Here is a 46,148-nt window from a genome sequence, read left to right on the forward strand (position 1 = left end):
CCCCAGATTCTCAGAACAGACTCTCAAAATTAAAGCTACTGATAAATGGTTTGCCCTCAACAGCTTTTCAGCAATCGTATGGGGCTGCAATCAGTTTTTGAGCGATCAAACGGAAGCTGTTTCAACACCGGATTCCTAATAGCAGAGCAAGCCGTAAAGCCTGGTTCGGAAACTGCCGAAGCTGTATCCTTTCTCTGCAATGATTGCAGGTTTAACCCAAGCGGTCGCGGGGGAAAAGCGCCACCTTTGAAAAAGTTGGCAGCATCCAAATTCTAAAATCGAAATGCGCCTACCTGCGCCCGAATGATAATTGCCGTGATATTGTCGTGACCGTTGCGTTTGTTACCCAGTTCAATCAACTCGGCAACTCCCTGGTCGAGATCAGCTTGGGGATTGAATAGGGGTTCGAGAGTGTTCTGCCAGTGAGTTTCCAACAAATCATTATCTGTCAAGCCGTCGGAAGCCAAAATCAATAAAGTATCTTCGCACAAGTCTAAAAACTGCACGTCAGGCTTGAGAAAATTACTGTCTCGCGGACCGATGGCTTGAGTTAGTTGATAGGCGTCGGGACGGGCATAAGCAGTTTCCGGGTCAACCCCGCGCTTAATTTCGCGCTGACCTACTTCGTGGTCTAAGGTGATTTTTTCTAGGGTTTGTCCCTTTCTCAGTCGGTAGAGGCGACTGTCGCCGACGTGGGCAACGGCGAATTGGGTGTCTTGAACTAAGACTGCGACTAGAGTTGTACCCATGCGGGCGCTGCCGGAGCGTCCGTCCTTTTGATTGATTTCAAAGATGGCTTTGTTGGCTAGCAGGACTCCCTCGCGGATGGTGTCTGCCGCAGGTAGTTGATTTTCCCAACAGGTTTGAAAGAATTCTCTGAGGGTTTCAGCGGCTAGTTGACTGGCTACTTCTCCGCTGTCGTGTCCGCCCATGCCGTCGCAGAGAATGTAAAGCCCTTTGGTTTGAAAAATGCGACCGAAGGAACTTTCGAGTTTGTTGAGCTGAGTCCAGATGCTGAAGAAGTCTTCGTTGTGGTCGCGCGTGCGGCCAACATCGGTGAGGCCTGCGTCTTCTAAGCTGTAAATCTGGAGTGGCATCGGCTGAGTTAAGACCTCGCCAACCTCGGGGGGCGACTCGTCGGGGCTGCGGTAATGCCTGCGTGTCGGGGTTGAGCTTGGTGAAGGTGCGGGTTGGAGTTCGAGGGGAACAGTTTCTAGGCGCGATCGCAATTCTTCGATTGTGTTAATTTCGCCTCTGTACATTTGTTGCAGCAGTTCGAGCAAGGCGCCAAACTGAGTGCGATGATCGGACTGGCTAAATATCACCTGCCACAATTGCCCCAAATCTACCAGTTGCAGGTTTGAGCCGGCGGGTTCGGGATAGAGGTATTGCAGCCGCAAAGAAGCCAAGGAAAAGGAAGAGTCGGGGTTGACTCGCAAATTAGTCAGTTCCAATAAGCTTTGCCGACAGTGCCAGGGTTCTAGGGCTGCCCAGAGTTCTGTCATTTCGTGCAGCCAGTATAAAATTTGCTGGGTGGAAGTTTCCGGTTGATTCCACCGTTCTACCAGCAGCGGCCATTGGGAGCAGTCTTCTAGCAGCAGCACTGCCTGTTCGTTGTCTGACCAGCTATCGTGAATGACTGGCAGGTTTTGAGAGAATTGCCACCGGAGTGCCAGATAAGGTTCAGCTATGCCTTGGCAAAGCTCTGCTAAGGCGGAATTGGTTGAATTTTCTCCGCCTTTGATTGCTGCGGTATAGGGGGATGTTCGTCTGGCGACGCTGGCAGAGTTGGCTGCTAGCATGGCTTTGAGGGGTGACATTTCCAGCGGCTGACAGTCCAATACTGTTACTGCTACTGTGTCTGAGCGTTTTCTCGGCGGCACGGTTTCTAGGAGTTGGTAGCGCTGCTGGGTGTCTAAATAAGCTCCTGCTGGCTGGGAAGGGATTAAATATTCTGAATTGGGGATGGGGAATTCTGGAGATGGAGGGGAGGTGTCAGCTATGTTTGGGCTGTCGGGGTTCTCGGTTGCTTCCTGGATTTGTTTAGGCTGTGGTGCGGTTGTAAAATTCTGCTCCGATGGGGTTATTTCGCCCTCTGGTGCTGTAGTAGAGCTTTTTTCGGTTGTTTGAAAGGATGCTGGTGCGATCGCCCCCACGGCTACCACAGGGTCAATTTCTGGGCTGCTGAATTCGCCGTCGCTTGGCTGTGGAGAAGTTGGTTCGACTGCTATTGGGGATTCGGCTGGGGTGGTTATTTCTGTTTGAATGCTGTCTGTGATTGGTTCAGCAGAGTTTTGGGGCGATGTAGTTTGCGGAAACTCGGCTGGGGGTAGGGTGGACTCGTCTGGCTCGACTGCTGGAAAATTCGATCGACCGCAGATAATAGCCCGCCACACTTGACCTGTTGTGACGCCGCAATTCTGACATAATGCGGCGCTAAAAGCGACTTGGGCACCGCATTCGTGGCAAGGTTTGTAAATTAGGGAATTTCCGCATTGTTGACAAAACTTGTTTGGATTGGGATTTTCAAATTGGCAGCGGGGACAGAGAAGCATAGGGGTTTTAAATTGGAGATGGGCGATCGAGTTTGGCGGTGGGGAGTTTTGGGTTTTGGCTTGTGAGTTAGGAGTTATGAGTTTTGCGCCTGACTCGCAACGGATAACTCTCATTGTCCTATGCCTTATTTTATCGGGATGAATTCAGAAGTAAGATATTTCTTAGAACTGAGATGTTGCATCCATGTCAGGAATAGGCCTCTCCAGAGCCACAAAAATCTCTCTCGCTTCACAGGGTAAACAGCCAGCCCCACAGGCGGGAGCGAGCGCCGGCCCCACAAGAAAAGTTATCTCATGAGTGGAACTGTCATCCTGCCTATGCTTAACAATGGTGCTAGAGATCAGTTAGAACTCACATCTAGCACCATTCTCAGGAACAGGCAAGATGCCTGTTCCACAAAGAGTGAATTTTCTTGTGGAACAGGCATCTTGCCTGTTCATACAAAGCTTATTGAGAATGGTGCAAGATGTGAGTTAGAAGGGAATTGCTGTAGAATCTTCCTGGAAAACAGTCTCTCTGGCGATCGACACAATGGTGGAGAGGGGTACTTCACAGAAATATTTCCGCCGGAATTGTTCTTCGGAGACTGCTGCTAGGAATTGCGCTGCAAAACGGGCGGCGATGGGGGAATTTGGCACGGAGAATTGGATGGATTGGCTATCTAATAAGGATTTAGGGATTTGCTGTGGCGCGTCTTCTTGCTGTGGGCTTTCGGGTTGTCTGGTGATGTGGAAAGCTCGATCGCGATAATTGATTTTGAAACCGAGATATGTTAGGGTTTTGAACCCGAGTTGCAGGGATGTGTCGCTGATGCCGAGTTTTTGGGTTAGTTGCTGTCTGGTGACGGGTTTTTTGGTGCGGCTGAGGTATTTGGCGATGCCGATTAGCTGTTGGCAGATTTGCTGTGGGGGTACGAGTGGGGGTAATGTGTAGGCGATCGCGAGTTTTTTCTGAGTGTGCTGTGCTTGCCGAAACCAGATCCGCAGTTCGTCCCAGCTTGCGGGGCATTCTTTGAGGATGATCGAGTTTTCGCGATCGACCTTTTCGGAATTGTAAACTAGATTGTCGATCGGCATTGGAGATTCTAAGTTTGTGCTAGCGCCTAATAACTCTTCATCGTTATTTCTATTGCGCCAGTCTACAATCCAATCTATTTTAGTCGGGGAATTGATTTGATTGTCTTCCGTGCGTTCTTGCACTGATACGAGGCGCACTTCATAGCGCGATTTGTAAGTATTAAAATCGAGTTCAACGGTGACATCGCAGTGGCATTGGGGAACTTCGTTTTGATTGTGTCCCCACCAAATGCCGGGAAATCCCGTATCGCTAGATTCATCCCTAATTGTAAATTCTGTTTTGATATATTCTACTTTTTGCCCTTTCAAATCCTTGATTTTTTGATTCCAAAGATTCTCAAACCAGCAGTTTTCAATCAGCAATTTGGGGGCGGGGTTGCCCATGCCACAAGGTTCGAGCAATTTTAATTCTTGAAATAAGTCTTTGCCTAATTCGGAGACAGTAATTTTTAGGTCTGCTTGAACAGGGGTGGCTGTTAAACTATCGGTGCTGTATTGTTGTCGTAGTTGCTGATTTACCGCATCTGTAAATAGGGGGATATTTTCAACGGGGAGACTCAATCCGGCGGCGAAGGGATGACCGCCAAATCTGTGCAATAAATGCGCTTGGTCTTTGACTAATTGGTAAAGGTCGATTTGATTGGCGGAACGCGCCGAACCCCTGGCAATTTTGGATGGGGAAAGTGTTTGTGATTCTGGATCTAAGAAAGAGGGAAATTGCGTTTCCGGGGAATTTTCGTTAATTTCTTCGCTTCCTTCTGTGCTGAATAAAATCACGGGGCGGCCGTATTCTTGGGCGATTTGTCCCGCTACTAATCCTAATACTCCTACGGGCCATTGGGGGTCGCTGAGGACGATGACGCTAGTAGTTGAGAGGTCGAGTTTGGCTAGTTTGTTGGCGGCATCTTTGGCAACATCTTTTTGTAAAGATTTACGCCGGGAGTTGGCAATTTCGGTTAAATTTGCTAGTTCTTCGCAGCGTTTTTTGTCGCGGCTGGTGAGGAGTTCTACGCAGAAGCTGGCATCGCCTTGAATGCGGCTGACGGCGTTGATTCGAGGGCCAAGGCCGAAGGAAATGTCGGTTGGGCGATCGCCCGATCTTTTGCACAGTTCGAGCAATTTTGCAACTCCTGGGCGGGTGGGATTTGCGATTTGTTTTTGCAGTTGTTGGATGCCGATTTGTGCGAGGTAGCGGCTGTCTCCTGTAAGTTGGACTAAATCGGCAATTAAGCCGATCGCTACTAATTCTAATAAATCTGTGAGCGGGCGCTGCGGAATATCCGGTAATGTGTGATATAATGCTTCAACTAATTTGTAAGCTACTCCCACTCCTGAAAGGTTAAATAGTTGGTGGTTTGGGGGGAAGTAGCGGGGATTGATAATGGCTGTAGCTGGCGGGCGATCGTCTGGTAATGTATGATGGTCGGTAACAATTGTATCGATGTTTAAGCTGGTGGCATATTCGATTTCGGCGATGTTTGTACTGCCAGTATCGCAGGTAATAATCAAGCTAATTCCAGATTTTGCTAAGGCATCTATTCCTGTGATATTGAGTCCGTGAGATTCGGTTAAGCGGTTTGGAATGTAATAAATTAGTTGGTCATTTTGAGCAAAAAATTCTCCCAGTCCGTCCCAAAGTACGGAGGTTGAGGTAATGCCGTCGGCGTCGAAGTCTCCCCAAATTGCGACTTTTTCTGCGCTGTTTCGTGCTTGCTGGATTCTTTCTATCGCCCAGGTCATTTCTAGCCCAAACTCAAAGGGACTTGCTGGTTGGTAAAGTTGGGGATTTAAGAAACCGGGTATTTGTTCGGGGTTTTGAATTCCTCTATACCAGAGAAGTGCAGCGGCATAATTTCCGGGGAGTTCTGGTGCGTGGTTTCTGACAGCTTGGATCAGCCAAGCTGGGGGTTGGGGTAAGGGTTGATTTTGCCAGTTTTGAGGGGTTTCTGTCATTCTATTTTAGATTTTAGATTTTCAATTAGATTTTTTAGATTGTAGAGAGTTATCAGTTATGTTAAATAAATATTTCGTCGATTATAGCAAGATTTGGCAGCCAATTTGCGGGAGTTTCTGCGGGAAGATTTAGTGAGGAAGCTTTGGTATCTTGTGTGCGGTTGCAGCGAGTGGCGAATTGACAGGAAGCGCAAAGATTGGAACTAATTTCTACTTGGGGGAAGAATTCGCCGCCTTCACCATAGCGCTGTCGCCAGTCGGTTAGCTGGTGCAATAGGTGGGTTAAATCTTGTTTTGTGCGATCGTGTTCTGTTTGGTTGTAATAAAATGTGAGTTTTTGCGGCGGTTCTTCTCCTTGCAATTGTACGAACCAGTATGTCATGGAAACTTGTTCGGGGGAATAGTCACTGGTTTCTACTAAAACATATAAATAGAGGCGAGTTTGCCAACTTTCGGCTATCCATTTTGATTTTTGAGGGCGGGGATAGGTTTTCCAGTCGAGAATTTGGGCGGCGTTTGGTTCTGCTATTAGCAAGTCATAGATAACGGTGAATAGGTAGTCTTGGAAAATTAGGGTGCGGGGGTGTTCGGCTTGGCGGAAAATTCTATCGCTATTTTCTGAATTGGCGAAAAGTTCGGGTGCGGTGTTGATAAATGCTGCCACACAGCGTCCCAGTTCGGGGTCTTGTTGGATGATAAATTCAATGGGAAGTCCGAGTTCTCGCTGCTGCATTAATAGGTGAAAGTGGCTTCCCCATGTGAGTTTTTCTTTGTGTTCTGGGGAGGCGGTGGTGGCGAGTAGTTCGAGGTAGCTGTGTTGGAATTTGCGGGGGCATTCTTCGAGGATTTTGAGTTGGGTTTGGGATAGTCGGAGCATTTTTTTATGATGTTAGATTTTAGATTTTTTATGATTGTAAGCGAGGCGATTAATCTTTTTTACCGCAGATTGAGGCTGATGACGCAAATAGACGCCGATAATTTTGATCGCATTTTTGGAGGAGAGTGCGATCGGTTTTTGGGGCTAGAGTGCGATCGCTTTATACATATAAAAGCTGATTGGCGATTTCATCAGCCGTTAGCGTATTTAATAAAATAGCAACCCGTTGAGCAATCTCATAGGCGTTCTTTTGAGGAATCACAATAATCCCAGAATGTTGTTTTCCTTCTGTCATATAATCTAGATGCAGTCGCTCAAAGTCTACGCGATTATGGGTGAGCAAACATCGCTCCATAGATGCTGCGTAAGCTAATTGTTGGCTATCGGATTTACTCAGCATTCCCTGTTCGCTGGTTGTCGTCACATCGAACCCTCTACCCAGCAGTAAAGTAGCTACAAGCCTAGAAACATCTTCATCTGTATAAATGGTTGCAAACATAAATGGTTGCAAACAGTTTCACGGCTTTCTCATTGCAGCTTTAACAGCAGGATGAATCAATTCTTCAGGAATTCGATTGCGCTCAATATAAGTATTTATTTCTTCCTGGTTATCCAAATAAAAGCTCAGCGCGTCAAAAATTTGAGCTAATTTCAGGTGAGGTAAGTGCATGGGGATTTCTTCAGGAGTTATACCCAAACGCCACAATTCCACGATCGCCCGAACGGAAGTCCTGGTTCCTGCGATAATTGGTTCGCTTTGCAAGATTTCAGGGTGACGTGCGACATAACGCGAAACAGATTGTACATTCATGGCAGATTAACAGGGCAGATATATTTTTATTATATGTTATGATTGAGGCTATAAGTGTGTAAAAAATTAAGAGCGATTCCCTACGGGATAGCTACGCTTCACGCACTTTTCGCTAACTTCTCTACAACTTCCCAATTTGTTGAGCAAACCGCATCGCAGCCGTCCCATTTCCATCACCCAAAAGTTTCAAAGTCTCCGATAGTAAAGCAATTGGCAATCCCTCAAGAGCACCGGAAATGTCGCATTCCTGATATTTCCCGTTTTCCTGCAAGCGAAATGCCAAAACTGTCTCGCCCTTAATATCTACTACCCAATACTCAGGAATTCCCAAAGCAGCATACAACCGCTTTTTTTCATCTAAATCGCTGGCCAAAGTAGTATCGGCTATCTCCCCGACTAAATCGGGAACTCGCGACTGATTCAGATTAATTCGGCGGGGTTCCCCTTTTTGCCATTGGTGGAAATCTCCGCCGATGTATAAAACTTTATCTGGTGCACCCGCTCCCACTTTAGGTTTCTCAATTACACAACCGCTGAGAGAATCAAAAGTTTGTCCTATTTTGGTAGTAAACCACACGAAAAATATGATAGTAAACAGATCGTTAAATCTGGCGTGCTGAGGCCCTTCATTACCCATGTCTATCCAAAGATATCCTTCATAAAAAAATATTCTGGCTTCCTCCAAAGATGGATCTTCGCAGGCTGCTACATAATCTTCCCATGTCGCGGCTTGCCATTGGGGAATTTCTCCCACTTGAGACACGATGAATTTGGCAGTTGTAGAAGTCATGATTTAAAAGCAAATTGAGGATAAAATTATCCTAACTTAGGTTGATATTTATCTGCTGCGGTAATTAGTAGTTAGTAATTTGTCAATTTTTATAGCCCCCCTTTTTTAAGGGGGGGATCAGATCCTTCTGCTTATCGAATTGCTGTGGGCGCAGCAATTGGTACTTCTAAGTCTGGTTGCAAGTCAAAAACTACGACAAGGGTTGCTTGAGGCATCAGTTGACGCAGACACAGCAAGTGTCCGTCAGCATCCGATCGACTGCGAAATCGCCCCACAATCGCCCGCTGCATACTGGGCATGAGTTTGGCAATCGCCCAAGGGTAAAGGCGTTTTTGGTACGCGATCGCCCGAGGATTCGCAGTGAATCCCTGTTGATAACCGTTTTGTGGCATGATGGTTTAGTATCCTCTATGGACTACAGGAAAGGGCGTTAGTAAGTCTCTTGCCGGAAATCGACTAACGCCTCTACTACTATGATTAAACACCAAACTCACCTCATGTGTCAATACTTGGCGCTAAATATTAACACTTGTTATATTGAAAGGTTTATTCAGCTATGGATTTGAGAGCCTTGAGAGAACGTGCAGGGCTGACAATCTTAGACGTAGCACGGGAACTAGAATGCGCGGAGTCTTCAATTCGCAACTGGGAAAAAAGCCGAACCTTGCCAAAGATGGAAGTTTGGCAAGTATTCCGAATGCGAGATTTGTATCGATGTAGCGAAGCGGAGTTGATGCTAGCTGTCAGAAAGTCAATGCCGACGGAAAAGAAAGAACAGACAAAACTGACGGAGTAACAATATTTATGAAGTCTTGAACTGTTGACAAAAGGGATATATTTTTGATTTGTAACCGCAGATTAACGCGGATGAAGGAAAGATAAATTGAGAATGAGTTAAGGGGCGATCGCACTTAATCACACATCACAAAATCACTCTTTTGTCAATACAAAAACACTGTCTTTATTCCCCCGTCCAATCCGCAAATCTTTATCCAAATAAGTAATATCCAGCCATCCCTGCTGTTCGCGAGTATCCAGCCCGAAATCTACAGCAGCGAACTTTTTCCCCGACTCAATCTCATCGATAAACTTCCCCGGATATTCATAGCCAATCAACCTGCTTAAACCTACTATAGACCGCTCAAACTTCACCTGCACTCGCCGTTCCGAAGTTGGCTCAAATCTCGCCGCTACACTGACAATTCCTTCCAAATAAGGCAAGCCGTAAAGTTCGCCAATGTTGTAAATTTTAGATTCTTTGACGCGGATAGATTGATAAATTTGACCCAATTTCACCAAGGGAAAACTGTCAAGATTCAGCAGTTCGCGGCTGGTGGTGTACAATAACCGCCAATCTCCATTTAAAAGCTCTGCAGCTTCGACAGGGCGTGTTGTGGGGTTGTAATCTTCCAATTGGGCGATCGCACTTAAAATCGCTTGTTTGTCGCTGGGAGTGGCCAGCAAACCGCGATTCTTACCAGCAATTATCTCTAATAGTGCAGATTTTCTAAGCATATATTTTTTTAGGAAGAGGGATGAAGAAGGAAAAAATATTCTTGAGTTCGCGTTCAATATTATTTATAAATTACGCGACAAGTCGTTTTTAGCGCGCTTATTATTGGGTTTGTCTGTGTCCAGTGTGCACCCTACATAGATTAATGACTAATAACTAAGATACCAAATTTCACCAGATAGAGCATCGTCCGATATAGGTATGCTAATTCTTGCTCGTTTTTAACGTAGCGTCGGATAACTTCCCCCACACTGATCGCACCTTCGTGCTTAATTGTATCCAATATCTCCATCTGAATGCTAACAGATCTTCTCCTATCCTCACCAAAACTGGTAAACCTAATTGTCTGTACCTGCTTGAAAAGTTCTGGTGTGGCGATCGCACCCAGACTCAGCATCATCTCATTGCTTAAACTTCTAGTCGCATAATTACCCAATACCCGAAACGGATCGTCGCCTAGGGGATAAGGCGGCTTCCCAGGTTTTAAAGGTGCTGACTCCGGTGCGGCAAGGCGAATTTCTGCTAATTCCTGCCACAATTGTTCGTAAGCAGCAATTACTACTTTCCAATCATAAATTTCTTTTGCCCTTTGTCTCGCATTTTCCCCCATCCGCTTTCTCAATTCGGGGTTTTCAATTAATTGGCACAACGCCAGGGTGCAAGCATCAATGTCAACTGCTGTGGCTAGGGAAGTGTGACCCATGTAAGTCGGCCAATTTAAGCTGCCGTCAAGATAATTTAGGGCTAAATCTAAACAAGATTCTGGGGGCGGGATGAGTGTGGGAATGCGGAAGCCCTCTATTTCGTGGCGTACAGATTCTTTGTATCCGTTCCAATCGGAGACTATGGCCGGCAGTCCGTTCGCCATGGCTTCTATTGGTGTCAGTCCGAAGGATTCTTGAATGTTGTCGGAAAGCGAAATGAAAATGTCTGCCGCCGACCAAATATTTATTCTAATTTCCGGCTGTCTCCCATCTAAAAAAATAGCATTGACCGAGGGACAAAATATTTGTGCACTATTTTTAAAGTCGGGTTCTTCTCTCGGATCTTCGATCCAACCGGCTTGAATTAAGTGGATTTTGGCTTTTGTCTGTTGTGATGCCCGTTCTAGGGCGATGTACATGGGTACCGGATGAGCTTTTGCAGAAAAAGTCAATCGACCCACAAATAACACAACAATATCTTCGGGAGAAATGCCGAGTTCTTGTCGCAGTTGGCGGCGACTATTAACTGCTTCCACACCCTGCGGAAACGCGCTGCAATCGACTCCTAGGGGAATAACGGGGAATTTGACCAAAATTTCCGGTTTACCGCCGTTACGCTGGGCTAAATATTCAGACCACTCCCTCATAACTCCTTCTACTGCTGTTTTCACGGCTGCAGAGGTGCAGATCAGGGCGTCCCAAGGCTGCATGGGTGCGGTGATCAAATCGCCGATCGCGTCCATGATGTATTTTGTACCGATCGTGTGAGTAACGCCGCAAACGCTGTAGGCCCGCTGATCGACAAATCTGCGCGCCCAAACCATCTGCGACAGAACCGGATCGGGTCGGTAAATTGTGCCCGGTTGAGATAGCAAATCCGGTCGTTCCATCGGAATCCAGCGGACTTTCCGAGGTTTTTGCAGCCAAGGTTGGATGTGCGAACAAAACTCCTTAAAGGTTGTTTCGCTATCGGCGCAACAGTAGAGAGAGTTAGCGGTTCCGTGTTGGACTAAGCTTTTGAGAAACCCTTCTCCGGCTGAATGACGCCCCAGAAGTTTTTGCCCTCCGGTGTGGTAACCCTCTTTGTTGTATAAAACCGCTGCCGTTATATCCATTCTGAGATTTATTGCTTGAGAGTTGACTGAAGAAGCCAGAGGGCATTCGGGCTCAGGCTTTGATGAAAAACCAGGAGACTGTTGTGAATCAACGCCTTGCCCTTAGCGAAGCTTGCAGAATAGGATCGCCACCTGTCGCGTGATATTTTAAAGACGATCGTCTCAGATTACAATGCTTAGGGCTAAAGAAGGATTGGCAAGAGCGGATTTTAGTGTTATCCTCATGCCCATGCTTGGGGGCGATCGCCTTTTGGGTCTCCCATCTTATCCGATCCGGAACCAAACAGTGCCTGTGGTATAATGCTTTAGCCTTGCTAAATGCCCGATTTGCAAGTGCTTGATCAAATGAGCAGTCCGTCGGCAAAACGTTACCTCTACTCGATCGCGTCTTTGTCTTTAAAAACCGAGAATCATGTACAACCCATCTCTGCGTCAAATACCTCGCCACTTGCCTGCGGATGTAATTCCATTAAAGCAGCAATCTTCTCTTTTAGACTGGTTGGAATCTAACAATCGCCTGTTAGCAAGGGATGTCCAAGAACCCGACTATCGACACGAAGAAGAAATTTCTGAACTGATGGCAGTTGACGACAGTCCTTACGATGATTTAGAAGAAGAAGTAGAAGAGGATGTGAGTGTAGGCGAAGAATAACGGGTAGAAGGGTGAAGAAATCAACAGGAAACAGGGAAGAAAAACTAAGAGATTTCTCAATCTCCTGTATCGCACCCTATCCCCCCATTGTCAATTGCTTATTCTCAAATAGTGTGTGGTGAGGAGTGTTATGGATAATTTTTTGGATGAGAAAATCCCTTTTAGTCTGCCTCTCAAACTTACAGGCAAGAATTTATTCCTGCTGCTGGGTTTGGGACTAGGCATTGTAGCGATCGGTTTAGATGTAGCAGCGGGTAGATTTTTGAATTTACCTGCATCACTATTTATGCCGCTAGTTGTTTGTGCTTTAGTTGCGTCGGGGTTGGGCTATGTAGTTGTGCCCTTACTCCAGCAACTAAAAGCCGGACAAATAATTCGCGAAGATGGCCCCCAAGCCCATTTGAAAAAAGCGGGAACGCCGACAATGGGAGGTATCTTTTTTGTACCGGCAGGGGTAGCAGTCGCTTTACTTTGGTCTAAGTTTAACTCAGATGTTGTTGCCGTATCGGCTTTAACTTTAGCTTACGGTTTCATTGGCTGGATAGATGACTGGCAAATTCTGCGACGTAAGTCGAACAAAGGTATTTCTCCTCGGATGAAATTGGCTTTGCAAATAAGTTTTGCTGCTCTATTTTGTCTGTGGCTGATGTTTCATCAACCTGCTATTTCTACAAATGTTGCTTTGCCTTTCGGTTGGGTATTGCCATTAGGTTTGCTTTTCTGGCCACTGGCTGGTTTTGTGCTAGTTGCCGAAAGCAATGCTACTAATCTTACCGATGGTGTTGACGGATTGATGGGCGGTTTGGGCGCGATCGCACTTTTGGGATTAGGCGCATCTGTAGCCTCTACTTCGCCAGAATTAATGATATTTTGCGCCTGCATCAGCGGCAGTTGTTTCGGTTTCTTAGCACACAACCGCAATCCAGCCAGTGTGTTTATGGGCGATACAGGGGCTTTAGCTTTGGGCGGTGCGTTGGGTGCGGTAGCTTTATTAACAAATAGCCTTTGGATATTATTAATAATCAGCGGGATTTTCTTTGTAGAAACGCTGTCAGTAATTGCTCAAATAGGTTATTACAAAGCTACAAAAGGGCCTGATGGAATCGGCAAGCGTCTGTTAAGAATGGCTCCACTGCACCATCATTTAGAGTTGTGCGGCTGGTTGGAAACTCAGGTTGTTGGCATTTTTTATTTAACTAATGGGGCGTTAGTGTTAATGACTCTGATGTTGACGAGAAACAGTTGAGAACGGATTGGGTAACGGATTGCACAGGGGATGTATAGAGATATTTTCTACTATTTGAAAGACACAGGCAAGATGCCTGTTCCACAAGAACTGAATGGAGTTGTGGAACAGGCATCTTGCCTGTTTAAGGCTCGGAAGTTATAATTTTGACAATTTATATCCAGTTAATGCAATGGAACTTAGTAAGGCTTTTTAATTATTTGAAGAACCGCGAAGAGGCTTATAGGACAAAGGAAGAACTACATTTGCTTATTTATCTTCCTTAGCCTCCTTAGCGCCTTCGCGGTTCGTTTAATCTTACTCAATATTAGTTATGCTATCGTTTAAGGTTGTTTGTGAATGACTAAAACGTTTTTACCGGAGGTTTCGGTGGTTGTGCCTGTTTACAACGGCGAGATGGATTTGCCGGAGTTGATCGAGTGCCTGCGATCGCAAACTTACCCGTCACACAGTGTAGAATATCTGTTAGTAGACAACAAAAGTCGCGATCGCACTTCAACCCTCCTCCAAACCGCAGCATCTAACCCCCCCTCAGTCCCCCCCTTGCTAAGGGGAGGAAGTAAGAAGGGAAGTAACAGTCAAATCACCATTCGCAATCTCACCGAAAACCAGATTCAAAGTTCCTACGCCGCCAGAAACAAAGGAATTCGCGCCTCAATAGGCGAAATCATCGCATTTACCGATGCAGACTGTCGCCCGGAATCTGACTGGCTGGAAAATTTAGTTAAGCCATTCGTTGACTTAGAAATAGGAATTAGCGCTGGGGAAATACTCGCATTGCCCGGTAAAACTATCTTAGAACAACACGCCGATCGCCAAAATACTTTATCTCAAAAACATACTCTCGCTCACCTTTTTTGTCCCTACGGCCAAACCGCAAATTTAGCTGTACGGAGGCTAGTTTTACAACAAATAGGATTATTTCGCCCTTACCTCACCAGTGGCGGCGATGCTGACTTGTGTTGGCGGATTTTGCGGGAAACATCATATAAAATGTATTTTGCCGAAAGTGCGATCGTCCGACACCGGCACCGCAGTACACTGAAACAGTTGCACAGTCAATGGTATCGCTACGGCGAGTCGAATAAATATTTGCACGAACTCCACGGCGTCGATTTGATGCGAGAATTCACCACAGGGGAATATTTGTATCGGCTGGCTAGGTGGTTGTTAAAGGAATTACCGATTGCTGCGGCCAAAGGCGCGATCGCCCGCGCCGATCTGGTAGATTTGTTCAATACGCCGATCGGTCTTTTGAATGTTAGGGCAAGGGCGATCGGACAGCGCCAAGCCCAACTCCCACAACTAGCTAGGGAAATTGAGCAACTTTAATCCTTAGAAGACGCTCGCGGTTTAAACCGCGTCTATACAGGCAAAACCCACTCCAAGCGGGTTGAAGACCTATGTTATCCTCTCTTAGTCCGCGCACCATCCGGACATCGTTTGTGTAAACCAGGTTTCAACCGCCCTCTGATATTTCCATCATATAAGTAGAGTTTATCTCTATATAAGTATGCTGAATCAGGGAATATGAAAATTTCAGGCAATCCTTAATATAAAATTAATAAGTCTATTTTTGCAGCTCCAGGCTTCAAAACGACAGGAAACTCGCAGTCACCCCAAAAAATCTTTACTTCTGACGATCGAGATTATTCTCAGATTGTTTAATTTTTGTAACAATTACAGGTAATGCCAATGGCTCAAATCCTACTCCAGACCGTTTGGTTTATACCTTGCTATCCACTCATCGGCGCATTTCTCTCGATACTGTGGTTCCCAGCAATAACTCGCCGCACGGGGCCTAGACCCTCCGGTTACGTCAACGCCATCTTAACTTTCTTCGCTTTCGTCCACGGCGTCATCGCCCTGACAGCTATCTGGAACCAACCGACGCAACACCAGTTAATTCCCTGGCTGAATGTGGCAGGTTTAGACTTAACCATTCCCGTAGAAATCTCTGCTGTCACCGTCGGGGCGACAGTTTTGATTACCGGACTAAATTTTCTGGCGCAGATTTATGCAGTCGGCTACATGGAAATGGACTGGGGCTGGGCGAGGTTCTTTTCCCTGATGGGGCTGTTTGAAGCGGGGATGTGCGGCTTGGTTTTGTCCAACTCTCTGTTTTTCAGCTACATGATTCTGGAAGTCCTGACTCTGGGAACTTACCTGCTAATCGGGCTGTGGTTCAATCAGTCTTTGGTGGTGACAGGAGCCCGCGACGCTTTCTTGACTAAGCGCGTGGGAGACTTATTCCTGCTGATGGGAGTAGTGGCAATTCTGCCGCTGGCGGGAACTTGGAATTTTGACGAGTTGGCAGTTTGGGCTCAGACTGCAAACATTGACCCCACAGTGGCGACGCTGTTGAGTTTAGCTTTGATTGCCGGCCCGATGGGCAAATGCGCTCAATTTCCCCTGCACCTGTGGCTGGATGAAGCGATGGAAGGCCCCTTGCCGGCAACGATTTTGCGGAACACGGTAGTTGTGGAAACCGGCGCTTGGATTTTGATTAAATTGCAGCCGGTCATCGCTTTGTCGCCCGTGGGACTGAAGACAACTATTATTGTAGGTGCTGCAACGGCCGTTGGTGCTTCCTTAATTGCGATCGCCCAAATCGACATCAAACGCACACTTTCCTATATAGTTAGCTCTTACATGGGCTTGGTATTTATCGCCGTCGGTACCGGACAAACCCAGACAGCCCTGACATTAATGTTTGCCTACACCTTGGCAATGGGTTTGTTGGTGATGAGCATCGGTTCGGTAGTTTGGAACAGCATTACTCAGGATGTCCGCTCTCTAGGCGGTTTGTGGGCGAAGCGGCCGATATCCGGCATATCCTTTCTTGTCGGCGCTGCTGGAGTAATTGGACTGCCACCCTTCGGCTGCTTCTGGGCGTTATCGGAACTAGCAGGCGGGTTTTGGAATACCCACCCTTCACTGTTAGGAGTCCTGCTGTTTGTCAACGGTGTAACTGCTTTTGGCTTAGTGCGCGTTTTCGGTTTAGTTTTTGGTGGTAAACCAAAGCAAATGACCGAACGTTCCCCCGAAGTTTCCTGGCCTTTTATCTTGCCGATGACCGTGTTAATGGGATTTACCTTGCACGTTCCGCACTTGCTCGCCGCGTGGCAATTGCTGCCTTTGGCAACTTTGAATTATACAGCAGCGGGACTGTTAGTTTTGTCAAGTGCGATCGGCATTGGTGGCGGAGCATTTATTTACCTGAACGAAAAGTGGGAAAAACCAGTGCGAATTGGTTCTCAAGCCGTGCAAGACTTCTTTGCTTACGACTTTTACACCGCCCAACTTTACCGCGTGACCGTGATATTTGCAGTCGGTCTGATATCCCAAATCATATCCTGGATCGATCGCAATATTGTTGACGGATTCGTAAACTTAATCGGTTTAGCCACAGTTTTCGGCGGACAGAGCCTCAAATACAACGTCAACGGTCAAACTCAATTTTACGCCCTGACAATTTTGTTCGGAGTTGCACTTTTGGGACTGCTAGTAAGCTGGCCTCTGTTGGCTCGCCTCTCGTTGATTGTTGGTGGGTAAAGAGATATAACGTATAAAATTTTAGGTGACATTTACAACCTAAAATTTTAAATAAATGAACTCTTGAATAAAGATTTCAAACCCGATCCAACAATCCCAAGTACATGAAAGACAATAACCGACCAGTCAATCTTTCCCGACGCAATTCACTCAAATTTGTAGCAGGAGCAATAGGTACAGGAATACTCGCAGCACGAGTCGGCGCTGATGTGGCTGCACCGGCACCAGCAATTGCTCAAAATGACATGAATCCCGATGCAGCTTTGAAAAGCTTAATGGATGGGAACAAGCGATTTGTTGACAAAAAACGCACAAGTCCCCACCAAGACTTCCCCCGCCTCACCGAAGTAGCCAAAGATCAAAAACCCTTTGCTGCTATTCTTGGCTGTGCAGATTCCCGCTTTCCTTCCGAGATTATTTTCGATCAGGGATTTGGAGATTTATTTGTCTGTCGCGTGGCCGGAAATGTGGCTACCCCAGAAGAAATTGGCAGCTTGGAATTTGGCACTCTGGTACTTGGAGCAAAAGTGCTTGTGGTAGTCGGGCATAAAAGATGCGGTGCGGTAGACGCAACCATCAAAGGAGCTCAGGTTCCCGGTCAAATTGGCAGTTTGCTAGAAGCAATTAAGCCTGCTGTAGAAAGCTCGAAAGGTCAAACGGGCGATCATCTAGAAAATGCCGTAAAAGCCAATGTTTTGCTGCAAGCTAAAAGGTTGAAAGCATCTCCAGTTATCTCTAAGTTAATTGAGGAGAACAAACTGAAAGTTGTTGGTGGATACTACGATTTAGACACGGGTGCAGTCAGTATTCTTGCTGATTAGTGATGCAATTTGTGATTGATAATAGGGGAGAAGGTTAATATCTAAAATCTCACATTATTAATCACAAAAGCGTACAAAATAGATTCTTTACTCTTCACTCTTCACACATTATGCTTAGTGCCTTGCTCTGGTTGCCCGCGTTGGGCGCTGCGGTAGTCGGGTTCTTGCCCGGAAACATGAATACGATGCGGGTGCGTTCAGTAGCCTCCGCTTTCGCTGCTGCTGTTTTTCTGTTGAATATCCTGCTGTTGACTCAATTTGATACGACAAATTCAGGACTGCAATTTCAAGAATATTTGCCTTGGATTCCCCAATTAGGTTTGAGCTACAACTTAGGGGTTGATGGCTTATCTTTGCCACTGGTGGTTTTAACCGGATTACTGACGGTATTAGTAATCTATGGTACCGGTGAAGAAATCGCTCGCCCCCAACTTTATTACTCTTTGATTTTACTGATCAATGCGGGGGTGGTGGGAGCTTTAATGTCTCAAAATTTGCTGCTGTTCGTCCTGTTTTACGAACTAGAATTAATTCCGTTTTACCTGTTGATTGCGATTTGGGGCGGCAAGCAGCGGGAATACGCTGCGATGAAGTTTCTGATTTACACGGCAGTTTCGGGACTTTTAGTTTTAGCGGGATTTTTGGGTGTAGCTTGGCTGAGCGGCTCTTTAAACTTCGATTACAGTGCGATTACTACTCAAGACTTGCCCTTGAAAACGCAATTAATCCTGCTAACAATTGTGCTGCTGGGGTTGGCAATTAAAATTCCTTTAGTTCCCCTGCACACTTGGCTACCAGATGCCTACGTCGAAGCTTCGCCAGCAACCGCAATTTTGTTGGGAGGCGTTTTGGCGAAGTTGGGAACTTACGGTTTGATCCGGTTTGGTTTGCAGATGTTTCCCGAAACTTGGTCGATTATCGCTCCCGGTTTAGCGATAATTGGGACGGTGAGCGTGATGTACGGTGCTTTGAGCGCGATCGCCCAAAAAGACATCAAGCGCATGGTAGCCTATAGTTCGATCGGGCATATGGGCTACATCCTCGTCGCCTGCGCCGCGGGCACCAAACTCGCCTTAATCGGTGCTGTCGGGCAAATGGTCAGCCACGGCTTAATTCTAGCTTTGCTGTTTTATCTAGTAGGCATCATCGAAACCAAAGCCGGCACGCGGGATTTGGACGTGCTCAACGGCTTGATGAATCCGATGCGGGGTTTACCCACGGCGAGCTCGCTGTTAGTTTTGGGTGGCATGGCAAGCGCCGGCATTCCCGGTTTGGTCGGTTTTATCGCCGAATTTTTAGTATTCCAAGGCAGTTTTTCTGCATTTCCAATTCCGACTTTACTGTGCATTTTAGCCTCGGGGTTAACAGCAGTTTACTTTGTAATTCTGCTCAACCGCACCTGTTTTGGAAAGTTGGACAACGCCACGGCTTACTATCCTCCAGTTAAGTTTGCCGAAAATATGCCAGCCCTAGTTTTAGCCGCGATCATTTTCTTCTTGGGAGTGCAACCAGTGTGGCTGCTGAAGTGGAGCGAATCTACTACAAATGCGATCGCAGTAACTCTGTCAACGGGTAGATATTCTCAAGTAGCTGTTAGCTATCAGCCGGAGAAATAGAGCGTGAGAAAGTGGGGGATGGAAAAAGTACGAGTCTTTGATGATTCTGCTTTCTTCTGCTTTCTACTTTCTTCTTCTTCCTGGTTCCAGCAGATTATAAATGTGTTAAAATAGGAGATAGCAGTCCCAGACGGCAGCTTCAAAAATAGACGCTAGAGTTTTAGCTAACTGACAAAATAGCACTGATTGCCAGGAAATGAAAACTCATGAAAGGGAAAAAACTTTTTAGTTGGCTCGCAGTGACAACCATTCTTTCATCTGGAGCAGCCACTTCTGCCTTTGCACAAGCGCTAACTCGAATCAGCGATTTGCAACCGTCGAAAACACCAATTACCATCTCTGGGAAAGTAGTCGGTTTTGGAGACGCTGATGACAATGAGTGGATTATTGACGACGGCAGCGGTCGAATTAGAATCGATGTCGGCCCCCGCCGGTGGCGCGATATTAATGTATCAAAAGGTGAAACAATCAGAGTTGTTGGCGAGATGGACGACGGTGAATTTAATGCTTTTTCTATTACTAGCTCGAACGGCTCATTAATTAACATCCGCTCTCCCCAAGGCCGGGAGCCTTGGGATGACAAGAACGACGATTAACTGCAAAATTTTGCGCTATCTGTCCGCAGAGCCTGGGATTGCGAACAAGAAGATTGCCTCCGACATTCCTGGAGGCATAAAAACATTCAAACCTTAATTTTTTACCCTTCCTCGTGACCTTAACGAAGAATATTCGTAAAGGAACCAAATTTCTGACTGCCTGTGCGTAAGCCCTAGACCGAATTCCGAATATTTCTAAATATTGAGATTCATTCAAATCAAGGAACAAACAATGGTACAAACTCCTACTAAACCAGCCACTAAATTGCCTCCTTCTAAGCACGAATTTGCTGAAGTAATTCACAGACTGGAAGCTGGCGGCGCAATGATTCCAGATACGCCGGAAAATCTGATGCAAATCATCGCTATTTGGAAAGCCTACGCGGTGCCGATGGACTTCTACTGGCGGGATTTGCTTTACATCGCGGAACGGGTATTTTTAAACCCGCTTCCCTTCTTTAAATACTTCTTACCCCAGGAGTATTTAGATTTGCAAAATCACTATTCAGGTGACGGTGCAGATTTGCGGATTTGGCGGGGGACTGGAAGTGCCCACCCAGAACTCTTGGAGTTCATGGAAAATGGGGAAACTGGCAAAAAGTCGCGACTGTTTCACCATTTGTGGCACGATCGCATTAACATGGAATTTGCCGAAGAAGTTATGAGGTCGATGCTTTGGCACCGGGGGATGTACGTTCCCGTCAATCAGTTTGACCCTTATCTCGACACCGACGAATACAAAGCTAATGCCGATCGCGCCATTAAAGCTTACTTCAAAAAAGACCCGTTAATGCTGGCGCTGCACAAAGCATTCCCCGAAATGTTTTTAGAACAGTGCCGCCAGATGTCTTATTACAGCAATCTCGGCTTGTTTTGGGAAGTAATGGCCCCGGTATTTTTTGAAGTTTCCGACTTGTACGACGAAGGCAAAGTTACCACTGTCCCGCAGGCGATGGATTTCATCACAAATGGCATATTTGCGATCGCCGGTCGTCCGATTTACCACCACGTTCTCATCGACGGCGAAACCTACGAAATCATCCCGAAATCTAAAGGTTTCACTTGGCTGTACGAAGCAGCGCTACCTTATGTAGAAGCTATATTTTACCGCACTTCGCCGTTCCGGGGAACCAAATCGTACAACGCGCAAGCCAAGGAAGTTCCCGACGATCAAAAAGACTTCCACTACGGAGTTTTGTATGCAGATAAATTCCCAGTAGGTACTGCCGGAATTCCGCCGACTTTGCTAGCACAAGATATGCTGCACTTCCTGCCGCCTTATTTGATGGATTTCTACAAACAGCGGTGTCGCGGCGAAGATGATATTCTCAATCAAATTGGCGTAACGTTCCAGCGATCGATGTACTGCGTTACTTCGGGGGTGATTCAAGCTTTGCGGGTTGCCCTACTGTATCCTTTGGACGATCCAAATCCGAAGCATTTGAAGGCGAATCGGGCGTTTTTCGAGTCTCAGATCGATCGCTTCTGCCGCCCGGAATACGGCATGAAATACGCAGCGAAGTTGAAGAACATTCAGACTTCAGATTACAGGTAAAAGATGTTGGCGGGCGGCCTAGAATCCCACCACACAACAGAACTCATTCTTTGTGGAACAGGCATCTTGCCTGTTCTCGACAATGGTGCAAAATATAAGTTGCAACTGACATGGAAAAAAGAGAGTTGTTTAATCGATTTCAAAAAAGGTATGATATTAAATAAATTAGCATCATAAATATACACCTCTCTCTTCTCCTCCTCTGCGCTCTCTGCGCTCTCTGCGGTAAAAAAAATCCCATCTAAAAAAGAATCATGAATAGCCAAGATGTCGCAAAATATATCGAAGCAACCGACGGGATTTCTAAACCGTGGCTGTTGGTGCAACTGCGGCTGAAAAAACTGCAAGAAAGGCGATCGGAGATTTCGACTGAAGAATATATGATAGAACTTGCCGACCTCCACCGGGATTTAATGAATCTGGGCGAATGGTGGGTGGGAATCGAAGATGAAGTGTTTTAAAAGTTAAATCGCGATCGGTAAAATCAGAAATTCATCAATAGTCTAATTCCATCGTCTAATTGTCTCAGTTTAATAGACAAAGAGAACAGGCGATTCACGAAGAAGGATAGCTGCGATTCACAAACTTTTCGGCTTTGGATTATACTCAGGCGATTTGAAGAATGCTAGGTTTCGGGATGGGTTCACCTTCTTCCTGCCAAGCTTCTAGATACATTTCGAGCACTTCTTCGCCATGTCGGATGGCTGCTTCGCGGGTTTTGCCGTGGGTACAGGGCATGATAACGCGATCGGCAAATTCTGGAATTGTCACTAGGAAAAGTTGATCTTCGTCAGACCATTGGACGATCATACTGTATCGATTCATGAATCTTCCTCCTTTAACTCGTCGAGTTCCGCTAACAATATTGCCAACTGCTTCTCTCTCATAGCGTGGCACATCATCTCCATCTTTGCCTGGAATTGTTAAGGTTTTGCTAATCAAAGGATGCTGCTATCTCTCATGGCTACTTTTTCCGCGTTTTGCCAAATAAAGCCTTCGCGGGTAATCTGAGCTTTTAACTCGCGAATTTTTCTAGGCATGGTGATTGTCCATTTTCTACCTCCATTGTATCCATTAGCCATTTATTTGAATTGTGCCTGTGCCCATTCTCACAGTTGCTCGTGCGATCGCACTTTAAAATCTTTCCATCAAATCTTTTTCGGTGGCATAAACATCTCGTAGCTGTTGCAGCGCCGCCCCAGAAATGACCGATTTAACCGTAGCTACCAATTTCCCCCACTCCAGCAATCTGTCAACTGAAACAGCTTTTTTAAACTTGTGCGTGTAGAATTTAGTCCAAAATGTCGGTGCTAGCTTGCTTTTCCAGCGTTTGTACCATCTGCCAAAATCTTGAAGGGCGATCGGCTTTACTTCTATAATTGGGGGAAAATCGGCGTAGCTGACAAAGCGGCTGATGTGTTTGGCGTGCACGTAAACCATGTAGCGGCAGCATTCGATGCGGTAAATCTCGTCTACTGCGATATCGAACAGCAGTGCGACTGTTTCTTCGGTGACGAATCGCGCCAGCGGATGCAGGATGGGAGATTTGTGAATTATCTTGGATTCTGCGATCGCCGATGATTTTCTCGAAGTATCTGATATCATAGTAAGTGCCTATTCTGATTGTAGATAAATCTATTGATGGTAGGTCAGACAGCTAGTAACTGTCTATTTAAGTTTTGAAAACGATCGCCTTTTAGTTTTCGAGGCCAGAGGGCGATCGCTTTTTCAGATGAAATTATTGTAAGGTGTTATAACACCCATTGTCAAGCATGGGTTTAGTTAGAATTAAAGTCAGAGAACTAGCCGCCGAGAAAGGCTGGACATTCAAGGAAGTTTCAGAACGTTCTGGGGTGGTGTACAACACTGTCAAGCACTATGCCCGCTGTCCGGGGCTGACAACGGTTGACTTTACCTTACTGCTGAAATTAGCTCGAACTTTTGATGTGATGATTGAGGATTTGGTTGAGGTTTTGGAAGAATAGCCGATCGACCTTGAGCATTCGAGATTGGGGCGATTGCTTTTTCAGATATAATTATTTTAAAACGCAACTGCATTATTTGTCAAGCATGGGTTTAGTCAGAGTTAAAGTGCGAGAGCTAGCGGCCGAGAGGGGCTGGACATTTAAGGAGGTGGCTGAGCGATCGGGCGTGATCTACAGCACCATAACCAGCTATGCTCGTCGTTCCGAAATATCAATGGTTGACTTTACCGCCCTGTACAAGTTAGCGCGGGCATTTGATGTGATGATTGAGGACTTGGTGGAGATTATTGAGGAATAGCCGATCGACCTTGAGCATCCTCGGTCAAAATAATCTATCTTTATAAAATAACTACGCAATTGCATCAACTATCAAGCATGGGTTTAGTCAGGCTAAAAATTCGGGAACTAGCGGCGGAGAAGGGCTGGACGCTTAAGGAAGTATCCGATCGCTCTGGGGTAATTTATAGCACCGTTAGAAGCTATGCTCGTCGTCCTGAAATGGCAATGGTAGACTTTACTTGCCTGCGGAGGTTAGCTCGAACTTTTGATGTGATGATTGAGGATTTGGTTGAGGTTTTGGAGGAGTAGGTCGATCGCCCTTTAGTTATCTAGACCGGGGGCGATAGCTTTTTTGTATTTTCTAGACTATAGCATGATTAACTGTGAATTGTCAAACATTATCGCAATTAATCTAACCGAGGATGCTAACATCAAGGAAAGTTATTCATAGTTGATTATTCTTCGTGGCAAAAACTAATACTGCGATCGCGGTCAGTTCCGTGATTAAGGAAGTCATTCAAAAACAAGCCCAAGCAACAAGACTAACTCAGAAGGAAGTCGTGTATTTGGGAATGCTGGCAATTGATGCACTCGATAAGGAAAGCCGCCAAGAGTTGGCTGACAAGGTACATCAGATGCAGGTTAATGGGGAAATTTGAGGGGTTGAGGCCGATCGCTCTTTCCACATTTCCACTATAAACCTTTCATTTCGTCTTGTCAAGACGCGCTTAAACATTTTGCACCGCAGCTAAAACCTTAGCTTAAAGGTGCTAAGATTTAGTCAAAGTTGTTAATCTCCCGTTAGTTTTGTGACTAGAGCCAGTACCGCGATCGGAGTCAGCCCAATTATCAAGGATCTCGTGCAGAAAAAGGCGCTAGCAACCCGACTAACGCTGAAGGAAATCATCTATGTCGGGATGCTGGCGATTGACGAGTTGGACGAAAAGCGCTTGCAAGAGTTGGCAGATAAGGTGCATCAGATGCAGGTGAATGGGGAGATTTGAGGGGATAAGGGCGATCGCCATTTGGGTGAAGTGAGGTTAGGGGCGATCGCACTTCTCAAAACTTCAATAACTGGCGAGTTAGCTTTTTGATTGCTTGTATGCTCTTAGCCAATTTAAGCCCCGCTTAGCACCTAGTTTTTTCTGCATATCTTCCAGAGAACTGTAAACACGCTTATCGCGGATCAGCTTTGCGTATCCATCTTTAACTCCAGGGATTGAGGTAAGGTCAGATTGGGGATTGTTAATGAAATCCAAGAAATCTGTAACGTCTTGAGGCTCAACAACTCTTTCGTTCAGCTTTGACTGCAAAACAGCTTGTTCAATAGCCTTTTCTGCTTCTGGTTGTTTGGTCGCAATCACAAACACCCACAGCCTGATTAGATTAGCTTCCTTAGTTGCTTCATAAATCGGTAAACCTGTGAGTAAATGGTATTGATCTTCTTCATCGGTGAGACAAACAATAGGCAGAGACAGGTTAAAGTTCCAATCTCTAACAGATTGGGAAACTTTTTTGAGGAGTGAGGTTGAAGTGCCTGACTTTTCTTGAGAAACTTCTATCTGATTTAAGAATAAAAGAGCAGGTTGGCTCTCAAGTTTTTTGTAAAAGTTGACCATGTTACTTACTGCTATTCCTTTCTAAGTGATCTATTTGTTTGACGATTTGTTCGGTCAAAGTTGAAAATTGTGTTGCTACACTACTCGCTGCTTTATTCTGCTCAGCAAATAAAGAAAGAGGTTGGCGAGCATGAGAAGCTTGACCAACAGCGGTAGCTCGCTTTATCTCTGGAAGAAGAGGAATATCTCGGAATATCTTAGAAACTAAAGCTTTTATAGTAGTGTGTAGCTTGACATTTTCAACCATCATAGGAACTATTCCTAAGATATTGCCTCTCGTACCATTGGTATTGTCTTGAATTTCTTTTGCCTCTTTTATGGGTTTCCTAATTGCATATACTGAGAGATACTCCATTTGCGAAGGTATAATGACATACTGAGCAGCAATGAGACCATTCTGAGTAACAGCAGTAAAACTAGGGGGCGTATCAATAACTACATAGTCATAATCGTTTGACAAACCTGATTTCCAAAGGGCATTGTCAAGTTTTTTATGCGAAAAAGCACCTAATCTTAAAATGTTACTGTCTGTCGTTTTGTAACTGCTTGGAATAACATCTATTCTTCCCTTTGTAGCATTAGCAATACTGATAATTTTATTTAAAGATGAAGGCTGAATACATTCCTTATAGCTCAAATTGGCTGAGTAGTATTCTAAAAATTCAATGAGTTCTTTTCGCTCTTTAAAGGACTCCAAAATTGTGACAAACTCTTTCAAATTTGTAGCATTATCTAACTCATCAGCTTTATTAACTCCTAAAGATAAACTAGCATTAGCTTGATCATCCAAGTCAACAACTAAAACTCTATTACCCATTTTGGCTAATTCATAAGCTATGTTAACGACTAAGGTGGTTTTGCCAACTCCACCCTTAGCTGTGTAAATTGCAATTGTACGCATTTTAACTGTATCCAAAAAATTTCTAACGAAATTTGCTACTGGTTGAACTTGTTCTGGGTTTTCTATATTGTGCTTGCACTTTAGAGTCGCTGACCCTTGTGTATATTCGTAAATCTCTACTGAAAATGGGTCAATTAGTATCCCAAATCTTGTATGAGAGTATTTCAGATACGTTCCTAACTGAGTGCGAGCTGCTTCATCAAGTCTAGTTTTAGCTGTCTTAATTTCAACCAGAAAGTTAATATACCGGCTCACGTCTTCTACTAAGAAATCAACTTCTTTTTGAGTCCAAACTATCAGAGCGTTGGCAGTTAGCCTAGGTACTTTCACCTTAAACTCAGGAATCCAGTGAGAATAACTACTCTTGCGAGGCAAACCCGTCATCTCTAGCATGGTCTGAACCAGATGCAGAGACACATAAGCCTCATTATTCCAGTCATAAGACAGTTGAACCATGTTGAAAACTCAGGATTTTCTCTATTATTACGCAAAATGAGGTTTATAGGATCGATCGCACTTTTATTCCTGCTTGACAGACTCAGCCAACCATTTCGCATTCTCCCACCGATGAACATCAATCGGACTGCATTTTCCTGATTCCTGAAATCCATTACATCCGTTACAGAATCCGTTGCCGAACTTCCTTCTTCTATACAAAAAAATCCCCCGCCAGAAGGCAGGGGATTTCATTTAATTACCTAGAAACCAGAGTTCAGAGTTACCCGAATTTCCCGGCCGTCGAGGCAATTACAAAGGCCGCGTAAGTGAGGACGTTGCCCACAGTAAAGTGAACTAAGCCAACCAAACGACCTTGGACGATCGACAAAGCAACAGGCTTGTCTTTCCAGCGAACCAAGTTAGCCAAAGGAGTGCGCTCGTGAGCCCAAACCAAAGTCTCGATCAACTCTTGCCAGTAACCTCTCCAAGAGATCAGGAACATGAAACCAGTTGCCCAAACAAGGTGTCCGAATAAGAACATCCAGGCCCAGACTGACAGGTTGTTAGTACCATACGGGTTGTAACCGTTGATCAACTGAGAAGAGTACAGCCAGAGGTAATCGCGGAACCAGCCCATCAGGTAGGTAGAAGACTCATTGAACTGAGCCACGTTACCTTGCCAGATGCCTAGGTGCTTCCAGTGCCAGTAGAACGTTACCCAAGCTAGGGTGTTCAACATCCAGAAAACAGACAGGTACATGGCGTCCCAAGCAGAGACATCGCAGGTACCGCCACGGCCGGGGCCGTCGCAAGGGAAAGCATAACCGAAGTCTTTTTTGTCCGGCATCAGCTTAGAACCGCGTGCATCCAGAGCGCCCTTGACCAAGATCAAGGTGGTGGTGTGCAAGCCAAGTGCGATCGCGTGGTGAACCAAGAAATCGCCAGGTCCGATCGCCAAGAACAGAGAGTTAGTGCTGCTGTTAATTCCGTCCAACCAGCCTGGGAGCCACACGTTAGCGTAGTTCGGCCAAGCGGTAGAAGCAATACTGTCAGGGTTAGACAACAGTACGTCCATGCCGTACAGAGCCTTTCCGTGAGCAGCTTGAATGAACTGTGCGAACACTGGTTCAATCAAGATTTGTTTTTCGGGAGTTCCGAAAGCGACTACAACGTCGTTGTGAACGTACAGGCCGAGAGTGTGGAAGCCCAAGAACAGCGATACCCAGCTCAAGTGAGAGATAATCGCTTCTTTGTGCTGCAACACGCGATCGAGCACGTTACCTTTATTTGCTTCAGGATCGTAGTCCCGCACCAAGAAGATAGCTCCGTGGGCGAAAGCGCCGACCATGATGAAACCAGCAATGTACTGGTGGTGGGTGTACAACGCAGCCATTGTCGTGTGATCCTGCGCCATGAAAGCGTAGGGAGGCATCGCGTACATATGCTGTGCTACCAGGGAGGTGATCACGCCTAAAGCAGCGAGGTGCCAACCCAATTGGAAGTGCAGCGAGTTGTTGTAGGTCTCGTAAATGCCTTGGTGAGGCATATTGAACGGGCCTTCAACTTTTTTGCCAAAGAAATCTTTGGCGTCACACATTTCTTTGATGCTGTGACCGATACCGAAGTTAGTCCGGTACATATGACCGGCAACGATAAACAGAACTGCGATCGCCAAGTGGTGATGAGCAATATCTGTCAACCACAGAGATTCTGTCTGAGGATGGAAGCCACCCAAGAAAGTCAGAATTGCTGTTCCTGCACCTTCGGCAGTACCGAAGACATGGCTCGCTGCATCTGGGTTTTCGGCGTATACGCCCCAGTTACCCGTGAAGAACGGAGCCAAACCTGCTGGGTGAGGCGGAGTTGACAAGAAGTTGTCCCAACCTACGTGCTGTCCGCGAGATTCGGGGATAGCAACGTGAACCATGTGACCCGTCCAAGCCAAAGAGCTGACACCGAACAAACCAGCCAAGTGGTGGTTGAGGCGAGATTCAGCATTCTTGAACCAAGACAAGCTCGGGCGGTACTTGGGCTGAAGGTGCAACCAACCTGCGAACAGCATGACAGAAGCCAGCAGTAGCAAGAAGATAGCTCCTTGATACAGGTCGCCGTTAGTCCGAACCCCTTGGGTGTACCACCAGTGGTATACGCCGGAGTAAGAGATGTCAACAGGGTTAGAAGCGCCAGCTTGAGTGAAAGCTTCTACTGCAGGAGCACCGAATTGAGGGTCCCAAATCGCGTGAGCGATCGGGCGGACATTTAGGGGGTCTTTAATCCACTGTTCAAAGTTACCTTGCCATGCTACGTGGAACAGGCTGCCCGAAGTCCACAAGAAAATGATTGCTAGGTGGCCGAAGTGAGAAGCAAAAATCTTTTGGTAAAGATTTTCTTCGGTCATGCCATCGTGGCTTTCAAAATCGTGCGCTGTGGCAATCCCGTACCAGATCCGCCGTGTGGTCGGGTCTTGGGCAAGGTCTTGGCTAAATTTTGGAAATTTCGTTGCCATAAGCCTTGATTAATCCTGAATCCTGAACGTTGAAGAGGTTCGGTTCCGAGGTTTGGATTCTGGGTTTGAGATTGCTCCCAAATCCTGAATCCAAAACCTAAAGGTAGTTTACCCTACCGAGATGATTCGCGCTAGGAAGAATGCCCAAGTAGTGACAATTCCTCCCAGGAGGTAGTGAGCTACACCCACTGCCCGACCCTGAATAATGCTCAGAGCGCGAGGCTGAATCGACGGAGACACTTTGAGTTTGTTATGAGCCCACACAATGGACTCAATCAGTTCTTGCCAGTAGCCGCGGCCGCTGAACAGGAACATCAAGCTGAAAGCGAATACGAAGTGTCCGGCTAGGAACATCAGACCGTAGGCCGACAGTGCCGAACCGTAGGACTGAATTACCTGAGAAGCTTGCGCCCACAGGAAGTCCCGCAGCCAGCCGTTAATCGTGATCGCACTTTGTGCGAAGTTGCCGCCGGTGATGTGAGAAATTGTGCCGTCTGGCGATACTGTTCCCCACACGTCCGACTGCATTTTCCAGCTAAAGTGGAAAATCACGATCGAGATGCAGTTGTACATCCAGAACAAGCCGAGGAAAACGTGATCCCAACCGGATACTTGGCAGGTGCCGCCACGGCCGGGGCCGTCGCAAGGGAACCGGAAGCCCAAGTTACCTTTGTCAGGAACCAAGCGTGAACTGCGTGCAAACAACACGCCCTTCAAAAGAATCAGGACTGTAACGTGAATTGTGAAAGCGTGGATGTGGTGGATTAAAAAGTCCGCCGTACCCAATTCGATCGGCATCATCGCTATTTTGCCACCGACTACTACTGCACCGCCGCCAAAAGCGTGGCTGACGATTTCCGTAGCATTAGGCGCTGTTGTTCCCGGAGCCAAAGCGTGGATGTTTTGCACCCACTGGGCAAATATCGGACGCAACTGAATCCCGGTATCCGAGAACAAATCTTGAGGACGACCGAAAGCCCGCATTGTATCGTTGTGAACGTACAAACCGAAGCTGTGGAAGCCTAAGAATATGCAAACCCAGTTGAGGTGAGAGATAATTGCATCTCTATGGCGGATTACGCGATCGAGCAAGTTATTAACGTGCTGAGTCGGATTGTAATCTCGCACCATGAAAATTGCTGCGTGAGCCGCTGCTCCAACAATCAGGAATCCGCCAATCCACATGTGGTGGGTGAACAGGGATAGCTGAGTCGGGTAGTCGGTTGCGATGTACGGATACGGAGGCATCGCGTACATGTGGTGAGCCACGATGATGCTCAAAGAGCCCATCCAGGCCAAGTTCCACGACAGTTGGCAGTGCCAAGACTGTGTGAAAATTTCGTACATTCCCTTGTGGCCTTCGCCAGTGAAGGGGCCTTTGTGAGCTTCCAGAACTTCTTTGAAGCTGTGGCCAATGCCCCAGTTCGTGCGATAGAAGTGTCCAGCGACGATGAACAGCACTGCCAAAGCTAAGTGATGGTGCGCTGTATCTGTCAGCCACAAACCGCCTGTAGTAGGGTTCAGACCGCCTTTGAAGGTCAGGAAGTCTGCGTATGCGCCCCAGTTGAGGGTGAAGAAGGGGGTTAAACCTTTTGCGAAACTCGGGTAGATGTCAGCCATCAAGCCCGGTGTCAAAATCCACTCATGCGGCAGGGGGATATCAGCAACTGTTTTAATCAGCTTGCCGCCCACTGTCAGGGGTGCGCCTGCATCGATCGCGTCCATGCAAGCATTTATCGGCAGAGCAACGTGAATTTGTTGTCCTGCAAAGCCCAAGCATCCACAGCCTAGCAAACCTGCCAAGTGGTGGTTCATCATCGATTCTACGTTCTGAAACCATTCCAGTTTCGGAGCGCGGACGTGATAGTGGAACCAACCGGCAAATAGCATCAAAGCTGCCATTACCAAAGCGCCGATCGCAGTGCAATATAGCTGGTATGAGTTAGTGATGCCATTGGCGCGCCACAGTTGAAACAGACCAGAGGTGATCTGAATTCCGTGAAAGCCGCCGCCTACATCTGCATTTAAAATTTCTTGACCAAAAATCGGCCAAACCACTTGAGCGCTGGGCTTGATGGCTGTAGGATCTGTCAGCCAAGCTTCGTAGTTGGAGAATTTAGCGCCGTGGAAATATGCGCCGCTCAACCATACGAAAATTACTGCCAAGTGGCCGAAGTGAGCGCTAAAGATTTTGCGCGAAACGTCTTCTAAGTCACTTGTATGACTGTCGAAGTCGTGAGCGTTAGCGTGGAGGTTCCAAATCCAAGTGGTGGTTTTTGGCCCCTTAGCTAGAGTGCGATCGAAATGACCTGGTTTTGACCACTTCTCGAAAGAAGTTGGAACCGGATTCTTATCGACTACTACTCTAACTTTTACCTCTCGCTCTGGAGGACTAATGGTCATGAAGACTCTCCTCTCGGTAAGACAAGGAACGAGAACTGAATACTGTATCTGACACTCCCCGTCCTAAAGCGGGCGGGGATTCTCGGGAAAGCCGACACTGCTTGCACTTCACTCTTTGCAGAGTTAGACGCAGGTGCATCGTCTCCCCAAGCATTTTGCTTCTTTGAAGAAGCCAGTTCCCCAGTGTCGCTAACAATGTCCCTGGGTACTGCCAACTCTTCTCGCTATCTGGAGCCGCCGATCGCCTCCTTGATTCAAGATTGATTTCAGGATTGATGCGGCTGCTCCTTTTGAGGGAGTTTTATGAATTATAAGCCTGCTCTGAGAAGTATTAATCGCTTGTTAACAATACTTAAAAAAGCCTCAATTCTTGATGTAATAAGCCCTTTAATTTCCACACACCCTCAAAAAAGTCAAGGGGTATTGCCATTAAGTTTACAAAACTCAAAGATTAGGGAATGGAGGAATACTCATTTATAGAGAGATGTTTAAGAAAATGGGTGCAGGAGTTATTAGTCGGATCGGATGGGTTGCCCACGGAGCCTCAATCCGGGCTCCTACGGGCCCCGAATTCCCGATCGGCAATTCCCCAATACAACATTCAGTTTTGGGCTATAGTTCCCTATGAGAAGGCTTCTAGGAGTATGGTTGCGTGATTGGCATCAATTGGCACAGAACGGTTGCGGGCAGGCTGGTGGCATTGTTCGCAGCAGCAGTATTAATTTTCGGTTTAGCAAGTTGTGGGGCGCGCGAGTCCGAATTCCCCGCATCAGGGAACAAGAGTGGCTCAGCTACCGCCCCAGCAAACAAAATTTCAGAGGTTTCTCCCCCAGAAGCCATTCAACAACTGCGTCAGGCGCTAGAAATATATCAGCCTCAAATTAGTATTTTGAATCCCAAACCTGACGAAGTGCTTCAGGATATAAATGTGTCCGTTCAGTTCCAAGTAAAGAACTTACCCCTTTTCAAAGACGCAAACTTGGGTTTGGGGCCCCACCTGCAAGTTTTATTAGACAACCAACCTTATGCAGCAGTTTACGACATCAACCAGCCTTTAACACTCTCAGACTTAGAACCCGGAACCCATACCCTGCGGGTGTTCGCGGCTCGTCCTTGGGAAGAAAGCTTTAAAAACGAAGGTGCTTACGCCCAAACCACCTTCCACATTTTTACCAAAACACAGAACAATAATCCCGATCGAACATTGCCCCTATTAACGTACAACAGCCCCCAAGGCAGCTACGGGGCAGAACCCATCATGCTTGACTTTTACCTGACAAATGCTCCCCTGCACCAAGTGGCGCAACAAAATTCCCAAGATGAAATACTCGATTGGAAAATTCGAGCCACAGTTAACGGCCAAAGCTTTGCGATCGACCAGTGGCAACCTATATATCTTAAAGGATTCAAGCCAGGGAAAAACTGGGTACAGCTAGAATTAATCGACGAACGGGAAAAAATTGTCAAAAACGCCTTTAATAATACAGTCAGACTGATCAATTTCCAACCGCTCGGTCAAGATCCTCTTTCAAAATTAGTGCGGGGCGAACTAACAGCAGCAGAAACTCGCGGTATAGTCGATCGCACCTACCAAGCCCCTGCTCCCACACCAACCCCAACCCCAACCCCGGAACCGACACCGACACCTGCATTAGAAAAAACACCAGTTGTCCCACCCTCACCAGCGGTTCCAGAAACCCCTGTTACCGAACCCAGCTTAGAGCCAACAGTCGCTCCCGAAGTTGCTCCCATTCAAGTAATAGAAACGACACCTACAGCAACCCCCCAACTCGAAGCGCCCAAACTTGTAAAACCAGTTCAAGTAATAGAAACGACACCGACAGCAACTCCACAGTTAGAAACCCCGAAAGTTGTTGCACCAGTTAAAATAATAGAACCGACCGCAACAGCATCTCCCCAAGCAAAAAAACAGGAATATAAAGGATACTACAATCGGTTCCGCAACTTCTTGCGTGAAGAACCCCAACCTTCTAATCCTTCAGAGCCACCAACCCTGCCAGAAATAACAGGAAAAGCTCCAGTACCAAAAGTAGTCGCTCCCGCGATACCAGAAGAGTCTCCCAATCTTGTACAGCCAACGCCACCAGTTGCCGCTGAAACTCCTAGCCAGCCAACCACGGAATTAGCAGATCCCAAAACAACTGTTTCCCAACCCGAAAATCCCCCCAAATCCGAACAAAAAGTCGAATTTGCCACCTAACAAAAACTTTCTGGGCTTCTTTGTGGCATGGGCGTCCCGCCCGTGCTCCATCTGCGGTCAAAAATTAAAGGACACTAAAAAATGACCTACCTCGAAACAGCAGCCAAATTCTACAGCGACGTTGCCGAAACTCCCCAAATCGGACTTTGTTGCGTCCAAAGCAGCCCCTTGCAACTGCCAGGATTAAAAATTCCCGAACAAATGCAAGAGATGAATTACGGCTGCGGTACAACAGTCCACGCCGCCGAACTTGTCGGCAATCCAACCGTGCTTTATGTAGGCGTCGGCGGCGGTTTGGAAGCGCTGCAATTTGCTTATTTCTCTAGAAAAAAGGGAGCAGTAATTGCCGTAGATCCGGTTGCAGCAATGCGAGAAGCTGCGGCACGCAACTTGCAAAAGGCAGCCCACGAGAATGAGTGGTTTGATCCGAGTTTTGTGGAAATTCGGGAAGGCGATGCTTTTGCGTTGCCGATGCCCGATGCTTCTGTCGATGTTGTCGCACAAAATTGCTTATTTAATATCTTTGAACCGGTGGATTTAGCTAAAGCATTAAAAGAGACTTATCGGGTGTTAAAACCGGGTGGCAGATTGTTGATGAGCGATCCGATCGCAACCCGGCCAATTCCGCAGCATTTGAAGGAAGACCAACGCTTGCGGGCCTTGTGTTTGTCGGGGGCTCTGACCTACGCAGAATACGTTCAACACCTTGTAGATGTGGGTTTTGGGCAAGTAGAAGTCCGGGCGCGCCGTCCTTACCGGTTGCTCGACAAACATAATTACAAATTGGATGCGGATCTGCTGTTAGAAAGCCTTGATTCAGTGTCTTTTAAAGTGGACATCCCCCCGGATGGCGCTTGCATTTTCACTGGCAAGACGGCGATTTATGCGGGTTCTGAGGAGATATTTGATGACGGTGCCGGTCACGTTTTGCAGCGCGGAGTTCCGGCGGCGGTGTGCGATAAAACGGCTGGGAAGTTGGGGGGATTAATGCCGGATAAGGTGTTGATTACTGATTCGACTTGGCACTATAACGGGGGCGGTTGCTGTTAAGCAAAAAGTTGTTAGAGCAAATTACATTTAGATATAGGTTGGGTTGAAGTTGCTTTAAACCCAACCTACAATATATTTTCTAGACTGGAATTGCATCAATATTTGATGTCAGAGGGAAACCGCAGATAAGACAGATGATTTATTTCAAGATAAGAAAGCCAGTATAGCAATCTTGTCTGCTAATAATTGTTCGTGAAGTGTACCATCTCAAAGTTATTATTGGAGTCATGTCATGAGCTTTAGTTTTTTACAACCTCTCAATAATGAGAGTTTTAAATCTGCTATTACTAATGTTTGTGGGGATAATAAGTGTGGAAATTGTCAAAGATTTCCCGACATATTATCAATGATCGAGCTGCTTGAACCAGAAGGCTGCGATCGCATTCTTAATGAAATGTTGTCTTCCATCACATTAAAAACTGGGGAGTTGTTAAATGCAGATCGAGCTACAATTTTTATATTAGATGAAGAACATAACGAACTGTGGGCGATAGTTGCCAAAGATGAGAATGGCAAAAACATAGAAATCAGAGTTCCCGCCCACGTGGGCATCGCAGGAGAAGCAGCCACAGAAAAAAAAGTGGTTAACATTCCTTATGATTTTTACAACGACGCGCGATCGGCTAACGCCCAAAAAATGGATGAAAAAACGGACTACCGCACTTATACAATGCTGGTTATGCCCGTTATCAATGAGAAAACAGGGCAGTTAGTGGCAGTGGTTCAACTCATTAATAAACTGAAACCCGATCGCGAAAATCACACTACTATTCACGAAAAAATCGACAAGACTGGATTTACTGAAGAAGACGAACAAGTTTTTAAAGAATTTGCTCCCTCGATTCGCTTAAGTATAGAATCCTGCAAGTCTTTCTACGTGGCATCTCAGAGACAGCGGGCTATTACGGCGCTGATGAATGCCATCGGGGCTCTTTCTATGAGCAGCCTAGACTTAGAAGATACCCTAAAAAGGGTGATGGATAAGGCAAAAGAACTCATGAACGCCGATCGCAGTATTATGTGGCTGATCGACGAAGATAAAGACGAACTGTGGACAAAACTCCCCAACATCCAAGGCAACCTGAAAGAAATTCGCATACCCAGAACCGCCGGTTTTGCAGGTATTGTGGCTCAATCCGGCGAACCGCTGTTGATGCCCTTTGATATATACGACGACCCCCGCGCCGCCAGAGCCGAAGTAGATCAACAATCCGGCTACCGCACTTGCAGTATGCTGTGTATGCCAGTGTTTAACTCAAACAGAAAATTGATTGGCGTCATCCAATTAGTTAATAAAAAACGACAGGGAGAATTCCCGCCCTACAACCCGGCAGATTGGCCGCACGCCCCTGAACAGTTTAAAGCGAGTTTTAGTCGCAACGACATAGAATTTATGCAGGCGTTTAACATCCAAGCGGGTGTTGCATTGCAAAATGCTATGCTGTTTTCCGAGGTCAAACAACAAGAAACAAGACATAAAGATGTACTGCGATCGCTCCCGAATGCAATCATCTCCACCGATAAAAAGGGCAATATCATCACAGCCAACAATCGGGCAAAGCAATTGCTAGGTGCTAGCGATGCCGAACTCAAAGAAGGTGTAAGTTTGGGGGATTTAATTAAACTAAAAAATGATAATTTCGCTGAATGGTTAAATGCTGCTTTGTCACCTCAAAGCGACGAAGGTCGAGAGCAATATTACCCCGATCGCGTCCTATTGCCTTTGCAAGGGGAACCGCAGAATATCAATCTGTGGGTTAACTCAATGACAGATGCGATCGACCCGGACAAAATTAACGGGGCATTGGTAGTTATGGAAAATATCAACAGAGAAAAGTAAGATCGAGAACTTGTAAATTTGGTATTTTAGACCGCAACAGCCGTCAATTAAGGTGGCAAGAGCGATCGGCAGTCAAAAAAACACTCCCGTGCGATCGCCCCCTCCCCCTCCTCTTGTGGCACGGGCGTATCGCCTATGTCCTCAAGCGGTTCCCGGACTCAACCTCCCTTTTCCCCCATCCTGCCAAACTTCCCGCTAAATTAAAGAAGGTAAAAAATCATTCACGCCCCACCAAGGAGATCCCATGCCTCGCGTCAGAGCACCAGAATTCCCCGTAAAATACCCCTGGTTGAACACCGAAAAACCTTTATCCATTGAATCCTTAAAAGGGCGGGTCGTCCTCCTCGACTTCTGGACGTACTGCTGCATCAACTGCTTGCACGTCCTCCCAGACTTAAAATACCTCGAACAAAAATATAAAGATTCCCTCACGGTTATCGGCGTTCACTCAGCCAAATTTGAAAACGAAAAAGAAGTAGAAAACATCCGCCAAGCTATCCTCCGCTACGATATCGAACATCCGGTAATTGTAGACAGTGGCATGAAAGTTTGGCAAAGCTATGCCGTTCGCGCTTGGCCGACTTTAATGGTGATCGATCCTGAAAGTTATGTCGTCGGCTTTGTTTCCGGCGAAGGCAATAGAGAAGCACTTGACGAGTTAGTTGGCAAGTTAATTGCTGAATACAAAGATAAAAATGCACTCAACTTTAAACAACTCAGTTTTAGCTTAGAAAAACAGCGCAAACCTGTATCAACACCGCTGGCTTTTCCCGGTAAAGTGCTGGCATTTGCGATCGCTGCAACGGAGGCAAAACAGCTTCACCAACAGGGCGCGCTTTTGGGCGAAATGAGTCAGGAAAATGAATCTGTAGATGAAACTGTATTGCCCGGACCTGCTAATTCAGTTATACAAAACTTAGTCGGTTCTTGCTTATTTATTGCAGATTCCGGCCACAATAGGATTGTTGTCAGCACCCTCGAAGGTGAGGTGCTGCACGTCATCGGTAGCGGCAAACCGGGTTTAACTGATGGGGACTTTGAAGAGGCTGAGTTTTTTGCACCTCAAGGTATGGCTTTTGATGCAGAAAGTCAAATTCTATATATTGCTGATACGGAAAATCATGCTCTCAGAAAGATTGATTTTACGACTCAACGGGTAGAAACTGTTGCTGGTACGGGCGAACAAAGTCACGAAATTTCACCCCCCAGCGGCAAGGGTTTAGAAACGCAATTGAATTCGCCTTGGGATTTAGAAAGAGTTGGAAATAGACTTTTTATTGCAATGGCGGGTTCGCACCAGATTTGGGAAATGCAGTTAGACACTGGCACGATTGGCACTTATGCGGGTATTGGCAGAGAATCCTGTGTTGACGGGAATCTTGCAGATTCTGCTTTTTCTCAGCCCAGCGGCCTCTCTACGGATCGATCGGAGTTGTTTGTTGCTGACAGCGAAATTAGTTCGATTCGTGCTGTGGGTATTGATGAAGACCCGAAGGTGCGAACTGTCTGCGGTAGCGGTGAATTGTTTGGTTTTGGGGATAAAGATGGTCGCGCTGATGAGGTAAGGTTGCAGCACTGTTTGGGTGTTGAATACGCTCAAAATTACCTCTGGGTGGCTGATACTTACAATCACAAAATTAAGCGGATCGACCACCGGGGCGGTACGTGCAGAACGATGATTGGAGATGGTACAGCAGGTTTGGTTGATGCTAAAGGTCTTAATGCTCGATTTTTTGAACCTTCAGGCTTGAGTGCGATCGGGCCTCATTTGTTTGTTGCTGATACGAACAATCATCTAATTCGGAGAGTTGAGTTGGATACGCTGGAAGTCACAACTTTGGATTTCGCCAGTTTGTGCCCTCCTGATGTTTGTCTTCCTGATTAAGCCGATGGGCTTTGGGAGCATCTCTTTCGGAGATAGGAATAAGGCAAAAAAATGGTCTGCTCCGCCCCAAGCAGGGGTAAGGTGCGCAGTGCGCACCCTACAGATACAATGTGTGCGATCGCCAGTATTAAATAATCGCAAAAATCCTCGCCCCCATCTAAAATTCCGAATAGCTCAGCAGCCGCACTATTTTTTCATCATCGTTCAATTCGCCAACAATTCGTCGCACCGGTTTCGGCCAGATTTTAATCAAAGTAGGAGTTGCTGAAATCTGATCTGCCTCAGCTTGTTCTGGATGTTTCAAAACATCAATTACTTTTAAAGTGTAGGGACGATCGAGGCATTGCTCTAAAAACTGGTGTAAATTTTCGAGGGTGCGTTCGGTGCTGGGGTTGCTGCCGGAAACAAACAGACGCAAAACGTACCCTTGAGTTTGTGGCGGTGGGGTGAGTGCTGTTGGTTTGGGAAGCCGAGTCTGCTGCAATAGCGGAAAGCCCAAGGGAGTTACGATCGAACTACTCCAGTCCGATCGAGCTTCGGGGCTGGCATACTGTATAACTAAGTCGTGATTTTCCCAAAGTTCGGGGAATTGTTCGTGATAAGTTGCGATCGCCATTGGTTCGCAAATTTCTTCGCTGCGGGCTTCCCAAACCAAGTCAGCAGTGCCAAAAATGGCATTTAGTAGCGTTTGATGTCGCAGCACGGGGGGGTATGCCTCGGCTGCAACCCGCAACTGTCGATCGGTGCGATCGATCCAGCAGTCAACAGTTGCCGTATAGCAAGGTATCAGAAAATGCGGCGGTTCCGACAAACCGAGGATCTCCTGTAGAGCTACGCACAACTGCAAGTGCCACTGAGTTTGCTTGCGGGGATCTATGCAATAGATTAAGTCTCCCCCTGGCGTAAATAGTGCAATGCCTTTGAAAAATTCTGGCAAAATCGGGCGATCGACTTTCAATTCAGTACACCAATTAAAGTTAACAGTTAACAGTCAACTGTTAACTGTTAACACTCCACCTTTAGACTCGACCCCGAAGCATCTGAGCCATTTCGTTCGGGAACGGCGAGTTCTCTACACAAAGTTCTTCAGTAATCCGACCTTCTTGATAAAGGCCGTAGAGCGACTTATTCATCGTCGTCATGCCTTCATAAGTATCTTTGATCATGATTTGATTGATTTCCTCATTCTGCCCCTTCAGAATGTATTCCTTAACCACGTCGGTATTGATCATAACGTCGTGGAAAGCAGCCCGCTTCCCGTCTGTGGTTTTGCACAGCAGTTGAGCAATAATTGCCACTAAGGATTCGGAAATTGAAACCCGTATGGCCTCTTGTTCTTCCGCCCCGAACATATCCAGAATCCGGTTCAGGGTTTTAATCGCACTGTTAGTGTGCAGGGTTCCTGCAACTAAGTGACCGGTTTGAGAGGCTTTGAGGGCGATTTCCACCGTCTCTCTGTCCCGAATTTCTCCGACTAGCAGCATATCCGGGTCTTGTCGCAGAGCGCCTTTGAGAGCATTCATAAACTTGAGGGTGTGCCGGCCGACTTCGCGGTGCTTGATCAAGGATTTTTTGCTTTCGTGTACGAATTCTACCGGGTCTTCGATCGTGATGATGTTGTAGGCTTTATTCTTATTGATGTAGTCGATCATCGCCGCCAAGGTGGTAGACTTGCCCGAACCTGTCGGGCCCGTCACCAAAATCAGCCCTTTGTGGTAGCCGCATATTTTCTTAAATACCTCCGGCAGCTTCAATTCCTCCATTGTCAATATTTTGGCAGGAATTAGCCGCAGCACCATCGCCGGGCCGGCCAAGGAGTCCATGCAACTGATCCGAATGCGGACGAAGCCGAAGTCGAAAGCGCCATCAAAGTCTAGGGTTTTTTGGAAACTTTCTATTTCTTCATCGCTCATGCACTCGCGCAGCCAGCCAAAAAACGTATCTAAATCCGTCGGTGGATAGCCGATGTCGGCAATCTCGCCCCGCGTGCGGAAGCGGGGGAATTCGTTTACTCCGAGGTGAAGGTCGGATACTCCTTCTTCTTTGGCTCGGATTACTAGCTCTTTCAAACTCGGAACTCCGCCGCTGCTAGAGCTCTGGCCTTTAGGTGTGGCGAAGGATTGGGGCGCTGGTGCAGGCGGCGGTGCTGGTGCTGGTGCGGGCGGGGGTGCTGGTGGCATTCCTGCTGCTCTGGGGGGCATTCCGGGAGCAGGAGGGCGGGGCATTCCTGGTGGTGGGGGGGCTCCGGGTACGGGCGGGCGAGGAGCTGGCGGATGCTGTTGTGTCATATGCGCTACCTTAAGTTGGTGAGAAGGCTGACTCGAACAGATGATTTGTGGGAGTTGAACAATGCCGATCGCCCGAAGAGCGTCTCTTGCACAAAAGCTTAACTGTTGTTCTCAGTCTATCCCAAGAGGGGGTCGTAGTGCTGCACTACTAAGGAAATATTCTGCCAATTGGAGGATGCCATCACTCTCGATATATGATCAAATATGGATTTTTGACTTTTTTGGATAAATTTCTTAAGGACAAGAGTTTGCCGCAACTCAACAGCATTAAATTATACTTTGCCCAACTATTAAGGAGTTAAACGGATGAATTCTGTCGATCAGGCTTTTACTCCAGCCCTAGAATTAGCGAAGTCTATCCGTGATCGGGAAGTATCGCCTCTAGAAATTGTCAATCTGTACTTGGAACGGATCGATCGATTAAACCATCAGCTTGGTAGTTATTTTACAGTAACGGCTGATCGGGCGATCGAACTAGCGACAGCGCAAACCGAACACCTAGCAGGCTTAAACAAGTCAGAGGAATTGCCGCCATTTTTCGGAGTGCCGATCGGCATCAAAGACTTGACACCAGTTGCCGACATTCCCTGTACTTATGGAGTTCAGGCGTTGCACAGTAACATATCTCCCTACAACGAGTCAGTAGTCTGGCGAATCAAAGCAGCCGGATTTAACATTCTGGGCAAAACAGCAACCTCTCAAATCGGCTCATTGCCTTACACCGAGCCCCCAGGTTTCCGGCCCGCCCGCAATCCCTGGAATTTAGGCTACACGCCCGGAGGTTCCAGCGGCGGCTCAGCAGCGGCTGTAGCGGCCGGTTTATGCGCGATCGCCCAAGGTTCAGACGGCGGCGGTTCGATCCGAGGCCCAGCTTCCGCCTGCGGTTTAGTCGGCATTAAACCCTCGCGGGGGCGAGTTTCCTGGGCACCTGTCGGAGATTACCTGAGCGGAATTTCTACCAACGGCCCTCTAGCGCGTACCGTAGCTGACGCGGCCGCACTTTTAGACGTGATGTCAGGGTACACAACCGGCGATCCGTACTGGCTACCAGACCAAAATCCCACGTTTCTAAAGGCTGCCAGTGAAAAATTGGGCAAGCTGCGAATTGCTTTTTCTACCAATATTGCTCCCGTGGGTGAGGCAGCGCCTGTGTGTCAGCAAGCGGTACTTGATACCGTAAAATTATTGGCAGATTTGGGTCACGATGTCGAACCGGGATGCCCCGATTTTACGGGTTTAATCGAACCCTTTACAGTCATTTGGCAGTCTGGGGCGGGTGCAAGCGGCATTCCCAGCAAAGTTTTGGAACCGATGAATCGCTGGCTGTTGGAAAGAACAGTTTCGGCTGGGGAATATTTGCGGGCGGTGAATCAAATGCAGGTTATTTCACGGCGGATTGTGGGATTCTTTGAAAAATTTGATGTCTTAGTTTTGCCCACTTATATGCACTCGCCAATCCGGGTTGGAGAGTGGGCGGATTTGAGTTGTGAGGAAACTTTGCAGCGGATTATTAATTGGGTTGCTCCTTGTCCGCCATTTAATGCTAGCGGTTTGCCTGCGATCGCACTTCCTGCTATTTTAGATAACAACGGTTTACCCGTGGGTATTCAAATTATCGGGCGGCCCGCAGCGGAAGCAACTTTAATTGCTTTAGCGGCGCAGATGGAAGCGGCGAAACCTTTCCCGGTGTTAGATTTTAAATAGAGAAAGGTAAGGGATAAAAGCACGTTTCCCTTTTTTATGGGTATTATTCCAAATCAGGACTTGTGTGCGGGGAACTAGAAACCAGGTTTTTTTCAGAAATTTCTCGTCATCAAACCCGTATTTTACCAATAAACCCGGTTTTTCCCGCCCAGTCCAACTTATTACCAATTACGCTGTAAAATATTGAGAATACCTCTTTAGATTGATAGATATTTTGAGGGTTTTATTTTAAAAGTGGTACCAGTTCGCTGCCAATATGTAGGGTAAAAAATTCATGTTAACTTCCGGGCCAATTACCGCCCCTGTTCCCGTTTTCCTAGTTCTTTTAGCAATCATGCTACTCGCACCGCTGTTATTTGAGCGCTTGCGGCTGCCGGGAATCGTCGGTTTAATTATTGCCGGCGTAATTGTCGGGCCCAACGGTCTCAATTTGCTGCAACGGGACGCTACTATTGTTTTGTTAGGTACTGTAGGATTGCTATTTTTGATGTTCCTAGCGGGACTAGAAACTAGCCTCGATGACCTCAAACTCAATGCAGACAAAGCTGTTATATTTGGGCTGGCTACTTTTTCCTTGCCGATGATATTGGGCACGGGAGCGATGCTGCTGTTGGGATATAGCTGGCTGGCTGCAATTTTAGTCGCTTCTTGTTTCGCTACGCACACGCTTTTAGCCCTACCAATTCTCACAAAATTGGGATTGATGCGAACTCAGACTATTACTACGACTTTGGGCGGGACTTTAATTACGAATGTGTTGGGACTGTTGGTGCTGGCAATTGTTGTCAAAGCTTACAAAGGAAATCTCACTCTAGATTTTTGGCTGGTTCTCATTCCATCTCTTGCTATCTACACTTTTGCTACTTTGTGGGGAGTCCCCAAAATCGGTCGCTGGTTTTTTAAGAAATTCGGACACGACGAAAATGCCGAATTTATATTTGTATTGGCTACCCTATTTCTAGTTTCTTACGCAGCCGAAATGATTGAGATTGAGGCAATTATTGGTGCGTTTTTATCGGGAATTGCCATTACTCAAATCATCCCCAAAATGAGTCCGCTGATGAATCGGATTGAGTTTATTGGGAATACGCTGTTTGTGCCGTTTTTTCTGATTTCTGTGGGGATGTTAATTGACCCGCTAATTTTGGTGAAGCAGCCGCAGTCTTTGTTGGTGGCGGGGGTGATGATTTTAGCAGAATTGGGGAGCAAGTTTTTGGCAGCTTGGATACCGGGGAAAATATTTGGTTTTAAGTTTCCAAACATTATGGTAATGTTCGGTCTTTCTGCTGCTCAAGCTGCTTCTACTTTGGCTGCAATTACGGTTGCTTTTGAGATTAAATTGGTCGATCGCGTAACGGTGAACGGCATCATTGCCATGATTTTAGTAACTTGTGTGGCTTCTCCTTGGATTGTATCTCGGTGGGGTCAAGAAATGCAGCAGCCGGAGTCGAGTTTGCCGGCTGCTACTTCGGGAAAGCATTCATGGGGAGATCGAGTTTTAGTGCCTGTTGCTAACCCGAATACGGAAGATAATTTGCTGCGTTTGGCTTTGATTTTAGCAAAAACATCTCAGGGAACTTTGCTGCCGCTGCATATTTTGTCCGATCGCGGGGAAGCAATTTCACCTGCAGATAAAATGCAGCAAACTCAACTTTTGACGGCTGCGGAAACTGTGGCCCATGCTGCGGCTTGTGCGGTGGAACCGATCGCGAGGATAGATGATGCGATCGATCGCGGAATTCTGCGGAGTGCAACCGAACGCGAGGCTAGTTTAATAGTTTGCGGTTGGAAGGGATTTTCCACGACTCGCGACAATTTTTTTGGCAGCATCATTGACAATATAGTGAGGCGATCGCCCGTACCCGTACTGATTGCTCGATTTCCCGATCCTATCCAGAATACAGCCAGAATTATTTTGGCGGTAACTGACAGCGAGTTGACTCGGTTTGGATTTCAGGAAACCGTGGATATTGCTAAGAGTTTGGCCGACGAACTCAAGGCGACTTTGCAAGTGTTGTTGGTGGCGACAAAACGGGAACAAAGCAACAAAAGTGCGGCGGAGGTGGAAATTCTTTCTGAGATACCAGTAAATCGGGTGCGGGGCAATTTTATCAAGCTAGTTTCGCAGAATTTGTTAGAACACGATTTGCTGATTTTAACAACAATTTCTCACCAGAATTTGTGGGAAAAACCGGGAACTCTCAAAGAACCGGAAGCGATCGCCCGGACTCACCCAAATATTTCGATGCTTGTTGTTTATTTTCCTGTATCTTGAGGAATATTTTAAGGGAGCATCTCATATTTGTAAAAACACTTCTTCTGACTCCTTCCTTCTGACTATTTCCTCCTGGCTTCTGGCTCCTAACTCCAATTTCTAGCTTGGCTGCTTTCATTGAGATGCTCCCGATTTTAACCGCAGATGATGTTATGAATCTGCATTCATCTGCGGTTAAGATTTAACTAACGTGAGTGGGAAGTCCCGCGCTATACCCGTTTACAAGGGTGAGCGACGGGATGAAAACGAACCAGAAAATAAATTGAGCGACAGCGAGTCAATATAGTAGTTGTGTATGCAATAATCAGCTTATCAGTATCCTACAATCTTGATAAATGTATAAGGCGTACAAGTACAGAATCTATCCAACGAGTGAGCAGGAAACCTTGCTTGCGAAGTCTTTTGGCTGTGCGCGATGGTTCTGGAATTATGCGTTAAACCTTTGTCAAGAGACATATAAGAATACTGGTAAGGAATTGTCTAGAGGGTACATACAGGGATTGCTACCTAATCTCAAGAAAGAATATGAATGGCTAAAAGATCCTTATTCTCAATGCTTGCAAGTCGTGGCATTGAATTTATCGACAGCCTACAAAAACTTTTTTGATAAGCGTGCCATGCCGCCTAAATTCAAATCTAAGCATGGCAGACAGTCGATTAGCTATCCCCTAAATGTCAAGTTTGAAAATGACTACATCAATCTACCTAAAATTGGTTTGGTGCATTGCAAACTGCATAGAATTTTTGATGGAGCTATTAAAACTGTCACAGTATCTCGCAACCCTGACGGTAAATACTTTGTTTCCGTTTTAATTGATGATGGTAAAGATCAAGCCGAATCAGTACCAATTAATAAAACAGTTGGGCTTGATGTGGGATTAACTCACTTTGTAATTACCAGTGATGGCTCAAAGTTTGATAATCCTAGATTCTTTGTCAAGCATCAAAGAAACCTCAAACGGAAACAACAAAAGCTATCCCATAAAAAGAAAGGTAGCAACAACCGGAATAAAGCCAGATTGAAAGTGGCAAAAGTTTACTCTAAAATTGCCCAATGTGGTGAAGATTTTCTGCACAAACTATCCCGCAAGGTAGTAAACGAAAACCAAGTTATTGCAGTGGAAAATCTCAACATCAAAGGTATGGTACGGAATCATAATCTAGCCAAGGCAATCAGCGATGTTGGCTGGGGGATGTTTCTCACAATGCTTAAATACAAAGCTGAGTATGAAGGGAAAATCGTATCGGCTCAATAAGTAGGGGTAACAGTTAATCTAGTTGCCAAGACAAGCCCAAGGGATGAAGAGAAGATTTTTCG

Annotated in this window: 38 protein-coding genes and 2 pseudogenes; 22 read left to right on the forward strand and 18 right to left on the reverse strand. The window is 46.5% G+C overall.

Annotated features, from left to right (window positions below; translation table 11 throughout):
- Window positions 1-272: 272 nt before the first annotated feature.
- The 7 genes from QUA58_RS00695 to QUA58_RS00725 all read right to left on the reverse strand — a co-directional run bounded on the left by QUA58_RS00695 (window position 273) and on the right by QUA58_RS00725 (window position 8,455).
- Window positions 273-2,669 carry a serine/threonine phosphatase gene (locus QUA58_RS00695; RefSeq protein WP_333392645.1) on the reverse strand — a complete coding sequence of 799 codons (2,397 nt, stop codon included), beginning with the start codon at window positions 2,667-2,669 and terminating at the stop codon, window positions 273-275.
- Between the two features lie 360 nt (window positions 2,670-3,029).
- Window positions 3,030-5,585, reverse strand: coding sequence for a DHH family phosphoesterase (locus QUA58_RS00700; RefSeq protein WP_333392646.1), 2,556 nt, complete (start codon window positions 5,583-5,585; stop codon window positions 3,030-3,032).
- Window positions 5,586-5,646: 61 nt separating this feature from the next.
- Entirely contained in the window at window positions 5,647-6,462 is an 816-nt protein-coding gene (locus QUA58_RS00705) for a PD-(D/E)XK nuclease family protein (RefSeq protein WP_333248243.1), read from the reverse strand.
- A 160-nt stretch (window positions 6,463-6,622) separates the two neighbouring features.
- Entirely contained in the window at window positions 6,623-6,961 is a 339-nt protein-coding gene (locus QUA58_RS00710) for a DUF5615 family PIN-like protein (RefSeq protein ID WP_333248245.1), read from the reverse strand.
- Between the two features lie 18 nt (window positions 6,962-6,979).
- Entirely contained in the window at window positions 6,980-7,273 is a 294-nt protein-coding gene (locus QUA58_RS00715; RefSeq protein WP_333140545.1) for a DUF433 domain-containing protein, read from the reverse strand.
- Between the two features lie 121 nt (window positions 7,274-7,394).
- Window positions 7,395-8,063 (reverse strand): Uma2 family endonuclease, encoded by a 669-nt coding sequence (locus tag QUA58_RS00720; protein ID WP_333248246.1) that lies wholly within the window; start codon window positions 8,061-8,063, stop codon window positions 7,395-7,397.
- 131 nt (window positions 8,064-8,194) lie between these two features.
- Entirely contained in the window at window positions 8,195-8,455 is a 261-nt protein-coding gene (locus QUA58_RS00725) for a hypothetical protein (RefSeq protein ID WP_333248248.1), read from the reverse strand.
- A gap of 164 nt (window positions 8,456-8,619) precedes the next feature.
- On the opposite strand from QUA58_RS00725, the gene QUA58_RS00730 reads away from it, so the two are divergent.
- On the forward strand, window positions 8,620-8,859 hold the full coding sequence (locus tag QUA58_RS00730; protein WP_333228438.1) for a helix-turn-helix transcriptional regulator: 240 nt from the start codon (window positions 8,620-8,622) through the stop codon (window positions 8,857-8,859).
- Between the two features lie 134 nt (window positions 8,860-8,993).
- Here the strand turns inward: QUA58_RS00730 and QUA58_RS00735 are convergent, their stop codons facing one another.
- On the reverse strand, window positions 8,994-9,578 hold the full coding sequence (locus QUA58_RS00735) for a PAP/fibrillin family protein (RefSeq protein ID WP_333248249.1): 585 nt from the start codon (window positions 9,576-9,578) through the stop codon (window positions 8,994-8,996).
- A gap of 140 nt (window positions 9,579-9,718) precedes the next feature.
- The gene (locus tag QUA58_RS00740; RefSeq protein WP_333248251.1) at window positions 9,719-11,395 is read right to left on the reverse strand and encodes a glycosyltransferase family 4 protein; all 1,677 of its coding nucleotides are present in this window, start codon (window positions 11,393-11,395) and stop codon (window positions 9,719-9,721) included.
- A gap of 412 nt (window positions 11,396-11,807) precedes the next feature.
- Here QUA58_RS00740 and QUA58_RS00745 point away from each other — a divergent pair, with 412 nt between their 5' ends.
- From QUA58_RS00745 to QUA58_RS00785, 9 genes are all read left to right on the forward strand, one after another.
- Window positions 11,808-12,047 carry a DUF3134 domain-containing protein gene (locus QUA58_RS00745; RefSeq protein WP_333248253.1) on the forward strand — a complete coding sequence of 80 codons (240 nt, stop codon included), beginning with the start codon at window positions 11,808-11,810 and terminating at the stop codon, window positions 12,045-12,047.
- Window positions 12,048-12,177: 130 nt separating this feature from the next.
- Entirely contained in the window at window positions 12,178-13,293 is a 1,116-nt protein-coding gene (gene mraY / locus QUA58_RS00750; RefSeq protein WP_333248254.1) for a phospho-N-acetylmuramoyl-pentapeptide-transferase, read from the forward strand.
- 339 nt (window positions 13,294-13,632) lie between these two features.
- On the forward strand, window positions 13,633-14,625 hold the full coding sequence (locus tag QUA58_RS00755; RefSeq protein ID WP_333392647.1) for a glycosyltransferase: 993 nt from the start codon (window positions 13,633-13,635) through the stop codon (window positions 14,623-14,625).
- 363 nt (window positions 14,626-14,988) lie between these two features.
- Complete coding sequence (locus QUA58_RS00760) at window positions 14,989-16,848, forward strand: NAD(P)H-quinone oxidoreductase subunit F (protein ID WP_333392648.1); 1,860 nt, start codon at window positions 14,989-14,991, stop codon at window positions 16,846-16,848.
- Window positions 16,849-16,952: 104 nt separating this feature from the next.
- Complete coding sequence (locus QUA58_RS00765) at window positions 16,953-17,669, forward strand: carbonic anhydrase (protein ID WP_333088094.1); 717 nt, start codon at window positions 16,953-16,955, stop codon at window positions 17,667-17,669.
- A gap of 110 nt (window positions 17,670-17,779) precedes the next feature.
- A complete protein-coding gene (locus tag QUA58_RS00770; protein WP_333392649.1) occupies window positions 17,780-19,285 on the forward strand; it encodes an NADH-quinone oxidoreductase subunit M in 1,506 nt (501 codons plus the stop codon).
- A gap of 206 nt (window positions 19,286-19,491) precedes the next feature.
- On the forward strand, window positions 19,492-19,881 hold the full coding sequence (locus QUA58_RS00775) for a NirD/YgiW/YdeI family stress tolerance protein (RefSeq protein WP_333392650.1): 390 nt from the start codon (window positions 19,492-19,494) through the stop codon (window positions 19,879-19,881).
- 232 nt (window positions 19,882-20,113) lie between these two features.
- Complete coding sequence (locus QUA58_RS00780) at window positions 20,114-21,436, forward strand: CO2 hydration protein (RefSeq protein ID WP_333392651.1); 1,323 nt, start codon at window positions 20,114-20,116, stop codon at window positions 21,434-21,436.
- 254 nt (window positions 21,437-21,690) lie between these two features.
- On the forward strand, window positions 21,691-21,897 hold the full coding sequence (locus QUA58_RS00785) for a hypothetical protein (RefSeq protein WP_333248265.1): 207 nt from the start codon (window positions 21,691-21,693) through the stop codon (window positions 21,895-21,897).
- Window positions 21,898-22,042: 145 nt separating this feature from the next.
- Here QUA58_RS00785 and QUA58_RS00790 read toward each other — a convergent pair whose 3' ends face one another.
- The 3 genes from QUA58_RS00790 to QUA58_RS00800 all read right to left on the reverse strand — a co-directional run bounded on the left by QUA58_RS00790 (window position 22,043) and on the right by QUA58_RS00800 (window position 23,041).
- The gene (locus tag QUA58_RS00790) at window positions 22,043-22,261 is read right to left on the reverse strand and encodes a type II toxin-antitoxin system HicB family antitoxin (RefSeq protein ID WP_333392667.1); all 219 of its coding nucleotides are present in this window, start codon (window positions 22,259-22,261) and stop codon (window positions 22,043-22,045) included.
- A 113-nt stretch (window positions 22,262-22,374) separates the two neighbouring features.
- Window positions 22,375-22,518, reverse strand: coding sequence for a hypothetical protein (locus QUA58_RS00795; protein WP_228042149.1), 144 nt, complete (start codon window positions 22,516-22,518; stop codon window positions 22,375-22,377).
- A gap of 52 nt (window positions 22,519-22,570) precedes the next feature.
- Entirely contained in the window at window positions 22,571-23,041 is a 471-nt protein-coding gene (locus QUA58_RS00800) for a hypothetical protein (RefSeq protein ID WP_333392652.1), read from the reverse strand.
- A 167-nt stretch (window positions 23,042-23,208) separates the two neighbouring features.
- Here QUA58_RS00800 and QUA58_RS00805 point away from each other — a divergent pair, with 167 nt between their 5' ends.
- From QUA58_RS00805 to QUA58_RS00825, 5 genes are all read left to right on the forward strand, one after another.
- Entirely contained in the window at window positions 23,209-23,421 is a 213-nt protein-coding gene (locus QUA58_RS00805; RefSeq protein ID WP_006631306.1) for a helix-turn-helix domain-containing protein, read from the forward strand.
- 85 nt (window positions 23,422-23,506) lie between these two features.
- Window positions 23,507-23,719, forward strand: coding sequence for a helix-turn-helix domain-containing protein (locus QUA58_RS00810; RefSeq protein ID WP_006631308.1), 213 nt, complete (start codon window positions 23,507-23,509; stop codon window positions 23,717-23,719).
- Between the two features lie 77 nt (window positions 23,720-23,796).
- Window positions 23,797-24,009, forward strand: a complete 213-nt coding sequence (locus QUA58_RS00815) for a helix-turn-helix domain-containing protein (protein WP_193974409.1) — start codon at window positions 23,797-23,799, stop codon at window positions 24,007-24,009.
- A 155-nt stretch (window positions 24,010-24,164) separates the two neighbouring features.
- The gene (locus tag QUA58_RS00820; protein WP_236506337.1) at window positions 24,165-24,359 is read left to right on the forward strand and encodes a hypothetical protein; all 195 of its coding nucleotides are present in this window, start codon (window positions 24,165-24,167) and stop codon (window positions 24,357-24,359) included.
- 150 nt (window positions 24,360-24,509) lie between these two features.
- Window positions 24,510-24,704, forward strand: a complete 195-nt coding sequence (locus tag QUA58_RS00825) for a hypothetical protein (protein ID WP_236506338.1) — start codon at window positions 24,510-24,512, stop codon at window positions 24,702-24,704.
- Between the two features lie 78 nt (window positions 24,705-24,782).
- Here the strand turns inward: QUA58_RS00825 and QUA58_RS00830 are convergent, their stop codons facing one another.
- The 4 genes from QUA58_RS00830 to psaA form a co-directional block, all read right to left on the reverse strand.
- Window positions 24,783-25,319, reverse strand: coding sequence for a hypothetical protein (locus QUA58_RS00830; protein ID WP_333392653.1), 537 nt, complete (start codon window positions 25,317-25,319; stop codon window positions 24,783-24,785).
- A gap of 1 nt (window position 25,320) precedes the next feature.
- The gene (locus tag QUA58_RS00835) at window positions 25,321-26,676 is read right to left on the reverse strand and encodes an AAA family ATPase (RefSeq protein ID WP_333392654.1); all 1,356 of its coding nucleotides are present in this window, start codon (window positions 26,674-26,676) and stop codon (window positions 25,321-25,323) included.
- Window positions 26,677-26,938: 262 nt separating this feature from the next.
- Window positions 26,939-29,164, reverse strand: a complete 2,226-nt coding sequence (psaB, locus tag QUA58_RS00840) for a photosystem I core protein PsaB (RefSeq protein ID WP_194010322.1) — start codon at window positions 29,162-29,164, stop codon at window positions 26,939-26,941.
- A gap of 108 nt (window positions 29,165-29,272) precedes the next feature.
- Complete coding sequence (gene psaA / locus QUA58_RS00845; RefSeq protein WP_333392655.1) at window positions 29,273-31,567, reverse strand: photosystem I core protein PsaA; 2,295 nt, start codon at window positions 31,565-31,567, stop codon at window positions 29,273-29,275.
- A gap of 652 nt (window positions 31,568-32,219) precedes the next feature.
- On the opposite strand from psaA, the gene QUA58_RS00850 reads away from it, so the two are divergent.
- The 4 genes and pseudogenes from QUA58_RS00850 (at window position 32,220) to QUA58_RS00865 (ending at window position 38,563) form a co-directional block, all read left to right on the forward strand.
- Complete coding sequence (locus QUA58_RS00850) at window positions 32,220-33,788, forward strand: hypothetical protein (protein ID WP_333392656.1); 1,569 nt, start codon at window positions 32,220-32,222, stop codon at window positions 33,786-33,788.
- An 81-nt stretch (window positions 33,789-33,869) separates the two neighbouring features.
- Entirely contained in the window at window positions 33,870-34,838 is a 969-nt protein-coding gene (arsM, locus tag QUA58_RS00855) for an arsenosugar biosynthesis arsenite methyltransferase ArsM (RefSeq protein ID WP_333392657.1), read from the forward strand.
- Window positions 34,839-35,079: 241 nt separating this feature from the next.
- A pseudogene (locus QUA58_RS00860) lies at window positions 35,080-36,675 on the forward strand (GAF domain-containing protein); the annotation flags it as partial.
- Window positions 36,676-36,922: 247 nt separating this feature from the next.
- Window positions 36,923-38,563 carry a thioredoxin-like domain-containing protein gene (locus QUA58_RS00865; RefSeq protein ID WP_333392658.1) on the forward strand — a complete coding sequence of 547 codons (1,641 nt, stop codon included), beginning with the start codon at window positions 36,923-36,925 and terminating at the stop codon, window positions 38,561-38,563.
- 157 nt (window positions 38,564-38,720) lie between these two features.
- On the opposite strand, the gene QUA58_RS00870 is transcribed toward QUA58_RS00865, so the two are convergent.
- Both QUA58_RS00870 and QUA58_RS00875 read right to left on the reverse strand, forming a co-directional pair.
- The gene (locus QUA58_RS00870; protein WP_333392659.1) at window positions 38,721-39,521 is read right to left on the reverse strand and encodes a circadian clock KaiB family protein; all 801 of its coding nucleotides are present in this window, start codon (window positions 39,519-39,521) and stop codon (window positions 38,721-38,723) included.
- Window positions 39,522-39,582: 61 nt separating this feature from the next.
- Entirely contained in the window at window positions 39,583-40,851 is a 1,269-nt protein-coding gene (locus QUA58_RS00875) for a type IV pilus twitching motility protein PilT (protein ID WP_333248288.1), read from the reverse strand.
- A 306-nt stretch (window positions 40,852-41,157) separates the two neighbouring features.
- Here QUA58_RS00875 and QUA58_RS00880 point away from each other — a divergent pair, with 306 nt between their 5' ends.
- From QUA58_RS00880 to QUA58_RS00890, 3 genes and pseudogenes are all read left to right on the forward strand, one after another.
- Window positions 41,158-42,555: an amidase gene (locus QUA58_RS00880; protein WP_333248290.1), complete on the forward strand. Its 1,398-nt coding sequence runs from the start codon at window positions 41,158-41,160 to the stop codon at window positions 42,553-42,555.
- 274 nt (window positions 42,556-42,829) lie between these two features.
- Window positions 42,830-44,830 (forward strand): cation:proton antiporter domain-containing protein, encoded by a 2,001-nt coding sequence (locus tag QUA58_RS00885; RefSeq protein WP_333392660.1) that lies wholly within the window; start codon window positions 42,830-42,832, stop codon window positions 44,828-44,830.
- A 335-nt stretch (window positions 44,831-45,165) separates the two neighbouring features.
- Window positions 45,166-46,068: pseudogene (locus tag QUA58_RS00890) on the forward strand (RNA-guided endonuclease InsQ/TnpB family protein); the annotation flags it as partial.
- Between the last annotated feature and the right edge of the window lie 80 nt (window positions 46,069-46,148).

Source organism: Microcoleus sp. N9_A1 (genome assembly GCF_036701795.1).
In the GTDB taxonomy this organism is placed as follows: Bacteria; Cyanobacteriota; Cyanobacteriia; order Cyanobacteriales; family Microcoleaceae; genus Microcoleus.

Coding starts and splice junctions, on each gene's coding strand:
- QUA58_RS00695 (WP_333392645.1), bottom strand. CDS start 2,669: ATGAGAGTTATCCGTTGCGAGTCAGGCGCAAAACTCATAACTCCTAAC.
- QUA58_RS00700 (WP_333392646.1), bottom strand. CDS start 5,585: ATGACAGAAACCCCTCAAAACTGGCAAAATCAACCCTTACCCCAACCC.
- QUA58_RS00705 (WP_333248243.1), bottom strand. CDS start 6,462: ATGCTCCGACTATCCCAAACCCAACTCAAAATCCTCGAAGAATGCCCC.
- QUA58_RS00710 (WP_333248245.1), bottom strand. CDS start 6,961: ATGTTTGCAACCATTTATACAGATGAAGATGTTTCTAGGCTTGTAGCT.
- QUA58_RS00715 (WP_333140545.1), bottom strand. CDS start 7,273: ATGAATGTACAATCTGTTTCGCGTTATGTCGCACGTCACCCTGAAATC.
- QUA58_RS00720 (WP_333248246.1), bottom strand. CDS start 8,063: ATGACTTCTACAACTGCCAAATTCATCGTGTCTCAAGTGGGAGAAATT.
- QUA58_RS00725 (WP_333248248.1), bottom strand. CDS start 8,455: ATGCCACAAAACGGTTATCAACAGGGATTCACTGCGAATCCTCGGGCG.
- QUA58_RS00730 (WP_333228438.1), top strand. CDS start 8,620: ATGGATTTGAGAGCCTTGAGAGAACGTGCAGGGCTGACAATCTTAGAC.
- QUA58_RS00735 (WP_333248249.1), bottom strand. CDS start 9,578: ATGCTTAGAAAATCTGCACTATTAGAGATAATTGCTGGTAAGAATCGC.
- QUA58_RS00740 (WP_333248251.1), bottom strand. CDS start 11,395: ATGGATATAACGGCAGCGGTTTTATACAACAAAGAGGGTTACCACACC.
- QUA58_RS00745 (WP_333248253.1), top strand. CDS start 11,808: ATGTACAACCCATCTCTGCGTCAAATACCTCGCCACTTGCCTGCGGAT.
- mraY (WP_333248254.1), top strand. CDS start 12,178: ATGGATAATTTTTTGGATGAGAAAATCCCTTTTAGTCTGCCTCTCAAA.
- QUA58_RS00755 (WP_333392647.1), top strand. CDS start 13,633: ATGACTAAAACGTTTTTACCGGAGGTTTCGGTGGTTGTGCCTGTTTAC.
- QUA58_RS00760 (WP_333392648.1), top strand. CDS start 14,989: ATGGCTCAAATCCTACTCCAGACCGTTTGGTTTATACCTTGCTATCCA.
- QUA58_RS00765 (WP_333088094.1), top strand. CDS start 16,953: ATGAAAGACAATAACCGACCAGTCAATCTTTCCCGACGCAATTCACTC.
- QUA58_RS00770 (WP_333392649.1), top strand. CDS start 17,780: ATGCTTAGTGCCTTGCTCTGGTTGCCCGCGTTGGGCGCTGCGGTAGTC.
- QUA58_RS00775 (WP_333392650.1), top strand. CDS start 19,492: ATGAAAGGGAAAAAACTTTTTAGTTGGCTCGCAGTGACAACCATTCTT.
- QUA58_RS00780 (WP_333392651.1), top strand. CDS start 20,114: ATGGTACAAACTCCTACTAAACCAGCCACTAAATTGCCTCCTTCTAAG.
- QUA58_RS00785 (WP_333248265.1), top strand. CDS start 21,691: ATGAATAGCCAAGATGTCGCAAAATATATCGAAGCAACCGACGGGATT.
- QUA58_RS00790 (WP_333392667.1), bottom strand. CDS start 22,261: ATGAATCGATACAGTATGATCGTCCAATGGTCTGACGAAGATCAACTT.
- QUA58_RS00795 (WP_228042149.1), bottom strand. CDS start 22,518: ATGGCTAATGGATACAATGGAGGTAGAAAATGGACAATCACCATGCCT.
- QUA58_RS00800 (WP_333392652.1), bottom strand. CDS start 23,041: ATGATATCAGATACTTCGAGAAAATCATCGGCGATCGCAGAATCCAAG.
- QUA58_RS00805 (WP_006631306.1), top strand. CDS start 23,209: ATGGGTTTAGTTAGAATTAAAGTCAGAGAACTAGCCGCCGAGAAAGGC.
- QUA58_RS00810 (WP_006631308.1), top strand. CDS start 23,507: ATGGGTTTAGTCAGAGTTAAAGTGCGAGAGCTAGCGGCCGAGAGGGGC.
- QUA58_RS00815 (WP_193974409.1), top strand. CDS start 23,797: ATGGGTTTAGTCAGGCTAAAAATTCGGGAACTAGCGGCGGAGAAGGGC.
- QUA58_RS00830 (WP_333392653.1), bottom strand. CDS start 25,319: ATGGTCAACTTTTACAAAAAACTTGAGAGCCAACCTGCTCTTTTATTC.
- QUA58_RS00835 (WP_333392654.1), bottom strand. CDS start 26,676: ATGGTTCAACTGTCTTATGACTGGAATAATGAGGCTTATGTGTCTCTG.
- psaB (WP_194010322.1), bottom strand. CDS start 29,164: ATGGCAACGAAATTTCCAAAATTTAGCCAAGACCTTGCCCAAGACCCG.
- psaA (WP_333392655.1), bottom strand. CDS start 31,567: ATGACCATTAGTCCTCCAGAGCGAGAGGTAAAAGTTAGAGTAGTAGTC.
- arsM (WP_333392657.1), top strand. CDS start 33,870: ATGACCTACCTCGAAACAGCAGCCAAATTCTACAGCGACGTTGCCGAA.
- QUA58_RS00865 (WP_333392658.1), top strand. CDS start 36,923: ATGCCTCGCGTCAGAGCACCAGAATTCCCCGTAAAATACCCCTGGTTG.
- QUA58_RS00875 (WP_333248288.1), bottom strand. CDS start 40,851: ATGACACAACAGCATCCGCCAGCTCCTCGCCCGCCCGTACCCGGAGCC.
- QUA58_RS00880 (WP_333248290.1), top strand. CDS start 41,158: ATGAATTCTGTCGATCAGGCTTTTACTCCAGCCCTAGAATTAGCGAAG.
- QUA58_RS00885 (WP_333392660.1), top strand. CDS start 42,830: ATGTTAACTTCCGGGCCAATTACCGCCCCTGTTCCCGTTTTCCTAGTT.